General features: G+C 63.4%; 50 protein-coding genes and 1 tRNA gene (1 of these 51 running past the window's edge). 16 read left to right on the top strand and 35 right to left on the bottom strand.

Features of this window, described 5'->3' with window-relative positions:
* From BLV45_RS26105 to BLV45_RS26090, 4 genes are all read right to left on the bottom strand, one after another.
* On the bottom strand, positions 1-298 hold the 5' portion of the coding sequence (locus tag BLV45_RS26105) for a ribonucleoside-diphosphate reductase subunit alpha (protein WP_090538114.1). It extends 2,720 nt beyond the left edge of the window; only the first 298 of its 3,018 coding nucleotides appear in the window; it begins with the start codon at positions 296-298; its stop codon lies beyond the left edge, outside the window.
* A 481-nt stretch (positions 299-779) separates the two neighbouring features.
* Complete coding sequence (gene ampD / locus BLV45_RS26100) at positions 780-1,376, bottom strand: 1,6-anhydro-N-acetylmuramyl-L-alanine amidase AmpD (protein WP_090538112.1); 597 nt, start codon at positions 1,374-1,376, stop codon at positions 780-782.
* Complete coding sequence (locus tag BLV45_RS26095) at positions 1,373-1,672, bottom strand: PP0621 family protein (RefSeq protein ID WP_090538110.1); 300 nt, start codon at positions 1,670-1,672, stop codon at positions 1,373-1,375. Before BLV45_RS26095 ends, ampD begins: the two co-directional genes overlap by 4 nt.
* Before the next feature lie 8 nt (positions 1,673-1,680).
* Positions 1,681-2,598 carry a cytochrome C assembly family protein gene (locus tag BLV45_RS26090; RefSeq protein ID WP_090538107.1) on the bottom strand — a complete coding sequence of 306 codons (918 nt, stop codon included), beginning with the start codon at positions 2,596-2,598 and terminating at the stop codon, positions 1,681-1,683.
* 62 nt (positions 2,599-2,660) lie between these two features.
* Between BLV45_RS26090 and ffh the strand changes: the two genes are divergently transcribed.
* Both ffh and BLV45_RS26080 read left to right on the top strand, forming a co-directional pair.
* Complete coding sequence (gene ffh / locus BLV45_RS26085; RefSeq protein ID WP_090538105.1) at positions 2,661-4,028, top strand: signal recognition particle protein; 1,368 nt, start codon at positions 2,661-2,663, stop codon at positions 4,026-4,028.
* Positions 4,029-4,103: 75 nt separating this feature from the next.
* On the top strand, positions 4,104-4,655 hold the full coding sequence (locus tag BLV45_RS26080) for a hypoxanthine-guanine phosphoribosyltransferase (RefSeq protein ID WP_090538103.1): 552 nt from the start codon (positions 4,104-4,106) through the stop codon (positions 4,653-4,655).
* Between the two features lie 94 nt (positions 4,656-4,749).
* Here the strand turns inward: BLV45_RS26080 and BLV45_RS26075 are convergent, their stop codons facing one another.
* Both BLV45_RS26075 and BLV45_RS26070 read right to left on the bottom strand, forming a co-directional pair.
* Positions 4,750-5,349 carry a MarC family protein gene (locus BLV45_RS26075; protein WP_090538101.1) on the bottom strand — a complete coding sequence of 200 codons (600 nt, stop codon included), beginning with the start codon at positions 5,347-5,349 and terminating at the stop codon, positions 4,750-4,752.
* A gap of 12 nt (positions 5,350-5,361) precedes the next feature.
* The gene (locus BLV45_RS26070) at positions 5,362-7,098 is read right to left on the bottom strand and encodes a proline--tRNA ligase (RefSeq protein WP_090538099.1); all 1,737 of its coding nucleotides are present in this window, start codon (positions 7,096-7,098) and stop codon (positions 5,362-5,364) included.
* Between the two features lie 283 nt (positions 7,099-7,381).
* On the opposite strand from BLV45_RS26070, the gene BLV45_RS26065 reads away from it, so the two are divergent.
* Positions 7,382-8,056: an RNA pyrophosphohydrolase gene (locus BLV45_RS26065; protein ID WP_090538097.1), complete on the top strand. Its 675-nt coding sequence runs from the start codon at positions 7,382-7,384 to the stop codon at positions 8,054-8,056.
* Positions 8,057-8,132: 76 nt separating this feature from the next.
* A complete protein-coding gene (locus BLV45_RS26060) occupies positions 8,133-8,684 on the top strand; it encodes a CNP1-like family protein (protein WP_176954252.1) in 552 nt (183 codons plus the stop codon).
* Between the two features lie 286 nt (positions 8,685-8,970).
* On the opposite strand, the gene proB is transcribed toward BLV45_RS26060, so the two are convergent.
* From proB to rplU, 4 genes are all read right to left on the bottom strand, one after another.
* Entirely contained in the window at positions 8,971-10,089 is a 1,119-nt protein-coding gene (gene proB / locus BLV45_RS26055; RefSeq protein ID WP_090538093.1) for a glutamate 5-kinase, read from the bottom strand.
* Between the two features lie 85 nt (positions 10,090-10,174).
* The gene (gene cgtA / locus BLV45_RS26050; protein WP_090538091.1) at positions 10,175-11,290 is read right to left on the bottom strand and encodes an Obg family GTPase CgtA; all 1,116 of its coding nucleotides are present in this window, start codon (positions 11,288-11,290) and stop codon (positions 10,175-10,177) included.
* Positions 11,291-11,447: 157 nt separating this feature from the next.
* Complete coding sequence (rpmA, locus tag BLV45_RS26045; protein ID WP_090538089.1) at positions 11,448-11,711, bottom strand: 50S ribosomal protein L27; 264 nt, start codon at positions 11,709-11,711, stop codon at positions 11,448-11,450.
* 24 nt (positions 11,712-11,735) lie between these two features.
* Positions 11,736-12,047 (bottom strand): 50S ribosomal protein L21, encoded by a 312-nt coding sequence (gene rplU, locus BLV45_RS26040; protein WP_007180329.1) that lies wholly within the window; start codon positions 12,045-12,047, stop codon positions 11,736-11,738.
* Between the two features lie 215 nt (positions 12,048-12,262).
* Here rplU and BLV45_RS26035 point away from each other — a divergent pair, with 215 nt between their 5' ends.
* The 9 genes from BLV45_RS26035 (at position 12,263) to BLV45_RS25995 (ending at position 20,474) form a co-directional block, all read left to right on the top strand.
* Positions 12,263-13,255 carry a polyprenyl synthetase family protein gene (locus BLV45_RS26035; protein ID WP_090538086.1) on the top strand — a complete coding sequence of 331 codons (993 nt, stop codon included), beginning with the start codon at positions 12,263-12,265 and terminating at the stop codon, positions 13,253-13,255.
* 40 nt (positions 13,256-13,295) lie between these two features.
* Positions 13,296-13,372, top strand: a tRNA-Pro gene (locus BLV45_RS26030).
* Positions 13,373-13,527: 155 nt separating this feature from the next.
* The gene (locus BLV45_RS26025; RefSeq protein WP_090538084.1) at positions 13,528-14,832 is read left to right on the top strand and encodes an HlyC/CorC family transporter; all 1,305 of its coding nucleotides are present in this window, start codon (positions 13,528-13,530) and stop codon (positions 14,830-14,832) included.
* A gap of 251 nt (positions 14,833-15,083) precedes the next feature.
* The gene (locus tag BLV45_RS26020) at positions 15,084-16,298 is read left to right on the top strand and encodes a GspE/PulE family protein (protein ID WP_090538151.1); all 1,215 of its coding nucleotides are present in this window, start codon (positions 15,084-15,086) and stop codon (positions 16,296-16,298) included.
* Complete coding sequence (locus BLV45_RS26015; protein WP_090538082.1) at positions 16,295-17,530, top strand: type II secretion system F family protein; 1,236 nt, start codon at positions 16,295-16,297, stop codon at positions 17,528-17,530. The genes BLV45_RS26020 and BLV45_RS26015 overlap by 4 nt, the downstream gene beginning before the upstream one ends.
* A gap of 28 nt (positions 17,531-17,558) precedes the next feature.
* Positions 17,559-18,485: a prepilin peptidase gene (locus tag BLV45_RS26010; protein ID WP_090538080.1), complete on the top strand. Its 927-nt coding sequence runs from the start codon at positions 17,559-17,561 to the stop codon at positions 18,483-18,485.
* Between the two features lie 3 nt (positions 18,486-18,488).
* Positions 18,489-19,091 carry a dephospho-CoA kinase gene (coaE, locus tag BLV45_RS26005; RefSeq protein WP_090538078.1) on the top strand — a complete coding sequence of 201 codons (603 nt, stop codon included), beginning with the start codon at positions 18,489-18,491 and terminating at the stop codon, positions 19,089-19,091.
* Positions 19,092-19,394: 303 nt separating this feature from the next.
* Complete coding sequence (gene zapD / locus BLV45_RS26000; protein ID WP_090538076.1) at positions 19,395-20,150, top strand: cell division protein ZapD; 756 nt, start codon at positions 19,395-19,397, stop codon at positions 20,148-20,150.
* A gap of 126 nt (positions 20,151-20,276) precedes the next feature.
* Complete coding sequence (locus tag BLV45_RS25995) at positions 20,277-20,474, top strand: DNA gyrase inhibitor YacG (protein WP_090538074.1); 198 nt, start codon at positions 20,277-20,279, stop codon at positions 20,472-20,474.
* 47 nt (positions 20,475-20,521) lie between these two features.
* Here BLV45_RS25995 and BLV45_RS25990 read toward each other — a convergent pair whose 3' ends face one another.
* From BLV45_RS25990 to ltrA, 5 genes are all read right to left on the bottom strand, one after another.
* The gene (locus BLV45_RS25990) at positions 20,522-20,959 is read right to left on the bottom strand and encodes an NUDIX domain-containing protein (protein WP_090538072.1); all 438 of its coding nucleotides are present in this window, start codon (positions 20,957-20,959) and stop codon (positions 20,522-20,524) included.
* Positions 20,956-21,849 (bottom strand): ATP-binding protein, encoded by an 894-nt coding sequence (locus BLV45_RS25985; RefSeq protein WP_090538070.1) that lies wholly within the window; start codon positions 21,847-21,849, stop codon positions 20,956-20,958. Before BLV45_RS25985 ends, BLV45_RS25990 begins: the two co-directional genes overlap by 4 nt.
* Positions 21,850-21,871: 22 nt before the next feature.
* Positions 21,872-23,113, bottom strand: coding sequence for a bifunctional glutamate N-acetyltransferase/amino-acid acetyltransferase ArgJ (gene argJ / locus BLV45_RS25980; RefSeq protein WP_090538068.1), 1,242 nt, complete (start codon positions 23,111-23,113; stop codon positions 21,872-21,874).
* Positions 23,114-23,284: 171 nt separating this feature from the next.
* Positions 23,285-26,092 (bottom strand): preprotein translocase subunit SecA, encoded by a 2,808-nt coding sequence (gene secA, locus BLV45_RS25975; protein WP_090538066.1) that lies wholly within the window; start codon positions 26,090-26,092, stop codon positions 23,285-23,287.
* A 190-nt stretch (positions 26,093-26,282) separates the two neighbouring features.
* The gene (gene ltrA / locus BLV45_RS25970) at positions 26,283-27,983 is read right to left on the bottom strand and encodes a group II intron reverse transcriptase/maturase (RefSeq protein WP_090538065.1); all 1,701 of its coding nucleotides are present in this window, start codon (positions 27,981-27,983) and stop codon (positions 26,283-26,285) included.
* Between the two features lie 1,335 nt (positions 27,984-29,318).
* Between ltrA and BLV45_RS25965 the strand changes: the two genes are divergently transcribed.
* Entirely contained in the window at positions 29,319-29,816 is a 498-nt protein-coding gene (locus BLV45_RS25965; RefSeq protein WP_090538063.1) for a DUF721 domain-containing protein, read from the top strand.
* 84 nt (positions 29,817-29,900) lie between these two features.
* On the opposite strand, the gene lpxC is transcribed toward BLV45_RS25965, so the two are convergent.
* The 18 genes from lpxC to coq7 form a co-directional block, all read right to left on the bottom strand.
* Positions 29,901-30,818 carry a UDP-3-O-acyl-N-acetylglucosamine deacetylase gene (lpxC, locus tag BLV45_RS25960; RefSeq protein ID WP_090538061.1) on the bottom strand — a complete coding sequence of 306 codons (918 nt, stop codon included), beginning with the start codon at positions 30,816-30,818 and terminating at the stop codon, positions 29,901-29,903.
* A 274-nt stretch (positions 30,819-31,092) separates the two neighbouring features.
* Positions 31,093-31,596, bottom strand: coding sequence for a peroxiredoxin (locus tag BLV45_RS25955; protein WP_090538059.1), 504 nt, complete (start codon positions 31,594-31,596; stop codon positions 31,093-31,095).
* 223 nt (positions 31,597-31,819) lie between these two features.
* Positions 31,820-33,019: a cell division protein FtsZ gene (ftsZ, locus tag BLV45_RS25950; RefSeq protein ID WP_090538057.1), complete on the bottom strand. Its 1,200-nt coding sequence runs from the start codon at positions 33,017-33,019 to the stop codon at positions 31,820-31,822.
* Positions 33,020-33,177: 158 nt separating this feature from the next.
* Entirely contained in the window at positions 33,178-34,410 is a 1,233-nt protein-coding gene (gene ftsA / locus BLV45_RS25945) for a cell division protein FtsA (protein WP_090538055.1), read from the bottom strand.
* 27 nt (positions 34,411-34,437) lie between these two features.
* Positions 34,438-35,190, bottom strand: coding sequence for a cell division protein FtsQ/DivIB (locus BLV45_RS25940; RefSeq protein ID WP_090538053.1), 753 nt, complete (start codon positions 35,188-35,190; stop codon positions 34,438-34,440).
* Positions 35,191-35,199: 9 nt separating this feature from the next.
* Complete coding sequence (locus BLV45_RS25935) at positions 35,200-36,141, bottom strand: D-alanine--D-alanine ligase (protein WP_090538051.1); 942 nt, start codon at positions 36,139-36,141, stop codon at positions 35,200-35,202.
* A 1-nt stretch (position 36,142) separates the two neighbouring features.
* Positions 36,143-37,534, bottom strand: a complete 1,392-nt coding sequence (gene murC, locus BLV45_RS25930) for a UDP-N-acetylmuramate--L-alanine ligase (RefSeq protein WP_090538050.1) — start codon at positions 37,532-37,534, stop codon at positions 36,143-36,145.
* Positions 37,531-38,652, bottom strand: a complete 1,122-nt coding sequence (gene murG, locus BLV45_RS25925; RefSeq protein WP_090538048.1) for an undecaprenyldiphospho-muramoylpentapeptide beta-N-acetylglucosaminyltransferase — start codon at positions 38,650-38,652, stop codon at positions 37,531-37,533. Before murG ends, murC begins: the two co-directional genes overlap by 4 nt.
* Entirely contained in the window at positions 38,649-39,917 is a 1,269-nt protein-coding gene (ftsW, locus tag BLV45_RS25920) for a putative lipid II flippase FtsW (protein WP_090538046.1), read from the bottom strand. The genes murG and ftsW overlap by 4 nt, the downstream gene beginning before the upstream one ends.
* Complete coding sequence (murD, locus tag BLV45_RS25915) at positions 39,914-41,455, bottom strand: UDP-N-acetylmuramoyl-L-alanine--D-glutamate ligase (RefSeq protein WP_090538044.1); 1,542 nt, start codon at positions 41,453-41,455, stop codon at positions 39,914-39,916. The genes ftsW and murD overlap by 4 nt, the downstream gene beginning before the upstream one ends.
* 74 nt (positions 41,456-41,529) lie before the next feature.
* Positions 41,530-42,699, bottom strand: coding sequence for a phospho-N-acetylmuramoyl-pentapeptide-transferase (gene mraY, locus BLV45_RS25910; protein WP_090538042.1), 1,170 nt, complete (start codon positions 42,697-42,699; stop codon positions 41,530-41,532).
* Positions 42,700-42,716: 17 nt separating this feature from the next.
* Positions 42,717-44,144 (bottom strand): UDP-N-acetylmuramoyl-tripeptide--D-alanyl-D-alanine ligase, encoded by a 1,428-nt coding sequence (locus tag BLV45_RS25905; protein WP_090538040.1) that lies wholly within the window; start codon positions 44,142-44,144, stop codon positions 42,717-42,719.
* Positions 44,141-45,697: a UDP-N-acetylmuramoyl-L-alanyl-D-glutamate--2,6-diaminopimelate ligase gene (locus BLV45_RS25900; RefSeq protein ID WP_090538039.1), complete on the bottom strand. Its 1,557-nt coding sequence runs from the start codon at positions 45,695-45,697 to the stop codon at positions 44,141-44,143. Before BLV45_RS25900 ends, BLV45_RS25905 begins: the two co-directional genes overlap by 4 nt.
* Positions 45,694-47,568, bottom strand: coding sequence for a peptidoglycan D,D-transpeptidase FtsI family protein (locus BLV45_RS25895; protein ID WP_090538037.1), 1,875 nt, complete (start codon positions 47,566-47,568; stop codon positions 45,694-45,696). Before BLV45_RS25895 ends, BLV45_RS25900 begins: the two co-directional genes overlap by 4 nt.
* Positions 47,565-47,921 carry a cell division protein FtsL gene (gene ftsL, locus BLV45_RS25890; RefSeq protein WP_090538035.1) on the bottom strand — a complete coding sequence of 119 codons (357 nt, stop codon included), beginning with the start codon at positions 47,919-47,921 and terminating at the stop codon, positions 47,565-47,567. The genes BLV45_RS25895 and ftsL overlap by 4 nt, the downstream gene beginning before the upstream one ends.
* Positions 47,918-48,871 (bottom strand): 16S rRNA (cytosine(1402)-N(4))-methyltransferase RsmH, encoded by a 954-nt coding sequence (gene rsmH, locus BLV45_RS25885; protein WP_090538033.1) that lies wholly within the window; start codon positions 48,869-48,871, stop codon positions 47,918-47,920. Before rsmH ends, ftsL begins: the two co-directional genes overlap by 4 nt.
* Before the next feature lie 15 nt (positions 48,872-48,886).
* Positions 48,887-49,315: a division/cell wall cluster transcriptional repressor MraZ gene (gene mraZ, locus BLV45_RS25880; RefSeq protein ID WP_090538031.1), complete on the bottom strand. Its 429-nt coding sequence runs from the start codon at positions 49,313-49,315 to the stop codon at positions 48,887-48,889.
* A 462-nt stretch (positions 49,316-49,777) separates the two neighbouring features.
* Positions 49,778-50,419, bottom strand: coding sequence for a 2-polyprenyl-3-methyl-6-methoxy-1,4-benzoquinone monooxygenase (coq7, locus tag BLV45_RS25875; protein WP_090538029.1), 642 nt, complete (start codon positions 50,417-50,419; stop codon positions 49,778-49,780).
* A 291-nt stretch (positions 50,420-50,710) separates the two neighbouring features.
* On the opposite strand from coq7, the gene BLV45_RS25870 reads away from it, so the two are divergent.
* Positions 50,711-51,898 carry a porin gene (locus BLV45_RS25870; RefSeq protein ID WP_090538027.1) on the top strand — a complete coding sequence of 396 codons (1,188 nt, stop codon included), beginning with the start codon at positions 50,711-50,713 and terminating at the stop codon, positions 51,896-51,898.
* A gap of 228 nt (positions 51,899-52,126) precedes the next feature.
* On the opposite strand, the gene BLV45_RS25865 is transcribed toward BLV45_RS25870, so the two are convergent.
* Both BLV45_RS25865 and BLV45_RS25860 read right to left on the bottom strand, forming a co-directional pair.
* Entirely contained in the window at positions 52,127-53,800 is a 1,674-nt protein-coding gene (locus BLV45_RS25865) for a long-chain fatty acid--CoA ligase (protein ID WP_090538025.1), read from the bottom strand.
* Between the two features lie 171 nt (positions 53,801-53,971).
* Positions 53,972-56,050 (bottom strand): molybdopterin-containing oxidoreductase family protein, encoded by a 2,079-nt coding sequence (locus BLV45_RS25860; protein WP_090538023.1) that lies wholly within the window; start codon positions 56,048-56,050, stop codon positions 53,972-53,974.
* Between the two features lie 170 nt (positions 56,051-56,220).
* Between BLV45_RS25860 and BLV45_RS25855 the strand changes: the two genes are divergently transcribed.
* Complete coding sequence (locus BLV45_RS25855; protein WP_090538021.1) at positions 56,221-57,417, top strand: M20 aminoacylase family protein; 1,197 nt, start codon at positions 56,221-56,223, stop codon at positions 57,415-57,417.
* Positions 57,418-57,671: the final 254 nt, after the last annotated feature.

The raw sequence follows: 57,671 nt of genomic DNA, 5'->3' as shown, positions 1-57,671 counted from the left end.
CGTTCGGGCGGCTGCGCAGGAGCGCGCGCACCACGCTCTGCGTGAGCTGCTCGACCAGCTCGCGCACACGCGCCGACGCCGCGCCCTGACCACCGTTGACGGCGAGGAACGCCTTCGTGACCGCGATCGCGATCTTCGAAGGCTCGAACGACACGACGCTGCCGTTACGACGGATCACCTTGTAGTCGGCGAAGGTGGCCTGCGGCGCGAGCGCCTGGCCTGCCTGTGCCTGTCCACCGAACGGTTGGCCAGTGGGTGAGCCCTCATACCGGGTCGTCACGTTGTCGGTCGTTTGCATGTGCAAAGCTCCTGATCTGGAATGGTGCGGAGGTAACCGCGGATTAGTACGATCGCCGCGACGTGGGTATAACCGGCGCGAGCGTAAAGGTGCGGAGAGTGGGCCGGCGAGGTCTGTTGACCGGATGCAACGCGGCGGACTGGACAATCGTCTTCATCATGCGAGTCGCGATCACTGGCTGTGCCCTTTCCCCGAAGTTGCCGGTGTGGCCGCTCGTCGGCCCACACCAGTCGAATGCTTTTTCAACGCCTGGAATGCATGCGGCGCCTTGCGCGTAAAGCGGGGCGCCGCCAGATCACCACAACATCTAGTTCGGAAACCGATTCCTTACACAAAGTATAGTGGAACTTCCCGGCATCTCAAATTATTTTATTTGCCGTTCAACGCTTGACTTTTCATATGGCCAGGCCGGGCGGGACCGCGCGGAAAGCGAGGCGCTGCAACGATTTGCGGTGCATCGAAGGTCGCCGCGCGTGAGGACTTATGACGCGGCGGCGAGCGGGAGATAGGGGAAATACTGAGCGGGCAATGCGCAGTCGTGTTGAAGGCGTTGCCACGCGAAGTAAGGACCGGGATCGGTCTTGCGGCCAGGCGCGATGTCGGCGTGACCCGCGAGCGCCTCGACCGGATAGTGCGCGGCGAGCGCTTTCACGAGCGCGGCGAGCGTCTCGTATTGCGCCGGTTCGAACGCGGTGGCGTCGCTGCCTTCCAGTTCGATGCCGATCGAGAAGTCGTTGCAGCGCTCACGGCCGAAGAAGTTCGACACGCCCGCGTGCCATGCGCGCGCGTCGCACGATACATATTGCTCGAGCGCGCCGTCGCGGCGGATCACGAAATGCGCCGACACCTTCACGCCGCGCAGATGCGCGTCGTAATAAGGATGCGCGTCGCAGTCGAGGCGGTTCTGGAAGAGTTCGGTGATCGCCGTGCCGCCGAATTCGCCGGGCGGCAGGCTGATGTTGTGGACGACGACGAGCGTCGGCCGCGCGCCTTCTGGGCGCGCCTCGAAATTGGGCGATGGCAGTTTGCGCGCGGCGGGAACCCAGCCGTCTGCATCGACGGCGAAGTCGACGCTCATCGGGCGTCGCGCCCGGCCGGGCGCGCGGCGTGGCGATGCGCGTGCTCGGCGCTGCAGAACGGCTGGCCGGCGACGACCACCGAATCGCTCTTCGGCGCGTGTACGCCGCACTCGGCGCAGCGGATCATCGGCTCGGCGAGTTGCGGTGCTTCGGACGCGCGCTGCGCGCCACCGGCGGCCGGCCCCGACGACGCCGGACCGGTGCGTGCGGACGCTTTGGACTCGGCGCGGCGCACGGCCTTGACGAGCCAGTTGCCGACGATGAACAGGAGAATCAGCAGAAAAATTTGTCGCATGATGACGCTCAGACCACGGGGCGGTGCAACAGCACCTCGAAAACGAAACGGCTGCCGACATACGCGAGCATCAACGCCGCGAACGAAGCCAGCACCCAGCGCAATGCCGCACGGCCGCGCCAGCCGGACACCCGGCGGGCCGTGAGCAGCGCGCCGAACATCACCCACGAAAGGATCGCGAACACGGTCTTGTGATCGAGCCTCAACGGCCGGTCCACGAGCTGTTCGCTAAAGAGAATGCCGGAGATCAGCGTGAGCGTCAGCAGCACGAAGCCCGCGCCGATCAGGCGGAACAGCAGTTTTTCAAGCGTGAGCAGCGGCGGCAGTGTATCGAGCCAGCTCGACAGCCAGCCGTTGCCGGCAGCCGTGTTCTGGCGCTGCAGCTCGCCGCCGCGCATCGCGTGCAGACGACGCTCGACCAGCAACATCAGCACAGCGTGCAGCGCCGCGATCGCGAAGAGCCCATACGCGACGTTGGCGATCAGGAAGTGCAGCTTGAAAAGCGGCGCCGCCGAATACGGCAGCACGCGCACGCCGTTGAACGCGAGCGGCAGCAGCGACGCGACGCACGCGAGCGGCAGCACCAGCAGGCGCAGGCCGTCGAGCGGAAAGAAGAGGCTTTCAATCCAGTAAATGCCCGCGCCGAGCCAGAACATCGCAGAGAGCGCGAACGCGAACCCGAACACCATCGCGTCCTGCGGAAAAATCGTCGTGTGCAGCAGCACGCCGTGGGCGATCAGCGCGACGAAGAGCAGCGCGCGGCCCGACGGACTCATGCCCGACGCCGCCGCGACCTTCGCCGGAACCGGGATCGACGGCACGCTCTCCAGCACCGGGCGCGGCGCGGTGTGCCGGTGCGAACGCCAGCCCGCGACGGCGAGACCGCCGTACAGGAGCGCAGTGAGGGCATACAGTACAATATCCATATCCGAAGTTTACACCAGGCCCTTGCCTAGCAACGCAACGGCCGCACTGCCCATCGCTCCCCATGCTCGACAATCTGACCCAACGGATGGCGCGCGTCGTCAAGACGCTGCGCGGCGAAGCCCGCCTCACCGAGGCGAACACCCAGGACATGCTGCGCGAAGTCCGTCTCGCGCTGCTGGAGGCCGACGTGGCGCTGCCCGTCGTGCGCGACTTCATCGCGAAGGTGAAGGAAAAGGCGCTCGGCGAAGAGGTGATCAGCAGCCTGTCGCCGGGTCAGGCGCTCGTCGGCGTGGTGCAGCGCGAACTCACCGCGATCATCGGCGGCGACTACGAAGGCAAGGCGGTCGAGCTCAATCTCGCCGTCACGCCGCCCGCCGTCATCCTGATGGCCGGCCTGCAGGGCGCGGGCAAGACGACCACCGTCGGCAAGCTCGCCAGACTACTGCGCGAGAAATACAAGAAGAAGGTCCTCACCGTTTCCTGCGACGTCTACCGCCCCGCCGCCATCGCGCAGCTGAAGACGGTGACGGAACAGGTCGGCGCGGATTTCTTCCCGTCGGAACCGGACCAGAAACCGGTCGACATCGCGCGCGCCGCCGTCGACTGGGCGAAACGCCACTATCACGACGTGCTGATCGTCGACACGGCCGGCCGTCTCGGTATCGACGAAGCGATGATGCAGGAAATCACCGCGCTGCATACCACGCTCAAACCGGCTGAAACGCTCTTCGTCGTCGACGCGATGCTCGGCCAGGATGCCGTGAACACCGCGAAGGCGTTCAACGACGCGCTGCCGCTCACCGGCGTCGTGCTCACGAAGCTCGACGGCGACTCGCGCGGCGGTGCGGCGCTGTCGGTGCGTCACGTGACGGGCAAGCCGATCAAGTTCGTCGGCGTCGCCGAAAAGCTCGACGGCCTCGAAATCTTCTATCCGGATCGCATGGCGAACCGGATTCTCGGCATGGGCGACATTCTCGCGCTCGTCGAGGAGGCGCAACGCGGCGTCGACGTTCAGGCGGCGCAGAAGCTCGCCGACAAGGTCAAGAAAGGCGGCGACTTCGATCTCAACGATTTCCGCGCGCAGCTTTCGCAGATGAAGAGCATGGGCGGCCTCTCCACGCTCATGGACAAGCTGCCCGCGCAGTTCCAGCAGGCGGCGTCCGGCGCCGACATGGGTCAGGCGGAAAAGCAGATGCGTCGCATGGAAGGCATCATCAACTCGATGACGCCGAAAGAGCGCGCGAAGCCCGAGCTGATCAAGGCGACGCGCAAGCGCCGCATCGCGGCGGGCGCGGGTGTGCAGGTGCAGGAAGTCAACCGCATGCTGAACCAGTACGACCAGATGCGCACGATGATGAAGAAGCTGAAGGGCGGCAACCTGCAGAAGATGATGCGCGGCATGAAAGGCATGATGCCGGGCATGCGCTGATCGCCCTGATTGCGTGATTGCAGCCGCCGGCGTTCTCTCTCACACTATGTATACAGTCACCGCTCGCCAGACGTCATGAACCGCGAAGAAGCGCTCCACATTTTCAGCCACTCCGAAGAAATCGTTTCGGCCCGCGACGTCAACGCGTCGATCAGCGGCATGGCGAGCGCCATCCGCGCCGAAATGAGCGAGGCCTTCCCGCTCGTCCTTTCGGTGATGGGCGGCGCCGCGGTGTTCACCGGCATGCTGCTGCCGCACCTCGACTTCCCGCTCGAGTTCGACTACATCCACCTCACCCGCTATCGCAACACGACCAAAGGCGGCAGCGAGATGCAATGGCGCGTGGCGCCGGCGGAGTCGGTCAAGGACCGTGTCGTGCTCGTGCTCGACGACATCCTCGACGAAGGCGAGACGATGGCCGCGATCCGCGACCGCATTCTCGCGATGGGCGCAAAGCGCTTCATGAGCGCGGTGCTGTGCGAAAAGATCATCCCGAAGGCGAAGCCGCTGCACCCGGACTTCTGCGGCTTCGAAGTGCCGGACCGCTATGTGTTCGGCTGCGGCATGGACGCGAAAGGTTACTGGCGCAACCTGCCCACCATCCGGGCGTTGACCGAAGACGCCTGAGTCCCGTCCTTCCTGGGCATCTGCGTTTCAACGTTTCAATGAAAAAAGCGGCCTGCGGGCCGCTTTTTTTCGCCTGTACCGGTTGCTGCCGGCGTCAAAGCTGATGCACGAACGCGCGGATGCCCCCAAGTATCATCTCCACCGAAATCGCGACCAGCACGAGCCCCATCAGCCGCTCGAACGCCATCACGGTGCGCTCGCCGAGCCAGGCCTGGATGCGCTCGGCCAGCACCAGCACGATCGCGCACACGATCATCGTGACCGTCAGCGCGCCGATCCACTCGACCGTCTTGCCGGGTGCCTGCGACGTCAGCAGCATCACCGTCGCGAGCGCTGACGGACCGGCCAGCGCGGGAATCGCGAGCGGCACGATCAGCGGTTCGCCGCCGCGCACATCGCCGCCGAACGGGCCGTCCGGATGCGGAAAGATCATCCGCAGCGCGATCAGGAACAGCACGATGCCGCCGCCGATCCGCAATGACAGGTCCGTGAGACTCATCATGCGCAAAAAGCGGTCGCCGACGACCATGAACACCAGCAGGATCACGAACGCGATCGCGACTTCACGCAGGATGACCGCGATCCGCCGATGCGGCGACACGCCCCGCAGGCAACCGATGAACAGCGGAATGTTGCCGAGCGGGTCCGTGATCAGGATCAGCAGAACCGTCGCGGACAGGAAGTTGTACTCCACCGTCCGCCCCGGTTAGCCGCCGAGCGCCGTGCGAATCTTCTCCGTCACGGTGGCTGCGGCGCTTTCGGCCGGCAGCAGCGTCGCTTCCGTGTCGCGACGGCCCTGATATTCGACCTTGCCTTCCTTCAGGCCGCGATCGCCGATCACGAGCCGGTGCGGCACGCCGATCAGCTCCCAGTCGGCGAACATCACGCCCGGACGCTCGCCGCGATCGTCGAGAATCACGTCGACGCCCGCCGCGACCAGCTCCGCATACAGACGGTCGGCGTGCTCACGCACGGCGTCGCTGCGGTCGTAACCCATCGGACACAGCACAACTTCGAACGGCGCAATCGATTCCGGCCAGATGATGCCCTTGTCGTCGAAATTCTGTTCGATCGCGGCGCCGAGAATACGCGTGACACCAATGCCGTAGCAGCCCATTTCCATGTTCTGCGGCTTGCCGTTTTCGTCGAGGAACGTCGCGTTCATCGCTTCCGAATACTTCTTGCCCAGCTGGAACACGTGGCCGACTTCGATGCCGCGGCAGATGTCGAGCACACCCTTGCCGTCCGGCGAAGGATCGCCCTTCTGCACGTTGCGGATATCGGCGACGACCGGCTCCGGCAGATCGCGGCCCCAGTTGACGCCCGTCGTGTGGAAATCGACTTCGTTCGAACCGACGACGAAATCGCTCATGTTCGCGACCGTCCTGTCCGCGATCACCTTGACCGGCTTCTTCGTGCCGATCGGGCCGAGGTAGCCCGGCGGCGTGCCGAACCATTCGACGATCTCCGCTTCCGTCGCGAAACGGAAGTCCCCGAGACCTGGAATCTTGTTGACCTTGATCTCGTTCATCTCGTGGTCGCCGCGCAGCATGAGGAGCCACAGCGTCGGCTCAGCGCCTTCGTTTTCGGTCGCGAGGATGATCGACTTGATCGTGCGTTGCAGCGGAATATCGAGGAACGCCGCGACCGACTCGCACTTCGCCTTGCCGGGCGTCGGCGTCTTCGTCATGGTCTCGGCGGGCGCGGCGCGTTGCGCGATCAGCGGCAGCGCATCGGCCGCTTCGACGTTCGCGGCAAAATCCGACGTCGGGCAATAGGCGATCGCGTCCTCGCCGGTCTCGGCGATCACGTGGAATTCGTGCGAACCGCTGCCGCCGATCGAGCCGTTGTCCGCCGCGACCGCGCGGAATTCGAGACCGAGGCGCGTGAAAATGCGCACGTAAGCGTCGTACATCTTGCGATACGACTCGCGCAGACCGTCCATGTCCTTGTCGAACGAGTACGCGTCCTTCATGATGAATTCGCGGCCGCGCATCACGCCGAAGCGCGGACGGATTTCATCGCGGAACTTCGTCTGGACCTGATAGAAGTTGACCGGCAACTGGCGGTAGCTCTTGATCTGGTTACGCGCGATGTCGGTGACGACTTCCTCGTGCGTCGGGCCCATCACGAAATCGGTCTGCTTGCGATCCTTGAAGCGCAGCAGTTCCGGGCCATATTTTTCCCAGCGGCCCGATTCCTGCCACAGTTCGGCCGGCTGCACGGCCGGCATCAGCAGCTCGATGGCGCCCGCCCGGTTCATTTCCTCGCGCACGATCGATTCCACCTTGCGGATCGAACGCAGACCGATCGGCAGGTAGTTGTAAATGCCGCCAGCGACGCGACGGATCATGCCGGCGCGCACCATCAGCTTGTGGCTGACGATTTCTGCGTCAGAGGGAGCTTCCTTCAAGGTGCCGATAAAGAAACGGGAGGCTTTCATTCAGAATTTTCCAAAAGCGGCGGCACAATCTGAGCCGTCCAAAAAGATAAAACGGGGGATTCGCGGACCCTTGCGACCTTCATTGCGACTGTCAGCCGGCGCGACGGCGGCTTGCGCGGCGGTCTGGCCTGTTCGGGCCGGGCCGAACCACAGGGTCTGATCCGGAAGACTACCTCGACGACGCCCTGTTGCGGCGAATCGTTCCATTCTGGTGCGATCCGGTGCGTCAGGTCCGTTATCTGTTTATAATCAAAGCAATTTTAAAGGATTCGAAGGTGGTTGTATGCTGGATCGTGAAGGCTTTCGCCCGAACGTCGGCATCATCCTCTTGAACGCGCACAACGAGGTGTTTTGGGGCAAGCGGCTCCGTGAACATTCCTGGCAGTTTCCGCAAGGGGGCATCAAGTATGGTGAAACCCCCGTGCAAGCGATGTATCGGGAGTTACACGAAGAAACCGGCCTGCATCCGGAACACGTCAAGATTATCGGCCGCACGCGCGACTGGTTGCGTTACGAGGTGCCGGACAAGTTCATCAAGCGTGAAGTCCGCGGTCATTACCGCGGCCAGAAGCAGATCTGGTTTCTGCTTCGGATGGTGGGGCGCGATTGCGATATTTGCCTGCGCGCCTGCGACCATCCGGAGTTCGATGCCTGGCGCTGGAACGAGTACTGGGTGCCTCTTGACTGTGTGATCGAGTTCAAGCGGGATGTGTATCAGTTGGCGTTGACGGAGCTGTCGCGTTTTCTGCGTCGTACGGCGCCGCGCGGAGAGAAACCGGCCGGGCATCACGGGCCGCGTTATCCCCGGGTGGTGAGCACGATGGCGGCGGAGAGCGCATCGATGGAATCGTCAGGCTCGCTGGTGACGGTCGAGACGTCGATTCGCACGACGATCGAAACGGATTGCGGGGATGTCGAAACCTCCGTTAGCCGTTCGTCGACGTTCGTGCGCGATTGAACCCTGTGCGGCGGTTCTCGCCGCATCTGCTGGCGCGGCATTTCCATGGCCGCGCCGGCGTTTCGAGGAAATAATATTGAAAGCTTCTGTTTTCGCCGTGGCGTGCCTCGCCACGGGTGCCTTGCTGGCTGGCTGCTCGAGCACGCCTTCCAACAAGGACGACAGCACATTCGTGTATCTGCTCGACAAGCCGACCAACTGGGTTGAAAACAAGGTCGACGAATTGCCGCCGCTGCCGCAACAAGCCAACCTGCTGCCGTTCGACGTTTCGCAGAATACGCCGCTGCATTTTTTTCTGGACTCGAAGTCGGTGAGCGTGGGCTCCGACGGCGTCGTGCGATATACCGTCGTGATCACGACTCCGACCGGCGCGCGTAACGTGAACTACGAAGGCATTCGCTGCGACACGTATGAATGGCGTCTGTATGCGGGCCTCGACGCCGACCACAATGGCTGGGACCGCACCGTTGCCAACGCGTTTTCGCGTATCGAGAACGGCGAACTGAATGCCTATCACGCGGCGCTCTATCAGGATTACTTTTGCGCGAACAAGATTCCGATCGCTAACGCGAAACGGATCGTGGAAAACGTTCAGTTTCACCGGACGCAGAGCGTGCTGATCCGGTAGGTGTCAATTAGCGCCGCGCTGTGATGGTCGATGGTTGCGGACCGTGCGCCGGCAGTTAAATGCCGGGTTGACTGGCATCGCTGCGTGTGTCGGCAACGAGTGAGCCGGAGATGAACGAAAAAAATCCGCTTCCTTTTCAGGGGAGCGGATTTTTTTGCATGGGCAGCATAGATAACATCGGCGGACAAACCGCTCTGGCTCGCGCTCACGTGTGAGCACCGGAAATAACCCGACACGCCGGGCCTGTTCGTAATCAGGCGCGTTTCGGCGCCCGCAGGACAAGCTGTTAAACCAGCACCAGGTTGTCCCGGTGGATCAACTCCGGTTCGAGCATGTACCCGAGCACCGATTCAATATCGGTGCTGGCGCGTCGCTGGATCAGCTTTGCTTCCGTGCTGCTGTAGTTGGTCAGGCCGCGCGCCACCTCACGCCCTGCGGCGCTCAGACACGCGATGACCTCGCCGCGCGCAAACACACCCTGCACGCCGACGACGCCAATCGGCAAAAGACTCTTGCCATCCGCGGTCAGTTTCTGGACCGCGCCATCATCGATGACGACGTGACCGCGGACCTGCAAATGGTCCGCCATCCACTGTTTGCGCGCGGCGATTCGCGCGGTGCGCGCGATCAACTGCGTGCCGATCGCCTCGCCCGAAGCGAGCCGCACGAGGACGTCCGGTTCGCGTCCGCTCGCGATGATCGTGTTCGCGCCGCTGTGCGCCGCGCGCTTCGCGGCGAGAATCTTGGTCAGCATGCCGCCGCGGCCAATATTCGAACCCGCGCCGCCCGCCATGGCCTCGAGTTCCGGCGCACCGGCGTCGGCCTGCTCGACGAGCTTTGCTGCCGGATCCTTACGCGGATCCGCCGTGTAAAGGCCCTGCTGGTCGGTCAGGATCACCAGCGCATCACCTTCGATGAGGTTCGCGACCAGCGCGCCTAGCGTGTCGTTATCGCCGAACTTGATTTCGTCGGTGATGACCGTGTCGTTCTCGTTGATGATCGGCACGACGCCGAGCCGCAGGAGCGTGAGCAACGTCGAGCGCGCGTTCAGATAGCGTTCGCGATCGGCCAGATCGGCGTGCGTGAGCAGAATCTGCGCGGTGCGGATTGCGTGCTCTGCAAAGCGGCTTTCGTACACCTGCGCGAGCCCCATTTGACCGACAGCCGCAGCCGCCTGCAATTCATCGATCTCGCGCGGGCGCTTTGTCCAGCCGAGCCGCTGCATACCCTCGGCGATCGCGCCTGAACTGACGAGGACGACTTCCTTGCTCTGCTCCCGCAACGCTGCGATCTGGGCCGCCCAGCGACCGATCGCCGCATGATCGAGCCCGCGCCCGTCATTTGTAACGAGACTCGAACCGACTTTCACTACCAGGCGCCTGGAATCGGCGATGACGGAACGCATTGTGCGCGGCTCCCAAGAGAATACGTGTGATGCCTGCCTGCACGCCCGATTTCACGGAGCGTGCGGGCCTTGAAGCGACGGGCGGTTATTCCTGCGGCTGGACGGCTTCGGCGCCGGCTTCACCTTCTGGCTTTTCGCGGAAACGGACATCGGCGGCCAGATCTTCGGCCTCAGCCGCGCGCTGGGCGTCGGAGTGCGCCGCGATGTGGTCGTAGATGGCGTAAATCAGGCTCTCGCAACCCTGACCCGTGAGCGCCGAAATTTCGTAGACCGGACCACTCCATTCGTAGCGCTTCAGGAAATCGGCGACCCGCTCCGCGCGCTCTTCGTCCGGCACCATGTCGAGCTTGTTCAGCACGAGCCAGCGCGGCTTGTCGTAGAGCGACTCGTCGTATTTGCGGAGTTCGTTGACGATCGCCCGCGCCTCGACGACGGGATCGACCGCGTCGTCAAACGGCGCGAGATCGACGATATGCAGCAACAGCCCGGTGCGTTGCAGATGTCGCAGGAACTGATGGCCGAGGCCCGCGCCTTCCGCCGCGCCTTCGATCAAACCGGGAATATCGGCAATGACAAAGCTGCGGCTTGGCCCGACGCGCACGACACCCAGATTCGGTGCCAGCGTCGTGAACGGATAGTCGGCGATCTTCGGCTTCGCATTCGACACCGACGAGATAAACGTCGACTTGCCGGCGTTCGGCATGCCGAGCAGACCGACGTCCGCCAGCACCTTCAGTTCCAGACGCACCATGCGGCGCTCGCCCGGCTTGCCGTCCGTCTTCTGGCGCGGCGCGCGGTTCGTGCTCGACTTGAAGTGGAGGTTGCCCAGCCCGCCGGAACCGCCGGCTGCGATCTGAACCGACTGGTTGTGTTCGGTGAGGTCAGCGATCAGCTCGCCCGTTTCCATATCGAGGATCGTCGTGCCGACCGGCATGCGCAACGTGATATCGTCGCCGCCCTTGCCGTAGCAGTCCGAGCCACGGCCGTTTTCGCCGTTGCGCGCCTGGTGCTTCTTGGCATACCGGTAGTCGATCAGCGTGTTGATGTTGCGATCCGCAACCGCATACACGCTACCGCCGCGGCCACCGTCGCCACCGTCCGGGCCACCGAAAGGGACAAACTTCTCGCGGCGCATCGACGCGCTGCCATCCCCTCCGTCGCCGGCGATGACTTCAATCCTCGCTTCGTCAATGAACTTCATGAGTCACTCCGTCCCGTGTTTAATGCCATTTTGCCGCGACTGTCGCGCGTTGACCAATCGTCCGGATGGCCAACCGTCACGCGCCGCGGCAATAAAAAAAGCCCCGCCAACTTCGCGGGGCCTTTGTTCCGGTCCTGAAGCCCGTGCCTGAATAAACTCAGGCTGCTGCCGGGACTACGTTGACCAGATGCTTCTTGTCGGCGCCTTTCGTCGTGAACTTGACGTGGCCGTCCGTCAGCGCGAACAGGGTGTGATCCTTGCCGATGCCGACGTTTTCACCCGGGTGCATACGCGTGCCGCGCTGACGCACGATGATGCCGCCAGCGTTGATGGCCTGACCGCCGTACACTTTCACGCCAAGTCGTTTCGACTCGGAGTCGCGGCCGTTCCGGGACGATCCGCCTGCCTTTTTGTGTGCCATTTGTTAGCTCCTTGACCGGTGCGCTTACGCGTTGATCGCGTCGATGCGCAGTTCGGTGTAGTTCTGGCGGTGGCCGCCATGCTTCTGGTAGTGCTTCCGGCGACGCATCTTGAAGATGGTCACTTTTGCGTGACGACCTTGGGATACGACGGTAGCCTTGACGGAAGCCCCACTGACCAGCGGCGTACCGAACTTAATCGATTCGCCTTCGCCCACTGCGAGAACCTGGTCGAGCGTGATTTCAGCGTCAATGTCTGCCGGTATCTGTTCTACTTTAAGTTTTTCGCCGACAGCAACCTTATACTGCTTGCCGCCGGTTTTTATGACCGCGTACATTGAGAACCTCACTCTGTATTCATTTTCCCCACGCACCACGCGCGGAAACCCGTGATTATACATAGAGTTAGCTGCGCGGTCAAAAGCAGCTGACATCCCGCGGGAAGGCCGCCGGGCCTTGGCCAGATGGCCATTCCTGCAGCGATCTCGCAGGCTGCGGCGCGGAATGGCCGCGATTCGCCTTATAATTCGCGGCACTACCCCATTTCGCCATCATGTCGTCGACTGCCACCCCCTCCCCCAACGCCGCCAGCCTCCTCGCTCCGATCGCCGAAGACATGCAGCAGGTGAATCGCGTTATCCGGCATCGTCTGGCGTCGGAGGTGATGCTGATCAACCAGATCTCCGAGTACATCATCAGTGCCGGCGGGAAGCGCCTGCGTCCGGCGCTGCTGCTGCTCGTGGCCGGCGCGCTGGGCGAAACCACGGGGCACCGGCACGAACTGGCGGCGGTCGTGGAGTTCATCCATACGGCCACCCTGCTGCATGACGACGTGGTCGACGAATCGGATTTGCGCCGCGGCCGGCAGACCGCGAATGCGCTGTTCGGCAACGCGGCGAGCGTGCTGGTCGGCGATTTCCTGTACTCGCGCTCGTTCCAGATGATGGTGGGCGTCGGCAAGATGCGCGTGATGGAAATCCTGTCCGAGGCGACGAACATCATCTCCGAAGGCGAGGTGCTGCAGCTTCTGAACATGCACGACGCCGACGTCGACGAAGCCCGCTACATGCAGGTGATCCGCTACAAAACGGCGAAGCTCTTCGAGGCAGCCGCACAGCTGGGCGCCGTGCTCGCTGGCGCGGATGCGACGATCGAATCCGCAGCGGCGGAATTCGGCCGGCGTATCGGCACGTCATTCCAGATCATGGACGACTGGCTCGACTACACCGGCACCGCCGAATCGATGGGCAAGAACGCCGGCGACGACCTGCGCGAGGGCAAGCCGACGCTGCCGCTCATTTATCTGATCGAACGCGGAACGCCCGAACAGTCGGCGCTTGCTCGCGAAGCCATTGAGCAGGGCGGCACCGATCGCTTCGAAACCATTTTCGAGGCGATCACGCGCTCAGGCGCCCTGGACCACACGCTCGAGTGCGCGAAGCAGGAGGCGCAGGCCGCCGCCGCCGCAATTTCTTCGTTTCCAGATTCCATTTACAAAGAAAGCCTGCTAGAATTATGTTCTTACTCGACGGCAAGACAGTCTTGAACGAGACTGAAAAGCAGTAGCAGTCCAAGTAAGACCAATTCGGGGTGTAGCTTAGCCTGGTAGAGCGCTACGTTCGGGACGTAGAGGCCGGAGGTTCGAATCCTCTCACCCCGACCAGAATCTGAAAAAACCGCGCAAATGCGCGGTTTTTTTTCGCCCGCAGAGGTTCCCTGCCTCGATGCGCGGGGTCCTACGCCGTCCGGCCAGGCGGGCACCGGCGACACCCTCTGCTATATTTCCCTTCATCCCCTTTTTCCTCGACTTCACGACGCGTGGACCAAATTCCCTTATGGGCGCAAATCAGCGCCATCTTTGTACTGCTCATCTGCTCCAGTTTCTTTTCCATTTCCGAAACGGCGATGATGGCGCTGAACCGGCACCGCCTGAAGCATCTCGCCACACAGGGCACGCTCGGCGCGAAAACCACGCAGATGCTGCTCACGCATACGGACCAGTTGCTGAGCGTGATCCTGATCGGCAACAACCTGCTGAACACGATCATTCCCGTATTGACGACGTCCATCGCGCTGCACACGTTCGGGCATGACAACGTGGTGCTGTCGGTTGCAACCGGCATCGTCGCGTTTCTGATCATCGTGTTCGCAGAAATCACGCCGAAGATTGTCGGCGCGACGTTTCCGGAAAAAATCGCGCTGCCCGCAAGCCTGCTGATCGCGCCGATGATGCGCGTCGCGCGGCCGCTGGTGTGGTTCGTCAATCTCTTTGCGAACGGCATCCTGAGCCTGTTGCACATCAATACCAAAGGCGGGCGCGACCAGCGTCTGTCCACGGAGGAACTGCGTACCATCGTGCTCGAATCCGGCAGTTTCATGCCGACCAAGCACCGCAGCATCCTGCTCAACCTGTTCGACCTCGAAAACATTTCCGTCGACGACGTGATGATTCCGCGTCGCCGGATCGAGGCGCTCGACTTCGACGCACCGTTCGACCAGATCCTGCATCAGCTCGAAACCTGCTACCACAACAAGCTGATCGTCTATCAAGGCGATATCGACCGGGTGCTTGGCGTGCTGCACGTCAGAAAAACGCTCTCCGCGCTCCACAATCAGGAACTGGAGCGCGAGACGCTGCGCGAACTGCTCGCGGAACCGTACTTCGTGCCGACCGGCACGCCGGTGTTCCAGCAGCTTCAGTATTTTCAGGAGAGTCGCCAGCGCACGGCGCTTGTCGTCAACGAATACGGCGAGCTCGAGGGCCTCGTGACGCCCGAAGACATCATCGAAGAACTGATCGGCGAATTCACGACCTCCATTCCGCGCAGCGCCAGCTCGCGCGGCGGATGGGACGACAACGGCGAATGCATCGTCACTGGCGGCATGCCGCTGCGGGAACTGAACCGCTGGCTGCAACTCGCGCTGCCCACCGACGGACCGAAAACGCTCAACGGCCTGATCCTCGAAATGCTCGAAGAGATTCCCGAAGGCGACGTATGTGTTCGCATCGGCGAGGTGAAACTCGAAGTGCTGCGAAGCGACGACCAGGCGATTCGCACGGTCAAGATTTTCCGTCCGGCTACGCGCGCGGGCACGAAACTCAAGAAGGCCGCTCGAGACTAGCCATCCGGCCAGGTGGCGCGCAAGACCGGCGGCAACGATGATGAGGTTATCGCGTTCTGCAGGCGGCCCCAAGCCGGATTCCGATGCACCCTTCTCCCACTTCACGCGCCGCGCCTTTCGCGGCGTCGCGCACCGCCGGTCATGATGGCGACGCTGCGCCGGCTCATGGTCAGTCCGCGCCTCGCACGATTACGCCGCCCACGTTGCCTGCGTCGCGCACGTTCAGCGGTGTCGGTGCGGCGCAGGCCTCCATGCGTCTGCGCCAGGACATGGACACTCCCGTCGATCCCGATTCAGACACCACGCCAGCAGTGCGGCTACTTGCCGGTACGCTGGTTGAAGCCGCAAACCGGAATGCATCCGATCTGCATATCGAGCCCGGTGAACATGACTGGCGGATTCGCTTGCGCGTCGATGGCGTGCTGCATGAGATCGCGCGTCCGCCCGCGCATCTGCGCGACGCGTTCATCACCCGTGTGAAGGTGCTCGCCCGAATGGACATTGCCGAGCGACGTATCCCGCAGGACGGCCGTCTGCGGCTCGCCGCGGCGGCCGGGCGCACGGAGGACTATCGCGTCAACTCGCTGCCCACGCTGCACGGCGAAAAGCTCGTGCTGCGGCGCCTCGAAGCGCTGCCAGCACAGCTTTCGCTCGACGCGCTCGGGCTCGACCCCGTCCAGCGGGATGCGGTGGAAGCGGCAATTCGCGCGCCGCACGGGCTGATGCTGGTCACCGGGCCGACTGGCAGCGGCAAGACGCTCTCGTTGTACTGCTTCCTGCAAATGCTGAACGCCGAATCGCGCAATGTGTGCTCGGTCGAAGACCCGTCGGAAATCCAGATGGCGGGTGTCAACCAGGTCAGTGTCCGCGAAAAATCCGGGCTCACGTTCGCTGTCGCCCTGCGTGCGTTCCTTCGTCAGGACCCCGACGTCATCATGGTCGGCGAAATTCGTGACGAGGAAACGGCCGACGTCGCGGTCAAGGCCGCGCAAACCGGACATCTCGTGCTCTCGACGCTGCATACAAACGACGCACCGGCCACCGTCGCCCGACTGATCGACATCGGTGTCGCGCCATACAACCTGGCGGCGGCGTTGCGCGTGGTGACGGCACAGCGCCTTGTACGGCGTCTGTGTGCTGCATGCCGTGTACCGGTGAACGAATCCGCCGCCGCGCTGCGCGCGGCCGGCTTCGCCGAAGCGCAACTCGATGGCTGGCATCCATACGTGGCAAAAGGCTGCGCCGCGTGCCACGGCGTGGGCTACACCGGACGCATCGGCGTGCATCAGGTGATGCCGGTTTCGGATGCCACGCGGGAGTTGATCGTCGCGCGCGCGGGCACGCTTGCGATTGCGAAACAGGCGCAGGCCGAACGCGTCGGCACGCTTCGCGAGGCGGCGCTGGCCCGGGTGCGAGACGGCACGACGAGTCTGGCTGAAGCGCTGGCCGCAACGGAGGTTGCATGAACACGGCCAGACCTCGTTCGCACGCCTCGTCGCCCGACCTGCGCTTTGCGTGGCGCGCCGTCGATTCGAGCGGCGTTCGCCGTCGCGGCACATTGATCGCGCCGGATCCGGCGCTCGCACGCGCACGACTCAAGCGCGACAACCTGTTCGTCTACGAACTCGAGGCGCGCGGGCAGGCATCACGCCCGAAGGCGCGCGCCGCCGAGGTCACGTTGTTTACCCGGCAACTCGCAAGCCTCCTGCGCGCGGGGTTGCCTCTCGCACCCGCCCTCGATCTGCTGGCGCAGTCGCCGGCGCGCCGCGGCCGCGAGGGCATGCCGCGCATCGTCGGCGCACTGGCTCGCGACATCACCGCCGGCCTGCGATTTTCCGCCGCGCTCGAGCGCCATCCCGCGCAGTTCGGGGCGTTGTACTGCCAGCTCGTCGGCGTCGGCGAAGCAACGGGCGCGCTCGCTTCTGTCCTCGCGCGTATCGCCGACGACCGCGAGCGTGCCGCCGCGCAGCGGGCCAAAGTCAGAGCCGCGCTCACCTATCCGGTCGCGATCCTGCTGCTCGCGCTTGCGATCACCGCGGCGCTGCTCGTGTGGGTCGTGCCGACGTTCCAGCAGATTTTCGACGGCTTCGGCGCGAAACTGCCCGCGCCAACGCAGTTCGTGATCGCGCTTTCCTCCGCCGCAGCGCGCTGGAGCGTGCCAGCGCTCGCATGCGTCATCTCGGCGTGCGTCGCCACGGCGCACGTCCTGCGTCGCTCGGACAAGGCGCGCGTTTCCTTTGCTCATCTGACGCTGAAGCTGCCCATCGCCGGACCGCTACTGACCACGCTCTGCTCGGCCCGCTGGAGTCGCGCGCTCGGCACGCTGCTCTCGGCCGGCACGCCGTTATCGGATGCATTCGATTCCCTGACGCACGCCACCGGCAATGCCTACGTCGATCGCGCAACCGGTCAGATCGCGGTCCGGCTTCGTCGCGGGGAACGGCTCGCCGCAGCCATGCAGACGGCCCGCTGCTTTCCGCCAGAAATCGTGCAACCCGTCGCCGTCGCCGAGGAATCGGGCGCGCTGGACGCGATGTTGATCGACGTCGCGTCGCTCTGCGACCGGCAGGTCGACGAAAAGATCGGCACGCTGGCCAGCCTGTGCGAGCCGCTTGTCATCATGGTGCTGGGCGTGCTCGTCGGTGGTCTGGTTATCGCGATGTATCTTCCCATCATTCAACTCGGCAACGTGGTGTAGCATCGCAGCCGAATCCAATCATTCAGCCATGCGCGCGATAACGTCCCTGACCGACTCCCCTTTCGGCGGCCCGCTGGGCTATTACACCGCCAGCGTCACCGCAGCGTTCGGCGCTCTGCCCGCCGGCGCGCAGATTGCGTTCGCCGTCGTGTTTGGTCTCGTCATCGGCAGCTTTGTGAGCGTGGTGGCGCACCGGCTGCCCATCATGCTCGAGCGCGCCTGGCGCAACGAAGTAAGCGAGACGACCGGCCAGGCGCTCGAAGGCGACACCCTCCCCGCGCGCTATGACCTGTGGCTGCCTCGCAGCGCATGTCCGCATTGCGGCCACACGTTGAAGGCCTGGGAAAACATCCCTGTGCTGAGCTATCTGCTGTTGCGCGGCCGATGCTCGCATTGCCATACGCACGTGAGCCTGCGCTATCCCGTGATCGAAATAGCGAGCGCCGCGCTCGCGGCCGGATCGCTCGTGACATTCGGCGCGACAGGCACCGCGCTCGCCGCCTTCGGACTCTGCGCGACGCTGCTTACGATGAGCGCCATCGACGTCGACACGCACCTGCTGCCGGATTCGATGACGCTGCCACTTTTGTGGGCCGGCCTGATCATCAACTTCGAAGGCACGTTCGCGACGCTGCACGATGCCGTTCTCGGCGCGATCGCAGGCTACCTCACGCTGTGGTGCGTCCACTGGCTTTTCAAGCTCATACGCGGCATTGAAGGCATGGGCTACGGCGATTTCAAGCTGCTCGCGGCGCTTGGCGCGTGGCTCGGCTGGGCGGCGTTGCCGCAGATCGTCGTGATCGCGGCGGTAGCCGGTGCGGTCGTCGGGTTGCTCGCAACGTGGCGCGGCCGGATGCGCTTCGAGGAACCGTTGCCGTTTGGCCCGTTTCTCGCGGCGGGCGGGGCAATCACCCTGTTTCTCGGTACGCCGTTGTATCAGGCGTTGGGGAGCTGAACCATGTTTGCTGTCGGGATAACGGGCGGGATCGGTAGCGGCAAGTCCACGGTCGCGGATCTCTTCGCGGCGCGCGGCGTATCGCTCGTCGACACCGACGTGATCGCGCATCGCATCACTGCGCCCGGCGGCATCGCGATGCCATCGATTGCAAAGGCGTTCGGTCCGTCGTTCGTTGCGCAGGACGGCTCGCTCGACCGCACCCGGATGCGGGCGCTCGTCTTCAGCGACGATACGGCCCGGTCGCGACTCGAAGCGATCACGCATCCGCTGATCCGCGCCGAGACCGAGCGCGAGCGAAACGAGGCGCGCGGCCCGTATCTGATGGTTGTCGTACCGTTGCTCGTCGAATCGGGTAGCTGGAAGACGCGGGTGGACCGCGTGCTCGTCGTTGACTGCGCCGTCGACACGCAGATCGCGCGCGTCATGCGCCGCAACGCGTTCACGCGCGACCAGGTACTCGCGATCATCGCGCGTCAGGCGACCCGCGAAGCGCGGCTCGCCGCGGCGGACGACGTCGTCGTCAATGATGACGTTTCCATCGAGGCGCTTTCCATGGACGTCGACGCATTGCACCGGCAGTACGTTGCGCTGGCCGGCGCGTAACGTCCTCCAGCCAGCAGACGGCCAGCGCGCGGGACGCGTCCGGATCTACGCGCAGGCCGCACTCAGCCTCGTGCTCCACCGTCGCCGCAAGCCGCTGGCCCCACCACATAACCGCATAACCCATGCTTCGCCAGCGCCACATTCCGCCACGAAACCGGCCGCGCGCGCCCTCATATGACCATTACGGTTCAGGCGCAGAAAATGCGCCTGAACGGGCGAAAAAAGTGCGTGATTGCTAGGGTAGTCACACGGCATTAGAATGTCCTGCAATCCCGTCACCGACCACGCCAGAGGCGAGCGCGCTTGATCCTTTACGAGTATCCCTTTAACGAGCGAATCCGTACGCTGTTGCGCCTCGAAGACCTGTTCGAGCGTTTCACGTTCTTTCTGACCCAGGAAGACGCCAGGGAGCACCATGTTGCGCTGACGACTCTCTTCGAAATCGCCGAGGTCGCGGGCCGCGCGGATCTGAAGTCGGATCTGATGAAAGAACTCGAACGGCAACGCCAGACGCTGGCGCCGTTTCGCGGCAATCCCGGCATCGAGCAGAACGCGCTCGAAGCGGTCTTGGGAGAGATCGAGCAGACGCTCGCCGGCCTCGCGCAGATGCAGGGCAAAACCGGCCAGCATCTTGCAGACAACGAGTGGCTCGCAAGCATCCGCAGCCGCGCGATTATTCCCGGCGGAACCTGCAAGTTCGACCTGCCGTCGTATTTCGCGTGGCAACAGGCGCATCCGGACCAGCGCCGCCAGGACATCGCCAAATGGGTCACGCCGCTGCTGGCGCTGCGTGACGCCGCAACGATCGTATTGCGCCTCGCGCGCGAATCGGGGCAGGCTTCAAAGGTGATGGCGATGCAGGGGAGCTATCAACAGATGCTCTCCGGCCGCTCATATCAATTGATGCAGGTAAGAGTGGCGCCGGAATTGCACGTGATTCCGGAGGCAAGCGCCAACAAGTACATGCTGTGGGTGCGTTTCACGGTGCAGGACGGCGATCTGAGGCCGCGGCCGGTCGACGTCGACGTGCCGTTCCAGCTTACGTTGTGCAGCCTGTAATAGCGGCGTCGGTGCGGTAAAGGCTGTCGAAACGGCCGCGAAAGCGAAACGCGGCCTTTGAAACCGCACCCGTTTGCCCCATGTTTGAAGCTTCCCGTTCCTGATTGCGATTGATCGCCTGACCGTATGCCCACTGTCGTCAAATGCCCAACCTGCGGAAAGGACGTCCGCTGGACACCTGAAAACCGCTTCCGCCCCTTCTGTTCAGATCGCTGCAAGCAGGTCGATCTTGGAGCGTGGGCCGCCGAAAAGTACAAGATCGGCGGCACTGATGAAGAACCGCCTTCGGACGAAACGCCGACCGGCGACTACAACCCGCACTGAAACCGCAGCCGCGAGCGAACCTGCGTGCGCAACGCATGAGGCGCGCGCTACTTCTCCGCGGCCAGCCATTCCAGCACGGGAATGGTGGCCGGCAGTAGCGGCGAGACTTCGGCGGGCAACGCCTGCCAGACGAAGGCCTGACCTTCGCGTCCGTGCGGTTCACCCGCCCAATCGGTCACCTTGCAGAAATAGAGCCGCACGTAAGCATGCGGATAGTCGTGTTCGAGCGTGTGCCAGCGATGGCTCGCCTGCACGTCGATCCCGAGTTCCTCGTGCAGTTCGCGGGCGAGCGCGGCTTCGACCGATTCGCCCGGTTCCAGCTTCCCGCCCGGAAACTCCCAGTAGCCTTCGTACGGCTTGCCCGCGGGTCGCTGCGCCAACAGGTAGCGCCCGTCCGGCTGCACCAGCACGCCGACCGCGACTTCGGTGACCGGCCGCGCCGCGGTATTGCCCGCGTTGCCGGCGACGTCAGCGGCGGCGCTCATGCGCCCGCTGCCGACGTCTGCGGCGCCTGGGACTTGCGCCCCGACCAGTCGCGCGCGAACTGCCACGCCACCCGGCCCGAACGCGAACCGCGCTCCAGCGCCCAGACGAGCGCGTCGCCGCGCGCCGCTTCGACCTCGGCGTCGACGCAACCGAAATGGCGCAGCCAGTGGCCGACGATCGCCAGGTAATCGTCCTGCTTGAACGGGTAGAAACTCACCCATAAGCCGAAGCGCTCCGACAGTGAGATCTTTTCCTCGACCACCTCGCCCGGATGGATTTCGCCATCGGACGTGTGCTTGTAGGTTTCGTTGTCGCTCATGTACTCGGGCAGCAGATGGCGGCGGTTCGAGGTCGCGTAGATCAGCACGTTGTCCGACTGCGCGGCCACCGAGCCGTCGAGCGCCACTTTCAGCGCCTTGTAGCCCGATTCGCCCTCTTCGAACGAGAGATCGTCGCAGAACACGACGAACCGCTCAGGCCGTGACGCGATCAGGTCGACGATGTCGCCGAGATCGTGCAGGTCGTCCTTGTCCACTTCGATCAGGCGCAGACCGTCCTCTGCGTGCGCGTTCAGGCAGGCCTTGATCAGCGACGACTTGCCCGTGCCGCGCGCGCCTGTCAGCAGCACGTTGTTCGCCGGCTGGCTGCGGACGAACTGACGCGTGTTCTGTTCGATCAGCGACTTCTGCCGGTCGATGTGCTGCAGATCGTCGAGCGAGATGGTCGAAATCGACGGCACCGGTTGCAGGTAGCCGCGTCCCTGGCGCTTGCGCCAGCGGAATGCAACGGCCGCGGACCAGTCGACATCGATCGCGGCGGGCGGAAGCATCGCTTCCAGGCGACCGAGCACGGCTTCGGCGCGTGTCAAAAACTGTTCGAGTTTGTCCATCGTGTGTGGCCCGGTATCAGTATCAGGAACGGTAATCGGCGTTGATGCTGACGTACTCGTGCGAGAGATCGCAGGTCCAGATCGTGGCCCGCGCGTCGCCGCGACCGAGCACCACGCGAATCGCGATCTCGCTTTTCTTCATCACGCGCTGGCCGTCTTCCTCGCGATAGTCCGGGTTGCGTCCACCGGCTTTCGCGACGAGCACGTCGTCGAGGTAAAGATCGATCCGGTCGACGTCGAGGTCGTTCACGCCCGCATAGCCGATCGCGGCCAGGATCCGGCCGAGGTTCGGGTCCGACGCGTAGAACGCGGTCTTCACGAGCGGCGAATGGCCGATCGCGTACGCGATCTGGCGGCATTCGGCAGTGTCCTTGCCGCCTTCGACGTTCACCGTCATGAACTTCGTCGCGCCCTCGCCATCGCGCACGATCAGTTGCGCGAGCGTCTGCGCGACTTCGGTCACGGCGTCGCGCAGCGCGGCATAGGCGGCGGAATCCGTCGACGTGATCGCCGGCAGGCTCGACTTGCCCGATGCGATGAGGATGAACGAATCGTTCGTCGACGTATCGCCGTCGATCGTGACGCAGTTGAACGAGCGGTCCGCTACGTGCTTCACGAGCGCGTCGAGCACCGGTTGCGCGACGTTGGCGTCGAACGCGAGAAAGCCGAGCATCGTCGCCATGTTCGGCTTGATCATGCCCGCGCCCTTGCTGATGCCGGTCAGCGTGACCGTGTGGCCGTCGATCGTCACCTGCCGGGAGGTCGCTTTCGCGAGTGTGTCGGTCGTCATGATCGCCTGTGCGGCGTCGTACCAGTGCGCGGCTTTCCGGTTCGCCAGCGCGGCGGGCAAACCGGCCTTCAGACGGTCGACCGGCAGCGGTTCGAGAATCACGCCCGTCGAGAACGGCAACACCTGCTCGGGCGCGACGTCGGCGAGGCGCGCGAGTTCGACGCAGGTCTCGCGCGCATGCACGAGACCGGGTTCGCCGGTGCCGGCGTTCGCATTGCCCGTGTTCACGACGAGCGCCCGAATGGCCTTGCCGCCCGCGCGCATGCGCTCCAGATGCTCGCGGCAGACCGTCACCGGCGCGGCGCAAAAACGGTTCTGCGTGAATACGCCCGCGACCGTCGCACCTTCGTCGACGGAAATGACGAGCACGTCCTTGCGGTTCGGCTTGCGGATGTTCGCTTCAGCCCAGCCCAGCGTGACGCCGGCGACGGGATGAAGCTGGGCGGGATCGATCGAGGGGAAATTGACAGCCATGTTGGCGACCTGTCGGAGATGAGCGTGCTGGCGTGGAGCCGGCATCGGGAATCAACATGAATGGTCCAGACGAGCGCCGGACCACCGGGGAATCAGCCAGCAGCCTCTAAAAGCACCGGCAGAAACGACGCGGCGCGTGCACCGGTTGTGATGCACGCACCGTCCTGCAACTCAGGCAATCTTGCCGTGGCACTGCTTGTACTTCTTGCCGCTGCCGCACGGGCACGGATCGTTGCGGCCGACCTTCGGCACGCTATCCCCCGCCAGTTGCTGCGAACCGGACGCGTGCTGGCCGTGACTCATCGCGTCGCCGATCATGGCCGCCGCGGCAGCAGCCGGCGCCGCCGCGTCACCCGCCTCCGCAAATTCGGCGTGACGGAATTCGACGTTCTCAAGGAGATGGCTGCCCTGGTCTTCGTACTGCTCGGCCGCCTCTTCCAGTTGCTCCGGCGACTGGATCTGCACGTTCATCACGACGCGCGTCACTTCGAGCTTCACGGCATCGAGCATCGCGGCAAACAGTTCGAACGCTTCGCGCTTGTATTCCTGCTTCGGGTTCTGCTGGGCGTAGCCGCGCAGATGGATGCCCTGACGCAGGTGATCGAGCGCGGCGAGGTGTTCGCGCCAGCTGCGGTCGAGCGTCTGCAGCATGATCGAGCGTTCGAACGCGCTAAACGATTCGCGACCCACGAGTTCGACCTTGCCTTCGTACGCTTCGTCGGCGGCCGCGGTGACGGCTTCGAGAATTTCGTCGGCGTCGATCGACTTCGACTCGTTGATCATCTCCTGAATGGCGAGATCGAGCTGCCATTCGTTGCGCAGCATTTCTTCCAACTCAGGCACATCCCACTGTTCTTCGATGCTGCCCGCGGGCACGAACTGATGGACGATGTCGGCGATCACGCCATGACGCATCGCGCCGATGGTCTCGGTAATGTCGTGCGCTTCCAGCAGTTCGTTACGCTGCTGATAGATCACCTTGCGCTGGTCGTTCGACACGTCGTCGTATTCGAGCAGCTGCTTGCGGATATCGAAGTTGCGCGCTTCGACCTTGCGCTGCGCCGATTCGATCGACCGCGTGACGATACCCGCTTCGATCGCCTCGCCTTCCGGCATCTTCAGACGGTCCATGATCGAGCGCACGCGATCGCCCGCGAAAATGCGCAGCAGCGAATCGTCCAGCGACAGATAGAAGCGCGACGAACCCGGATCGCCCTGGCGGCCGGCACGGCCGCGCAGCTGGTTGTCGATCCGGCGCGATTCGTGACGCTCGGTGCCGATGATGTGCAGGCCGCCCGCGGCCTTCACTTCGTCGTGCAGCGCCTGCCACTCGTCGTGCAGCTGCTGGATGCGGCGCGCCTTTTCGTCAGCGGGAATCGATTCGTCGAGTTCGAGGAACATGGCCTGCTTTTCGGCATTGCCACCCAGCACGATGTCGGTACCGCGGCCGGCCATGTTGGTCGCGATCGTCACGCGCTTCGGACGGCCGGCTTCCGCGACGATCGCGGCTTCACGCGCGTGCTGCTTCGCGTTCAGCACTTCGTGCGGCAAACCGGCCCGGGTCAGCAGATTCGACAGCAGTTCGGAATTCTCGATCGACGTCGTGCCGACCAGCACCGGCTGGCTACGCTCATAGCATTCGCGGATATCGCGGATGACGGCGTCGTAACGCTCCTTCGCCGTCTTGTAGATCTGATCCTGCTTGTCGATGCGCTTCGGCGGACGGTTCGTCGGAATGACGACCGTTTCGAGCCCGTAAATCTCGTTGAATTCGTACGCTTCGGTATCGGCCGTGCCGGTCATGCCGGCCAGCTTCGCGTACATGCGGAAGTAGTTCTGGAACGTGATCGACGCGAGCGTCTGGTTTTCGCTCTGGATCTTGACGTGTTCCTTCGCCTCGACGGCCTGGTGCAGCCCGTCCGACCAGCGGCGACCCGACATCAGACGGCCGGTGAATTCGTCGACGATGACGACTTCGTTGTTCTGCACGACGTAGTGCTGGTCCTTGAAGAACAGCGTGTGCGCGCGCAACGCCGCGTACACATGGTGCATCAGCGTGATGTTCTGTGCCGCGTACAGGCTTTCACCTTCGCCAATCAGACCCCACTCGGCGAGCAGACGCTCGGCCTTTTCGTGGCCCGATTCGGTGAGGAACACCTGACGTGCCTTCTCGTCAAGCGTGTAGTCACCCGGTTTTTCGACGCCCGTGCCGTCGGCCTTTTCCTCGCCGATCTGACGCTCGAGCAGCGGCGGCAGCGCGTCCATGCGCACGTAGAGATCGGTGTGATCTTCAGCCTGGCCCGAAATGATCAGCGGCGTACGCGCTTCGTCGATCAGGATCGAATCCACTTCGTCGACGACCGCGAAATTGAGCGCCCGCTGCACGCGCGCCTCGGTCTCATAGACCATGTTGTCGCGCAGGTAGTCGAAGCCGAATTCGTTGTTCGTACCGTACGTGATGTCCGACGCGTAAGCCTGCTGCTTCGCGTCGTGGTCCATCTGCGACAGGTTGATGCCCACCGACAGGCCGAGGAAGTTGTACAGGCGCGCCATCCATTCGGCGTCGCGCTGTGCAAGGTAATCGTTCACCGTCACGACATGCACGCCGCGCCCGGAGAGCGCGTTCAGGTAGACCGGCAGCGTCGCGACGAGCGTCTTGCCCTCACCGGTACGCATTTCCGCGATCTTGCCGTAATGCAGGACCATGCCGCCGACGATCTGCACGTCGAAGTGCCGCATGTTCAGCACGCGTTTGCTCGCTTCGCGGCAGACGGCGAACGCTTCGGGCAGCAGCTTGTCGAGCGATTCGCCGCTCGCGACGCGCTGTCGGAACTCACCGGTTTTCGCGCGCAGTTGATCGTCCGTCAATTGCTCGATCTGCGGTTCGAGCGCATTGATCGACACGACGGTCTTTTGATATTGCTTGACGAGCCGCTGGTTGCGGCTGCCAAAAATCTTTTGTAGAAAACCGGTGGTCATCGGATCGGTGTCTGCGTCGCGGCCGTGGCCCGGTCACACAGTGTGTGAGCCCGGAAACGGCGGCCCCGGCGGCTTAGGTCCAGGAGTGAATTGTCGGGTAGCCCGACCTTCTTGCGAAAGTCGGGCCCCCCGAGAACCGTACGTGCGAGTTTCCCCGCATACGGCTCAAATCTACAAACAAAGTCCTGTCTTACGACAGAACCGGCTTAGTTACTGCAAGTTTACCAACGTGTACCTGCTGGTGGCAGTGCGGGTGAAGCAAAACCCTGTTGAACAGCCTATCTGACCCGCCGTGCATCCGATATTCCAGATGGTGGTCGTGCCAGCCGGTTTCATCCGTCAAGGCACAGCCGCAGTGCGCGCACAACCCGCCTTGCGACATGTACAGCTTCGCCCACTGTTTCCGGTAGCGCATCGAGTCCCACAGACGCGCCTGCCGCAGTTGCTCGCCATATTGCTCCCACTCCGGATCAAAAGGATGAAATTCCCCTTTGATCTTCTTGTGGCGCCTGATCACCGTACCGCTGAGTTGGTACATCTCGGTCAAGCCCCAGCTGCCATCGTCCCGAACCGTTCGGACCGCGAACACCCACTGCCGGTCATCAATTGAGTGAAAGTACTTTCGTCGCACCCAACTGCTGCTCTTTTGTGGATGTCGCCGCTTGGACCACCACCAGAGCCTCTGGAAAACCAGATGCTCCATGCGGCTGTACGCCTGCTTCGCCACCACCGGGCTGTGATACTGCGCCCAACCCCGTAGCATCGGATCCAGCAGTCGGATCAAATCCTCCTGCTTCACCGTCTTGTTACCGCTGATCGTTTCCGCCACCTTGCGGTAGAACGTTTGCACGTTCTTCCTGCTCGGCTTGATGAGCAGTTTTCCCGAGTACTTCCGGAAATTCCACCCAAGGAAATCAAAACCTTCGTCAATATGAACGATCCGGGTCTTCTCCTCCGATAGTTGCAATCCCCGTGCTTCAAGGAAGGCTTCTATCCAAGGCCTGACTTCGCGCTCCAGCATCTCTTTCGAGTCGCCAGTGATAACAAAGTCGTCCGCGTATCGCACCACATTCACTTTCAGCTTCCTGGCCTTCGCGATCCCGAATTTCGCACCGAGGTGCGCGATCAGTTTACGTTCCAGCCCGTTCAGCGTCACATTGGCCAGCGTTGGAGAAATAATCCCTCCTTGCGGCGTACCGGCCTCCGTCGCCTGAAGCTGCCCCTTGTAAATCAGGCCAGCTTTCAACCATTTCCGCAGGATTTCCCTGTCCATCGGGACATGGTTTTCCAACCAGTCATGGTTGATCCAGTCAAAGCAGCCTTTGATGTCCGCCTCCAGTACCCAGCGAGCAGAACCCTTCTGAGACATGGCAACGAAAATCTGTGACATGGCGTCCGCCGTCGAGCGATTTAACCTGAACCCATAAGAGTTCGGGTCGCTCATCGATTCAGACACCGGCTCCAAAGCCAACAGATACAGGGCTTGCATCGCCCTGTCCCGCATGGTCGGAATACCCAGAGGGCGTTCCTTCCCATTGGCCTTGGGGATAAAGACTCTCCTTAATGGCAGAGGCTTGTACCCACGCCGCTTCAACCTGCCGATGGCTTCCCATCGGCGTTCAGGCGAGTCCCATCGTTCGCGATCGACTCCAGCCGTTCGCGCACCCTGATTCTGCGTAACACGTCGTACCGCATACAGCTTTGCGGACAACGTGCGGGTCAGCATCCGTTGCAGGGCTTTCACCCTGCGCCAGTCACCTTCCCGCGTCGCCTTCGCAATTCGAATCTGCATCCCTCTCACGTTCCATTCAACCCGACGCCAATCTACGGCGTACCAGTTGTCTGGCGCGTGGGAAAGCGCAGATCCAGTCTTTCGACCAGATACTTTCATGCTGCTCTCCTACTCGAAGAAGTGAATCCCGAGCGGAGAACAGATCGCCCCTTGCGGGAGCGATCTGCTCCCGCAAGGGGTTAAAAATCTATGCATGTTCAACTACGACTATGCATATACGGCTAGACAACGCCGAAATTCACCAGTCCAGCTAGAGGGCTAGTCAGCCGTCTTGCGACGGTAGACCAGACGGAAGTCTGCCCGCTTTCGCGTAGGGTAATGTCTCAACCCCTATCCGGTCCATTACAGCCCGGCCTTCGCTTTTTCCGTCCTCCCATACCTGCACAATCAACAGCGTCCCTTACGGTTCGCCTGCCAGCCATACTGCTCTGGCAACCATACAGGCTTACCACGTTCCCGGCATGTCACACGACTGACTTAGGTTCTGCCTATTCCCCGGCGGCGTTGACAACGACGTAGCCCGAGATTCGAGCGGGCTATCCAACCGCACACCTTTTGGTTAGTGCCTGACAGCAGCTTAGGCACTGCAATCCTAACGAGGTTTATCAGCAGTTCACTTACGTTAACCCTATCAGCCAGCCTGGCGCCTCAACCCCCTCGCTGCTAGGAGTCTCCAAGTCGATTCCTCACGGAAAGGACCTGCCCGAAACATCCGGGGGCTACATTGTCAGAAGAGCTTCACACCCCACCGTTGCCAGTGGCGCATGTCTTCCTAGGCTACTGCTGGTCGTACAGCAGGTTCACTACCCTCGCCTAAGAGCTGGCGAGGTCGAACAATGACACACCGAGCTTTCGCTCGTATCGGTTCGCGAATCCGTTGCCATTGACGGCGCAGGAATTGCATACATCATCTCGCCCAGTCGGCGGGGATGAAGCCGCTGACTCGGCGGGACCTGACGGTAATCAGGTCAAAGCAATGCGATCACCGTTACGGACGGCAGAACGGAGATCGCCTATGGCGAAACCCGACCTATCCGCACCGGGTTCGCTTCGTTACAAGAGGTACAGCACTTGTGGGCAGTTGCACTTGGGAACTCGCGCTCCTTCATGATGCCCCGCGGTATACCTGTCACAGCCCGTGAGGCGTCGTATGGACGCCTCCAGATGCTGCTAGTCGATGTCCCTTACGTTGGGACGGCCCGGACACGAGCGTGCGTGTCGCACCGAATCGGGGATTTTAGCACGCAGGCCCGGCCGCGCCTGTGTCCATGGCGGATTGGCCAGGGCCTGCTCCGGCCGCGCGCCCGCTGCCCCCGACGGCGGCCCGGCACAGAAGCCTCGGGGTACAATCCGGGCATCACGGCATGCGGCACGCAACGTCGTTTCTGCTGCCGCTTTTCCGCCCGTCCTCACCTCGAAAGCTTCCGCGAAAATATGAGCCGTTTCTCGTCGTTTTCAAGGCCGTTTTCCAGTCAGAACGCGGCGCGCCGCCCACAGGCCGTCTCCGAAGTGCTCAAGCGCACCGATGCGTTCGCCGCGCTGCGCGCCGGCGTCGAGCAGATTGCCGCGCTGGAGCGCGACCTGAAGCAGCTCCTGCCCGATTATCTGGCGACGAGCGTCGAGCCCGGTTTCATCAAGGAAGGCGTGTTGACGCTTTTTGCCGCGCACAACGCGCTCGCCGCGCGCCTGCGACATCTTGAACCTCGCCTGCTCGCGGATTTGCAGCAGCGTGGCTGGGCCGTCAATTCGCTGCGCATCCGCGTGCGTCCGCAAGCGGTGAAAGAGCCGCCGCAGCCCAAGCAGGCGCGCATGACGGCACGCGGAGCCGAGGCACTGCATGCGCTCAGCGAGACGCTCGCGCCCTCGCCGTTGCGCGAAGCGCTGGCGAGAATGGCGGCCCGGCATCGCGTCAGCCGCGAGCCAAAAAAATAGGCGGCCCCGAAGGACCGCCTGTTTCCTGCAACCCGTTGCGTCAAACACGCTGGCGGTGCTGGGTGCTGAACCGCCCTGCCGCAATCAGGCAAATGCCGTTTGCGTATCGTAGGCGAAGCCGCGCGGCGCCTGCTTCGGATCGTTAAACGTGACGATTTCGTACGAATCCTCGTGCGCCAGCAATTCACGCAGCAACTGGTTGTTCAGACCGTGGCCCGACTTGTACGCGTTGTACGAAGCCAGCAACGGATGGCCCACCACATACAGGTCGCCGATCGCGTCGAGCATCTTGTGTTTCACGAACTCGTCGTCGTAACGCAGGCCATCGTTGTTCAGGATGCGGTATTCGTCGAGCACGATCGCGTTGTCCATGCTGCCGCCGCGCGCCAGACCCAGCTCACGCATCATTTCGACTTCGTGCGCAAAACCGAACGTGCGCGCACGGGCGATTTCACGCACATACGACGTATTCGCGAAATCGACTTCGAGCGCCTGACCGGTCTTGTCGACCGCCGGATGACGAAAATCGATCGTAAACTTCAATTTGAAGCCAAAAAACGGCTCCAGACGGGCGAATTTGTCACCGTCGCGGATTTCGACCGGCTTCGTGACCTTGATGAATTTCTTGGCGGCGTTCTGCTCTTCGACGCCCGCCGACTGGATCAGGAACACGAACGAAGCCGCGCTGCCGTCCATGATCGGGATTTCCTCGGCCGTGACGTCGACGTACAGGTTGTCGATGCCGAGACCCGCACACGCCGACATCAGGTGCTCGATCGTCGAGACCCGCGCGCCGTCTTTCTGCAACACCGAAGCGAGACGCGTATCGCCGATCGCCATGGCCTGCGCAGGAATCTCAACCGGCGTGGCCAGATCCACGCGCGTGAACACGATGCCCGTGTCCGGACCCGCCGGACGAAGCGTCAGGTCGACCTTGCGGCCCGAATGCAAGCCGATGCCGACCGTCTTGACGATCGATTTGATTGTGCGCTGCTTCAACATAATGGTCTTCTATTCGATTGAAAATCCCAATCGGGACTTTTTATTCCATAGCGCGAATTATACTCCATCAACCTCACATCGGGTTTTCACTGAACGTATCAATCTGTTTCCCGTCGTTACTTCACGGGAACCGCGCGGAAAGCGTGACGGGCCGACGCCCGGAACGGAGGCGTTTCCGGACATCGGCCCGCGTAACGGCCAGTCACAAAAGCGTCATCGTGTCGTTGCCTGCCTGCAACATTCGCGGGCCGGACGACAAAACGGGCGTTTGCAGCTAGCTCAACGTGGCGAGAATACTGGCTGCATCGCTGACTTCGAATTTGCCGGGTGCCTCGATGTTCAGCGTCTTGACCACGCCGTCGTCGACCACCATGGCGTAGCGCTGGGAACGGATCCCCATGCCACGCGCCGACAGATCCTGCTCCAGACCAAGCGCCCGCGTGAAAGCCGCACTGCCGTCCGCCATCATGCGCACCTTGCCCGAGGTGTGCTGATCGCGCGCCCACGCGCCCATGACGAACGCGTCGTTGACGGACACGCACCAGATCTCGTCGACACCGGCCGCCTGAAACGCGGCAGCGTGTTCGACATAACCCGGCACATGCTTTGCCGAACAGGTCGGCGTGAACGCGCCGGGCAATCCGAAGATCACCACGCGCTTGCCCGCGGTCTGTTCGCGCACGTCGAAGCTGTTGGGCCCGATCGTGCAGCCTTCGCGTTCGTCTTCGATCAATTCGTAGACAATTGCGTCCGGCAGCTTTTCACCCACCTGAATCATGCTCAGTCCTTTACATCGATGCGGCTTGCATCCGCACGTTTTCGTGTCGCAGTGAACCCGGCTTTCGCCGACAGTCGCCCGATCCGCTTCGCGAATACGAAGAGGGCATCTGTCCCCGCCGCGTATCTGACGAAACGCGGCCTTGTTCGCCGTTCACCCGCCACGCCCGTGCATGTCGCTGCTGGCACGCATCCACCGTGCCACAGCGCAGCCCAGCCTGCGGTTAATCCGCCTGCTTGCGCAGGAACGCCGGGATATCGTACGTGTCGACGCCCTTTTCCTGCAACGCCTGCACGTGCGAAGCCGCCGTGTCACGCGACGTACGCCATACAGCCGGCGTATCCAGCGAACCGTAATCGGCGGCGCCCGAGTGATGCTGTTGCGACGCGTAAGCGTGCGCATGAGCACCGATCGGCTGGTTGTCGGTGCCGGTACGCAGCAGCGTCATCGGTGCCGATTGCTGCTTCTTCGCCGCACGGCCGAGACCCGTTGCCACGACCGTCACGCGCAGCGCGTCGCCCATCGCATCGTCATAGACTGCGCCAAAAATCACGGTTGCGTCTTCTGCAGCATAGCTCTTGATCGTGTTCATCACCTCGCGCGTTTCCGACAGACGCAGCGAACGGCTCGACGTGATGTTCACGAGCACGCCACGCGCGCCCGACAGGTCCACTCCTTCCAGCAGCGGGCTCGCAACAGCCTGCTCCGCCGCGAGACGCGCGCGATCGACACCGGCAACCGTCGCCGTGCCCATCATCGCCTTGCCCTGCTCGCCCATCACCGTCTTCACGTCCTCAAAGTCGACGTTCACCAGACCGTCTACATTGATTATTTCCGCGATACCGGCGACTGCGTTGTTCAGAACGTCATCTGCGCACTGGAAGCATTTGTCCATCTCGGCGTCATCGCCCATCACCTCGAACAGCTTGTCGTTCAGAACGACGATCAGCGAGTCGACGTGATCCTCCAGTTGCTGCGAACCCGCTTCTGCCACGCGCATCCGCTTGCCGCCTTCGAATTCGAACGGCTTGCTGACGACGCCCACGGTCAGAATGCCCATCTCCTTGGCGATCTGCGCGACGACCGGTGCCGCGCCCGTGCCCGTGCCGCCACCCATGCCCGCGGTGATGAACACCATGTGCGCGCCGCGCAGTGCGTCGGCGATGCGCTCACGGGCTTCTTCTGCTGCCGAACGGCCCATCTCCGGCTTGGCGCCCGCGCCGAGACCGGTGTTGCCGAGCTGGATCACAGCCGTGGCGCGCGAACGCGACAGGGCCTGTGCATCCGTGTTCATCACGATGAAGTCGACGCCTTGCACGCCGCGGTTGATCATGTGCTGAACGGCATTGCCGCCAGCGCCACCTACACCAACCACCTTGATGATGGTGCCGTTGGTTTCGGTTTCCAGCATCTGGAATTCCATGTTGCCTCCGTCAAGAAAAAATGTACTGCCGCAAGGCAGCTATTCGGCCGTTATTCGGCAGGAGATCGGGCAACCCCCTGTCGCGCGCCAGCCGCCGGCACCAGCGCGTATTTCTGAAAATCTGCGTCCTGCAACTGCTTCTGAAACCGGGTGCCGCGTTAAAAGTTGCCGAGGAACCAGTCTTTCATCCGTCCGAACACCTGGCCCATCGAACCCGACTGCACCGCGACCTTGCGACCGCGCATGCGTTGCGAGCGGCCTTCGACGAGCAGCCCCATCGCCGTCGAATAACGCGGATTGCGCACCACGTCCGCGAGACCGCCCGCGTATTCCGGCGCGCCGATACGCACCGGCTTCAGGAAAATGTCCTCGCCGAGTTCGACCATGCCCGGCATCATCGACGCGCCGCCAGTCAACACGACGCCGGAACTCAGCAGCTCTTCGTAACCCGACTCGCGCACCACCTGCTGCACGAGCGAAAACAGTTCTTCGACGCGCGGCTCGACCACCGCCGCCAGCGCCTGGCGCGACAGCGTGCGCGGACCGCGCTCGCCGAGCCCCGGCACTTCGATCATCTCGTCCGGATCGGCGAGCGCCTGCTTCGCGATGCCGTAGTCGACCTTGATGTCTTCCGCATCCGGCGTCGGCGTGCGCAGCGCCATCGCGATGTCGCTCGTGATCTGGTCGCCGGCAATCGGAATCACCGCGGTGTGACGGATCGCGCCTTCGCTGAAAATCGCAATATCAGTCGTGCCGCCGCCGATGTCGACGAGCACCACGCCCAGCTCTTTTTCGTCTTCCGTCAGCACCGCCAGCGACGACGCCAGCGGCTGCAAGATCAGATCGTTCACTTCGAGCCCGCAGCGGCGCACGCACTTGACGATGTTCTGCGCCGCGCTCACCGCGCCGGTCACGATATGCACCTTCACTTCGAGGCGGATGCCGCTCATGCCGATCGGCTCGCGCACGTCTTCCTGGCCGTCGATGATGAATTCCTGCGTCAGGATGTGCAGCACCTGCTGATCGGTCGGGATATTGATCGCCTTCGCCGTCTCGATCACGCGCGCCACATCCGTCTGCGTGACTTCCTTTTCCTTGATCGCCACCATGCCGCTCGAATTGAAGCTGCGGATATGGCTGCCGGCGATTCCAGTGAATACGTTTGTGATCTTGCAGTCGGCCATTAGTTCGGCTTCTTCGAGCGCGCGCTGAATCGATTGCACCGTGGCCTCGATATTCACCACGACGCCTTTCTTGAGCCCCTTCGATTCGCTCTGGCCGAGGCCGATCACCTCGTAGTGACCTTCGCCTTTCAGCTCGGCGACGATGGCCACCACCTTCGACGTCCCGATGTCGAGGGCGACCAGCAGATCTTTATAGTCTTTACTCATAGCGTGCTCATTGCGTGTGATGTCCGTTTACTTCTTGCCCTTGTCGGGTTCGCTGATGAAGCGCATGCCTGCTGCGCGAATCGCGAAACCGTTCGGATAGCGCAAGTCCGCATACTCAATGTCGTTCCCCCAACGTTGCCTCACCGCGCCCCACGCCGCGGTCAACCTGCGCGAGCGATCGAGGAGCGTGTCCTGATTGCGTTCGCGGCCGAGCTCCACCTGCATTCCGTTCGACAGCTTCACCGTCCATGCATAACGCGGCGACAGCGTCACTTCTTCCGGCGTCGCGCCAAGCGGCGCAAACCACGTCTTGAAGTCGCGATACCGCGCGACCACTTCCTTCGCCGTGCCGTCCGGTCCATCGAAGGCCGGCAGTTCCTGCTCCAGCTCGCCCTGGTTCGCGGTGAAGAGATCGCCGTCGACACTGACAAGCTGATCGCTGCCCCACGTACCGAGCGGTTTGTACTCCTCCAGCGTGACAGCCAGCGCGTTCGGCCAGACGCGCCGCACGCTCGCGTGACGCACCCACGGCATCTGCTCGAACGCCTGCCGCGCGCTGTCCAGATCGACGGTGAAGTAGTTGCCCTTCAAGCGGCCGACCACGCTTGCGCGCACCGTCGGCGAATTGATGTGCTCGGTGTCGCCGTCGATCTGGATTTCGCGCAGCGCGAAGCCCGGGCGCTGGATCATCCAGTAACCGCCTGCCGCCAGCAGCACGAGCACCAGCAACGCATGCAGTGCGTTGGAGGCGAAATTGAGCTGGCGAACGTTGTTCCACATGTCTGGGCGTCAGTCCTTCAGTGTCAGCGACAGCACTTTCACCACCAGTTCCTGGTAGCTGATGCCGACCGCGCGCGCCGCCTTCGGCGGCAGCGAGTGATCGGTCATGCCAGGCGCCGTGTTCACTTCGAGGAAATACGGGTTGCCATCGGCGTCGAGCATGAAATCGGCGCGGCCCCAGTCGGTGCAGCCGAGTACGTCGAACGCACGGCGCGCGAGCACTTTCAGGCGCGCTTCGGCGTCCGGCGCGAGGCCGCAGGGAATCAGATACTGCGTGTCGTTCGCGACGTACTTCGCGTGATAGTCGTAAAACTCGCCGGCCGGGATGATGCGGATCACCGGCAGATCGAGATCGCCCGCGACGCACGCGGTGTACTCGCCGCCGCCTTCGATGCTCTGTTCCACCACGACGATTTTGTCGAACTTCGCGGCTTCGGCGAGTGCGGCCGGCAGTGCGTCGGCGCGCTTCACCTTGATGACCGCGACGCTCGATCCCTCGCTCGCCGGTTTCACGAAGAGCGGCAAGCCGAGCTTCGCGACGATCCCGACCGCGCGCGCGTCGTAGTCGTCGCCGCGCAGCACGGCTTCGAACGGCGGCGTCGGCACGCCGAGCTGCTGCCACACGAGCTTCGTGCGGAACTTGTCGAGACCGAGCGCCGAACCCAGCACGCCGCTACCCGTGTAGCGGATGCCATAGAAATCGAGCGCGCCCTGGATCTGGCCGTTCTCGCCGTAGCCGCCGTGCAGCGCGTTGAACGCACGCACAAAACCCTCTTCCTTCAATGCGGCGAGCGGGCGCTCAGCCGGATCGAACGGATGCGCGTCCACGCCCGCGTCACGCAGGCCTTGCAGCACGAGACGGCCGGACGTGAGCGACACCTCGCGCTCGGAGGAATTCCCGCCGAGGAGCACTGCCACCTTGCCGAACTGTTTGGGATCGATACTGCTCATCTCACACCTTCTGTTCCTGGGCGATCCGACCCGGCACACCGCCGATCGAACCCGCGCCCATCGTGATCACCACGTCGCCGCCGCGCACCACTGCTGCGAGCGCATCCGGCACTTCATCCACCGTGTCGACAAATACCGGCTCGACCTTGCCCGCCACGCGCAGCGCGCGCGCGAGCGCGCGGCCGTCGGCGGCGATGATCGGCGCTTCTCCGGCTGCGTAGACTTCGGTCAGGACCAGTGCGTCGACCGTCGACAGCACCTTCACGAAATCCTCGAAGCAGTCACGCGTGCGCGTGAAGCGGTGCGGCTGAAACGCCAGCACGAGCCTGCGGCCGGGAAATGCACCGCGCGCCGCCGCGACCGTCGCGGCCATCTCGACCGGGTGATGCCCGTAATCGTCGACCAGCGTGTACGTGCCGCCATCCGGCGCCGGCACTTCGCCGTAACGCTGGAAGCGTCGACCGACGCCGTTGAAATCCGCGAGCGCCCGCTGGATATCGGCATCCTTGACTTCGAGTTCAGTCGCGATTGCAATCGCGGCCAATGCGTTCTGTACGTTGTGCGTGCCGGGCAGGTTCAAAACGATGTCGATCGGCGCCGCATCCTCGCGCATGGCGGTGAAATGCATGCGCCCGTCTTTCGCTTCGACGTTCACCGCGCGCACCTGCGCATCGGGCGCGAAACCGTAGCGGATGATCGGCTTCGAGACGAACGGCAGGATTTCCTTGACGTTCGGATCGTCGACGCACAGCACCGCGATGCCGTAGAACGGCAGACGATGCGTGAACTCGATGAACGCCTGCTTGAGCCGCGCGAAATCGTGGCCGTAGGTGTCCATGTGATCGGCGTCGATGTTCGTGATGACCTCGATCACCGGAAACAGGTTCAGGAACGACGCATCCGACTCGTCCGCTTCCGCGACGATGAAGTCGCCCGTGCCGAGCCGCGCATTTGCGCCCGCGCTGATGAGGCGCCCGCCGATCACGAACGTCGGATCGAGTCCGCCGGCCGCGAGCACGCTCGCCACCAGCGACGTCGTGGTCGTCTTGCCATGCGTGCCGGCAATCGCGATGCCCTGCTTCAGGCGCATCAGTTCCGCGAGCATCACCGCGCGCGGCACGATCGGAATGCGCCGGTGACGCGCGGCTAGCACTTCCGGGTTGTCGCTGCGCACCGCCGTCGAGACGACGACGGCGTTCGCACCCTCGATGTTCGCCTCGTCGTGACCGATCGCGACGCGTGCGCCGAGCGCGCTGAGGCGATCGGTCACCGCGTTGCGCGCGAGGTCGGAGCCGCTCACCTGGTAGCCGAGATTGACGAGCACTTCGGCGATGCCGCTCATGCCGGCGCCGCCGATGCCGACAAAGTGAATATGTTTGACGATATGTTTCATTGTTGCCTTCCTTCCGGGCTCAAGCTCGGGATTACACCCGCCACGGCGGCGCAGATCTGCGCGACCTGTTCGGTGGCATCGGGTTTCGCGAGCGAGCGCGAACGCTCCGCCATGTCCGCGAGGATGTCCCGCGTCTGGCTGCGCAACCAGCCGGCGAGGGTATCCGCCGACAGATCGCGTTGCTGCACGACGAGCGCCGCGCCGTGATCGGCGAGAAACGCTGCGTTGGTTGTCTGGTGATCATCTACTGCGTGCGGGAACGGCACGAAAAACGCCGCCACGCCGACTGCTGCAATTTCCGCGACCGTCATCGCGCCCGAGCGGCAGATCACGAGATCCGCTTTCGCATAGGCCGACGCCATGTCGTCGATAAACGGCACGAGCTGCAGATCGTCGCCGGTCTGCAAGCCCGCTTCCGCGTAATTCGCTTTCAACGCGTCGATATGCTTCGCGCCCGCCTGATGCACGATGCGCGGACGTTGCTCCGGCGCGAGCAGCGCCAGCGCGCGCGGCACGACTTCGTTCAGCGCCGCCGCGCCCAGGCTGCCGCCCACGACCAGCACGTTCAGCGGCCCGCTGCGTTGTGCGTAGCGAGCTTTGGGTGCCAATGTCAGCGCAAGTTCCTCACGAATTGGATTACCTGTCCATTCGGCATGGGGCAACGCATCCGGAAACGCGACCAGCACGCGCTTTGCCACTTTCGCGAGCACCTTGTTCGTCAGGCCCGCGATCGAATTCTGTTCGTGCAGCACGAGCGGACGGCCGCTCATCGCGGCCATGAGGCCGGCCGGAAACGTGATGTATCCGCCCATCCCAAGCACGACGTCCGGCTTCACGCGACGCAGCACGGAGAGGCTTTGCATGCACGCGCGCAGCAGGTTCACCGGCAGCATCAGCTTCGTCTTCAGGCCCTTGCCGCGCAGGCCGCCGAAGCGCACGAACTCCATCGGGATGCCGTGCTTCGGCACGAGCGTCGCTTCCATGCCGGTCGGGTTGCCGAGCCACACGACGCGCCAGCCCCACGCCTGCATCCGGTGCGCGACCGCGAGCCCCGGGAACACGTGTCCCCCGGTGCCGCCGGCCATCACCATGAGCGTGCGCTGCTGCATGGGGGTCATACCTTCCCCCCACGCATCAGCACACGATTTTCATAATCGACGCGCATCAACACCGCCAGCGCGACGCAGTTCAGCAAGATGCCCGAGCCGCCATAACTGACGAGCGGCAGCGTCAAACCCTTGGTCGGCAAAAGGCCGAGGTTCACGCCCATGTTGATGAACGTCTGCGCGCCAAACCAGATGCCGACACCCTTCGCGACGAGCCCCGCGAACGTGCGGTCGAGCGCGAGCGCCTGACGGCCGATCTCGAACGAGCGGCGCACGATCCAGTAAAACAGCAGGATCACGATCAGCACGCCGACAAAGCCCAGTTCCTCGCCGATCACGGCAAGGATGAAGTCGGTATGCGCTTCCGGCAGATAATTGAGCTTCTCGACGCTGCCGCCAAGACCAACGCCAAACCATTCCCCCCGTCCGAACGCGATCAGCGAGTGCGTCAGCTGATAGGCCTTGCCCTGCGCGTAACGGTCGTCCCATGGATCGAGATACGCGAAGATCCGTTCGCGACGCCACGGCGACGCCCACACCAGCAGACTGAACGTGCCCACCGCGGTGGCGACGAGGCCGCCGAACAGCTTGCCGTTCACGCCGCCGAGGAACAGCACGCCCATCGCGATCGCCGCGATCACCATGAACGCGCCCATGTCCGGCTCGAGCAGCAGCAGCGCGCCGACCATGCCGACGGCAAGCGCCATCGGCAGAAAGCCTTTCGCGAAGCTTTGCATGTATTCCTGCTTGCGCACCGTGTAGTTCGCCGCGTAGATCGTCACGGCGAGCTTCATGATTTCCGACGGCTGCATGTTCGAGATGCCGAGCGGGATCCAGCGGCGCGCGCCGTTCACGCCCTTGCCGATGTGCGGAATCAGCACGATCACGAGCGTGAACAGCGCGAGCAGGAAGAACTTCGGCGCGTATTTGTCCCACACCGAGATCGGAATCCGGAACGTGATCACGGCCGCGACGGTGGCGACCGCCAGCGAAACCAGATGTCGCACGAGGAACGCGTAGTCGCGATACGCGGCGTACTTCGGCGAGTCGGGCATCGCAATCGACGCCGAATACACCATCACCACGCCCAGACCGAGCAGCGCGATCACGACCCACAGCAGCGCGTGGTCGTAGTCGAGCATGCGCGAGCGCAGCGGCCTCACGCCATTGACGGCGCTCGCAAGACCGCTGCCCCCCGTGCGCGCGGACACCCCTTCGCCGCTGGCGGAGCCGCGTTGTTTCGTGAGGCGGGAGCCGAAGCGTTCGGACCAGCTCATATCATCGTCCCCCGTTGCGCGGCGATTTCCTCGACCGTGTCGCGGAACACCGCGGCACGATGCGCGTAACCCTTGAACATGTCGAAGCTCGCGCATGCCGGCGACAGCAGCACGACGTCGCCCGGCTGCGCGAGCGCGCTCGCGGCGCGCGTGGCGTCTTCGAGCGTCGCGTGACCGGTGAGCGCGATGCCGGTGTCTTCGAGCGCCGCGCGGATCAGCGGCGCGTCGCGGCCGATCAGCATCACGGCGCGGCACCAGCGCATCACGGGCGCGGCGAGCGGCTCGAATGCCTGGCCCTTGCCGTCGCCGCCCGCGATCAGCACCGTGCGCTGCGCGAGACCGTCGAGCGCGGCGACCGTCGCGCCGACGTTCGTGCCCTTGCTGTCGTCGACAAAATCGACGCCCTCGATCGACGCGATCAGTTCCACGCGATGCGGCTCGCCATGGTATTCGCGCAGGCCATGCAGAAGCGGCGCGCCCGGCAGGCCGATGGCGCGCGCAAGCGCGAATGCGGCAAGCGCGTTCGCTGCGTTGTGCAGGCCGCGAATGCGCAGCGCGTCGGCGGGCATCAGACGCTTCAGGCCGATGTCCGGCGGCGTGGTGGTTTCGTTCCTGCGACGGCGCGTGGGTTGCGGCTCATCGCTGGCGTCGCGGTCGTGCGCCTCGACGAGCCAGTTCATCGCGTTATCGCGCAGCAGACCGTAGTCGCCCGCACGCACCGGCTCGTTCAGGCCGAACGTGATCACCGGTACAGATGAGCCCCCGAGGGAGGCGTCCTTCGGCGCGCCTTCGGCAGATGCGAGCGCCATGACGCGCGCGTCGTCCCGATTCAGCACGCGGACCGTTTGCGGCCCGAAGATGCGGCCCTTCGCGGCGGCGTACGCGTCCAGCCCGCCGTGCCAGTCGAGGTGATCCTGCGTGATGTTCAGCACCGCGGCCGCATCCGGAGCAAAGGTGTGCGCGGTTTCCAGCTGGAAGCTCGACAGTTCGAGCACCCAGATGTCCGGTAGCGCGGTGTTGTCGATTGCTTCGGTGAGTTTGTCGAGCACGGCGGGGCTGATATTGCCCGCGACCGCGACCTTCTTGCCCGCGCGTTCGCACAGGAGGCCAGTGAGGCTCGTCGTCGTGGTCTTGCCGTTCGTGCCGGTGATGGCGATCACCTTCGGCGCGTAGCCGCTTTCGCCGAGCGTCTTCAGCGCCTGCGCGAAAAATTCGAGCTCGCCCCACACGGGGATGTCTTTTTCGCGCGCTGTGGCGATCAGCGGCACCAGGTCGGCCGCGAGCGGCGACAGGCCGGGACTGATCGCGACCAGCTCCACGCCGTCGAGCAGCGCGGGCGAAAACGGACCGCCGACAAAGTCGGCATCGACGCCGTGCGCTTCGAGCCCGGACAGGTTCGGCGGCACTTCGCGCGTATCGGCAACGCGCAGCCGGCACCCGTGGCGCGCGCACCAGCGCGCCATCGCGAGACCCGATTCACCGAGTCCCAGCACGAGCACCATCGGCTTTTGCCGATCCCGAAACTTCTCGCCAAACATTGCTTGCTTTCCCTTTATTTCACTTCACCAGCCAGACAGCGACGGACCGTCACCACTCAGCGCACTCGGCGCACTCAGCGCAGCTTGAGCGTGGACAGACCGAACAGGCACAACATGAGCGTGATGATCCAGAAGCGCACCACCACCTGCGTCTCCTTCCAGCCCGACAGCTCGAAGTGGTGATGCAGCGGCGCCATCTTGAAGAAACGCCGCCCTTCTCCATAGCGGCGCTTCGTGTACTTGAACCAGGTGACCTGCAATATCACCGACAGCGTTTCCGCGACGAAGATGCCACCCATGATGAAGAGCACGATTTCCTGGCGCACGATGACCGCGATCGTGCCGAGCGCGCCGCCGAGCGCGAGGGCGCCGACGTCGCCCATGAACATCTGCGCGGGGTGCGTGTTGTACCAGAGAAACGCAAGCCCGGCGCCGCTCATCGCCGAACAGAAGATCAGCAGCTCGCCCGCGCCGGGAATATGAGGGAACAGCAGATACTTCGAGTAAACCGAGCTGCCCATCACGTAGGCGAACACGCCGAGCGACGCGCCGACCAGCACGACCGGCATGATCACGAGACCGTCGAGACCATCGGTGAGATTCACCGCATTGCTCGCGCCGACGATCACGAGATACGTCAGCAGGATGAAACCCCAGACGCCGAGCGGATAGCTGATCGATTTCACGAACGGCAGCAACAGGTCGGCGCGCGCGGGCAGGCCCATCGACAGACCGCTTCGCACCCATGCCATGAAAAGATCGAGCACGCGCACGTTGCTCGCTTCCGACACGCTGAAGGCGAGATAGACCGCGGCGAACAGCCCGATCACCGACTGCCAGAAGTATTTTTCGCGCGACGACATGCCGCGCGGGTCCTTGTGGACGACCTTGCGGTAATCGTCGACCCAGCCGATCACGCCGAAGCCAAACGTGACGAGCATCACGATCCAGATGAAGCGGTTCGTCAGGTCGGCCCACAACAGCGTTGCGACGCCGATGCTGATCAGGATCAGCACGCCGCCCATCGTCGGCGTGCCGGATTTCACGAGGTGAGTCGGCGGGCCGTCTTTGCGGACGGCCTGGCCGACCTTCATCTCGGTCAACTTGCGGATCACGGCCGGGCCACAGACGAGCCCGATCACGAGCGCGGTAATGGTCGCCGCGACCGCCCGAAAAGTCAGATAACTGAACACGCGCAAAAAGCTTGCGTCATTCTGCAGCCATTGCGCCAGCGCCAGAAGCATGCCTCGGTCCTTCTATTTCAGTGTGCGCCGGGCGTCGTGCCCGGTGCGGAGGGTTGTGGACTCGTCACGGCGTCCACCACGCGTTCCATTTTCATGAAGCGCGAGCCTTTCACGAGAATCGTTGTATCCGGCCCGAAGCCAGCCTGCTGCAAATGCGCGACGAGCGCGGCGGCGTCATCGAAATGACGCGCGTTAGCGCCGTATGCGCTGCATGCGTCGCGCGTCGCGTCGCCCGTGGCGAGCAACGTGTCGATGCCGCGTTCCTTCGCGTACGCACCGACTTCGCGGTGAAACGCAGGTCCGCTGTCGCCCACTTCGCCCATGTCGCCCATCACCAGCACGCGCGGCGATGCGCACCCCGCGAGCACGTCGATCGCGGCGCGCATCGAGTCGGGGTTGGCGTTGTACGTGTCGTCGATGACGGTTGCGCCCGCGAACGAGCCCGACGCCGCGCGCTTCACCTGCAAACGGCCCTTCACCGCGCCGAACGCTTCGAGACCACGCCGGATCGCGTCGAGCGACACGTTCGACGCAAGCGCCGCCGCGGTTGCCGCGAGCGCGTTGCGCGCGTTGTGCTCGCCGAGCACCTGCAGCGCGACTTCGACGCGGCCTTGCGGCGTGTCGATCGTCAAACGGCTGCCGTCGAACGTGCCGCTGACCGCGGCTTCGGTCGAGCGTCCCGCGACTGCTCCCGCCGGGGAATTCAGCGCGAAGTCGATGATCTGGCTGCCCGTCGCGGCGACGCGCCAGATGCTCGCGTACGGGTCGTCGGCGGGGAAAACGGCAACGCCTTCCGGTTTCAGCGCATGAATCACGCTCGCGTGTTCGAGCGCGACCGCTTCGACGGTCGCCATGAATTCCTGATGCTCGCGCTGCGCGTTGTTGACCACCGCGACGGTCGGCTCGGCGATTTTCGCGAGCAGATCGGTTTCGCCCGGATGGTTCATGCCGAGTTCGACGACCGCGAGCCGGTGCGCGCCGGTGAGACGGAAGAGCGTGAGCGGAAGGCCGATGTCGTTGTTGAAGTTGCCGGCGGTCGCGAGCCGCGCCGGTTCGCCCACCGCCGCCGCGAAGATCGACGCGATCATTTCCTTGACCGTCGTCTTGCCGTTGCTGCCCGTGACCGCGACGAGCGGCATCGAGAACCGCCGGCGCCAGCCGCGCGCGAGCGCGCCCAGCGCAACCCGTGTATCGGCGACCCGCAGCGCGGGTACGCGCCAGTCGCCCGGGCTGCGGGTGACGAGCGCGGCGCTCACGTGGCGCGTCGCGACTTCCGGCAGGAAATCGTGCGCATCGAAACGGTCGCCCTTCAGCGCGACGAAAAGATCGCCGGGGCCGGCCGTGCGGCTGTCGGTCGAGACGCGCTCGAACGTCACCGATTCGTCGCCGAGCACGGTCGCGCCCGGAATCAGCGCAGCGGCTTCACGCAGCGAATACATCGTCATTCGCCACCTCCGCGAGCCTGTGTCGCGCGCGCGGCGAGCGCGAGGCGGGCGTGATCCTGATCGGAGAAAGCGCGCTTCCTGCCCATGATTTCCTGGGTTGCTTCGTGCCCCTTGCCGGCCAGCACGATCACGTCCTCGCGCGCGGCGTGACGGATCGCATGCAGGATCGCGCTTGCACGGTCGTCGATGCGGCGCGCCTTCGTGGCGTCCTTCATGCCCGCCACGATCTGGTCGATGATCGACGCCGGATCTTCGCTGCGCGGGTTATCGCTCGTCACGACGAGCACGTCCGCGAGCGATTCGGCAATCGCGCCCATCAGCGGTCGTTTCGTGGCATCGCGATCGCCGCCGCAACCGAACATGCAGACGAGTTCGCCGCCGCGCGCAACCGCGATCGGACGCAGCGCCGCGAGCGTCTTTTCGAGCGCGTCGGGCGTGTGCGCGTAATCGATCACGACGAGCGGTTCGTCGTTCTGCAAGCGGCCGCCGAGGCGTTGCATGCGTCCGTTTACCGGCTCGAGCTTTTCCAGTTCCACGAGCGCGGCGTCGAACGGCACGTCGGCGGCGAGCAGCGCGCCCAGCACGCCCAGCAGATTGCTCACGTTGAACGCGCCGAGCGTCGCGACTTCCACGTCGGCGTCGCCCCATTCCGACGTGGTCAGATGAAAGGCCGTACCCGTCGCCGTCGCGCGAACGTTCGACGCGACGAGCCATGCGTCGGACGGCGCGGCTTCCGCCGCTTTGTCGTGAGCGCCTTCGATGCCGTACGCGATCGTGCGCACCTTGCCATCGGCGCTTGCGAGCAGGCGGCGGCCGGCTTCGTCGTCGCAATTGATCACGGCCGAATGCAAACCGGGCCACGCGAAGAGGCGCGCCTTGGCCGTCTCGTAGGCGGCAAAGGTGCCGTGATAGTCGAGATGATCCTGCGTGAGGTTCGTGAACACGGCGATGTCGAACGACGTGCCGTTCACGCGCCCCTGATGCAGCGCGTGCGACGACACCTCCATCGCGACAGCCTGCGCACCGGCGTCGCGCAACTGCGCGAGACTGCGCTGAAGCTGCGGGGCGTCCGGCGTCGTGAAACCGGTGTGGACGAGCTGGCCCGGCATGCCGCTGCCGAGCGTGCCGATGATCGCGCAGCGCGTGCCGGTGGCCGTCAGCGCCGACGCAATCCACTGGCTGCACGACGTCTTGCCGTTCGTGCCCGTCACGCCGACCACGCGCATCGCGTCGCTCGGATCGTTGTACCAGGCGCTCGCAATCGGGCCAGCCAGCTCGTTCAGCGCCGGCACGGCGAGCGCGCTGGCCGGATCGATTGCACCGGTGAAGTTTTCGGGCTGAACGAGCACCGCCGTCGCGCCCCGTTCGATCGCGCTGTCGATGAACGGACGGTTGTCGGCGCCATCGACGGCGTACGCAAGAAACACGTCGCCGGCCGCGATCGAGCGCGTGTCGGCGTGCAGATGCGCCGCGGGCTGCACGCGGGCGTGCAGCCAGGCGAGCGCGTCGGCGATTTGCCGGTGCGCCGGATGCGCGGAACGCAACGCGCTCATCTGAGCACTCCGGGACGGGTCTTCGCGGTATCCGCGATGGTGAGTTTCTTCGCGCCGCCGCCACCGGTGGCGAGCTTCTTCGCCACGGCGGACGGCGCGGCCGGCGTCACGGGCGGCGCCGTGTCGTCGGACACCACCATCTGCTTGACCGGCATATCCGGCGGCACGTTCAACGTGCGCAGCGTATCGCCCACGATCGACGAAAACACCGGGCCCGACACCTGCCCGCCGAAGTGGCTGCCGGCCGTCGGTTCGTCGACCGAAACGGCGACGACGATGCGCGGATTCGGCATCGGCGCCATGCCGACGAACGACGCGCGGTACTTCGATTTGTCGTACCCGTGGGGGCCGTGCTTGTACGCCGTGCCGCTCTTGCCGCCGACGCGGTAACCCGGCACCGCCGCATCCGGCGAGGTACCGCCGGGCGCCGTCACGCTTTCGAGCATGACGCGCACTTCACGCGCGGTGGTCGGCGAGAAAATCTGCGTGCCGGACACCGGCGGGTCGCCGGGCGTGTGAAAAATCGACACCGGCACGATCTTGCCGTCGTGCGCGATCGCAGTGTACGCGCGCGCCAGCTGGAACAGCGAAGCCGACAGGCCGTAGCCGTACGACATCGTTGCCTGCTCGATGCGCCGCCAGCTATGCCACGGGCGCAGACGTCCCGCCGCCGCGCCGGGGAAGCCGACCTTCGGCGCCTGACCGAGGCCGATGCTCGTGTACATGTTCCACATCTCTTCCGGCTTGAGCGTCATGGCGATTTTGGTGGCGCCAATGTTGCTCGACTTCTGGATCACGCCGCCGACTGTCAGCACGCCGAACGCACTGTCGTCGGTGATCGTCGCGCCGTCCAGCACGAAACGGCCCGGACCGGTATCTACCAGTGTAGTCGGCGTGACGCGATGCAGATCGAGGGCGAGCGAAACCGTGAACGGCTTCATGATCGAGCCCGGTTCGAACACGTCGGTCAGGATCCGGTTACGCAGCTGCTCGCCCGTCAGGCGCGAGCGGTCGTTCGGGTTGTACGTCGGATAATTGACGAGCGCGAGCACTTCGCCCGTGCGCACGTCGATCACCATGGCCGCGCCGGCCTTCGCCTTGAATTTCTCGACCGCCGCTTTCAGGTTCGTGTACGCGATGTACTGGATCTTGCTGTCGATCGACAGGTCGACGTCGGTGCCGTTGTGCGGCACAACCTGCTCGTCGACGTCCTCGATCACGCGGCCCATCCGGTCCTTGATCACGCGGCGGATGCCTGAAGTGCCGGCGAGCAGCTTCTGGTCGCCGAGTTCGACGCCTTCCTGGCCTTCGTCTTCGACGTTCGTGAAGCCGATCAGGTGAGCGGTAATCTCGCCTTCGGGGTAGAAGCGCTTATATTCGCCACGCTGATAGATACCGGGAATGTCGAGCGCGGCGACTTTCTGCGCGACGTCGACCGGCACCTGGCGCTTTACGTAGACGAAGGTCTTGTCCTCCGAGAGCTTCGCGCGCAGTTCCTTCTGCGTCATGCCGAGCAGTTTGCCGAGCGCGGTCAGCTTGTCCGCGCCGAGGTCGTCGGGCACGGATTCGGGAATCGCCCAGATCGCGCGCACCGGCAGGCTGGTGGCCAGCACGAGCCCGTTGCGGTCCAGAATCTTGCCGCGCGTGGCCGGCAGTTCGAGCGTGTGCTGATAGCGGCTTTCGCCCTGCTTCTGATAAAACGCGTTGCCCGGGCCCTGAATCCAGAACGCGCGCGCAGCCAGGGCGACGAACGCCATGAAGAGCAGAAACACGACGAGCTTCGAGCGCCACATCGGCAGGCGAACGGAGAGGATCGGGTTCGCCGAAAACGCGACGCTCTTGCCGCCCTTGTGGTTCGTCGATTTCTTCATCGCTGACCTCGCGGGCGGGCTGCCGACGCCGCCGACGCCGAGCCGGCGTCGGAAGTCGGCACCGGTGCGTCTTCGGCTGTCGCCGCGCCGGCGGCGAGCGTCAGATATTGCGTGCGGCCGGTCGTGGCCGGCTGCATCTTCAGCGAGGTCGTGGCGATCTGCTCGATGCGCGAGGTCTTCGACAGTGCGCTCTGCTGATATTGAAGCTGTGAATAATCCTGCTGGAGCTGCCGCTCCTGCGACAGCGCGCGCTGCAACTGGATAAAGATCTGTCGTTGCTGATTGGTCGCGTTGACAACGGAAAGCGCGCAGCCCATCACGACGATCAGAAGGAAGATATTGAGGCGGTTCATGGCGCGATACGCTCCGCGACGCGCATCACCGCCGAACGGGCGCGCGGGTTCGCGGCGACTTCTTCGTCACTGGCGAACACACGGCCGATGATTCTGAGCGGCGGGCTGGGCAGATCGACGGCACGGATCGGCAGGCGGCGGTCGACCGCAGGCGCACTCGCGTGCGCCTGCATGAATCGCTTGACGATCCGGTCCTCGAGCGAATGAAAGCTGATCACCACCAGCCGCCCCCCTTGCTCCAGCAACGACAACGCTGCTTCTAAAACGACTTGCAGCTCCGCAAGCTCTTGATTGACGTGAATCCGTATAGCCTGAAAGGTGCGGGTTGCCGGATCCTTGCCCTTCTCACGGGTTTTGACGACGTTAGCCACGATTTGGGCAAGCTCGCCCGTGCTGACGAGAGGCCCAAGACGGTCGGACTCTGCCCGGCGAGCAACAAGCGCCTTTGCAATCTGAAAAGCAAACCGTTCTTCCCCATAATCTCGTATCACCTCCGTCAGTTCCTGCACCGTGGCCCGCGCGAGCCAGTCAGCGGCAGACTCGCCGCGCGTCGGGTCCATCCGCATATCGAGCGGGCCGTCGGCGCGGAAACTGAAACCCCGCTCCGGATCGTCGATTTGCGGCGACGACACACCCAGATCCAGCAACACACCCGATATCCGCCCTACCCCGCGTTCCGCGATCGCGTCACGCAGTGAAGCAAAACTTTCATGCACGATCTCGAAACGCGAATCGACGATCTGCTGCGCCGTGGCGATCGCGAGCGGGTCCTTGTCGAACGCAATCAGGCGTCCGCCTTCCCCCAGCCTGCTCAACACCAGACGGCTATGGCCGCCGCGACCGAACGTGCCGTCCGCATAGACGCCGTCCGTGCGCGTGACGAGCGCATCGACCGCTTCTTCCAGCAGCACCGTGCGATGCTGCAGTTCGTTTCCCATCGCAGGTGCCATATATGTAAACCGCGATCAGAACGTGAAATTCTTCAACGCATCGGGCATGCCTTGCGCCATTGCCGCCTGTTCCTTCGCGGCATAGGTCTGCGCATCCCATAACTCGAAGTGGCTGCCCATGCCGAGCAACATCACTTCCTTTTCCAGCATGGCCGCCATCCGCAATTCGGGCGAAACCAGCACGCGGCCCGCGCCATCGAGATCGACGTCCGACGCGTTGCCGAGGAAAATCCGGCGCCACCAGTGCGCGTCCATCGGCAGCGCGGCGATCTTCGCGCGGAAGACCTCCCATTCAGGGCGTGGAAAGAGCAACAGGCAGCCGTCCGGGTGCTTGGTGATCGTCACCCGGCCTTCTGCCTGCCCTTGCAGCGCTTCGCGATAGCGGGACGGAACCGACATCCGTCCTTTCGCATCGAGAGTGAGCGCCGACGCCCCTTGGAACACTTCTGCTCTCCTGTCGACCAGAGTCCGCGCTTTAGCGCGCTACTCTGGTCCCATGCAAATTTTTGCGGTTAACCAGAGTTGACGCTTTGGCGCCCTAACCTGCCGGACGTTGAACGACGCCCGCGTGATCTCGAAAATTTACCCGAAATTAACTGGTAAATCACACAAATGTACACTTTCTCACACTGTCTCCCACTTTAGAGGAACGCTAAACACGGGTCAAGGGAGAAACACGCTTTTTCGAGGAATTTTGTTTGCTAGAACAAGGACTTAGCGCCACATGCTCACGTCACATCTAAAACAGAAAATCGTTATAAATGAACGAGCTACTGCGACAAGTGAAGGTGATACTTGAAAAGCGAGGGGGAAAGGCGCGGCACGTAAGCAAACTGAGAGGAAGAAAAGCGCGGATCACCAGCGATGAAGCGGAGCGACGCGTCGCGCGCCGTTCCGCCAGTGGGATTAAACGTAATACGCGGTACGTGTCATGATTTTCGAAGCAGCGCGCATCAGCGCACGCGCGGGAAACGGCAGGTCGATACCGCCCGCATCTATCGCGGCCTTGCCGTGCGCGGCTTCATCGATGCGCATCTGCTCGACGATGGCGCGCGATTCGCGATCGGCTTCCGGCAACTGCGCCAGATGGCCGTCAAGGTGGTGCTCCACCTGCTTTTCGGTTTCGGCCATGAAGCCGAGGCTCACGCGATCGCCGAAACGACCCGCCACGAGACCCAGCGCGAGTGAGCCCGCATACCAGAGCGGATTGAGCAGGCTCGGACGTGAATCGAGCGCCTCCAGACGGCGCGACGTCCACGCAAGGTGATCCTCTTCTTCGCGGGCGGCATGCTCGAACGCTTCCTTCAACGCGGGCGAGCGGGTGGCGAGCTTTTGCGCCTGATACAGCGCCTGGGCGCACACCTCACCGACATGATTGACGCGCATCAGACCCGCGGCATGCGCACGTTCGGCCGGCGACATTTCGACGGCAGCCAGATGATCGTCCGCGGCAACCGGCGGAAGCGGGACGGGACGCGACATCCGCGACACGCCCGTGATCGAACGTAACCCCCGGTCAAGCTCGGTAATCAACTCATCAAGCGTCATCCAGGCCTCCCTCGAAAGCTTGCACCACGGAAGAGCGCCAAGCTTTGTAAGGCTTTGTCTTTGCACGACAAAACACGTTTTTGCAGAACCCCAAAAGCGGGGATAACCCGGCATTTTAGCTCATGTTGCGTAAACGAAACAGGAGGTTACCGGACGGTCGGCTTTTCCTTTGTGCAGGTAGGTCGTTTTGTTACATTACGTGCAACTTCTCGCGAAGTTACATCAAGGCAGCCAAGCACGACAAATATTCGCCTTGCAATAAAAGATTCGTATTTCCTTGGAGATTATTCGATGAAAAAGTCGCTTCTCGCTCTGGCAGCGCTAGGCACGTTTGCGGGCGTCGCTCATGCACAGAGCAGCGTGACCCTGTACGGCATTATTGATGAAGGTTTCAACATCAACACGAATTCGGGTGGCAAGCACCTGTACAACCTGTCGAGCGGCGTGCTTCAAGGCAGCCGTTTCGGTCTGCGCGGCACGGAAGATCTGGGTGGCGGGCTGAAGGCCATCTTCGTGCTCGAAAACGGTTTTGACGTGAACAACGGCAAGCTGGGTCAAGGCGGTCTGATGTTCGGTCGCCAGGCTTACGTCGGTCTGTCGAGCCAGTTCGGCACGGTCACGCTGGGTCGTCAGTACGACTCCGTCGTCGACTACGTCGGTCCGCTGGAAGCCGGCGACCAGTGGGGCGGCTACATCGCGGCTCACCCGGGTGACCTCGACAACTTCAACAACGCTTACCGTACGAACAACACCGTCAAGTTCGCGAGCAAGAACTACAACGGCCTGACGTTTGGCGGCACGTACAGCTTCGGCGGCAAGGCAGGTGATTTCTCCGGCAACCAGATCTGGTCGTTGGGCGCTGGCTACGCGAACGGTCCTCTCGTTCTCGGCGCTGGTTACCTGAACGCACGTACGCCTGCAGCTTCGGGCGGCCTGTTCAACAACGGTGGCACGATCGCATCGAACACGGGCACCTCCCTTTCGAACTACGCAGTGGCCTCGCCGGTGTACGAAGGTTTCGCATCGGCTAACACCTACCAGGTTATCGGCGCTGGCGGCGCGTACACGTTCGGCGCGGCAACGCTCGGCCTGACGTATTCGAACGTCCGCTTCGCAAATCTGGGCGCTTCGTTCACATCGCCGTACAAGGGTCAGTCGGTTACGTTCAACAACGCGGAAGTCAACTTCAAGTACCAGTTGACCCCGGCACTGCTGATCGGCGCAGCGTATGACTACACGCGCGGCGCGGACATCGGTGGCGGATCGCGAGCCCAATACCACCAGGGCGCAGTCGGCGTCGACTACTTCCTGTCGAAGCGCACCGACGTGTACGTGACGGGTGTGTACCAGCACGCTCTGGGCGACACGCTGGACCAATTGGGTAACGTTGTGAGCGCAAAGGCAGGCATCAACGGCCTGACGGGCTCGTCGAACCAGAACCAGTTCACGGCTCGCGTCGGTATCCGTCACAAGTTCTAATAAGTCGTAAAAGAAGCTGTTTACCTCAAAGGCGCCTTCGGGCGCCTTTTTTTGTGCCCTGTGGTCTCCGTCATGACGCGTTGTGCGGCACTGGCGACCCGATCGCAGCCGGCAAGCTCACCGAATCGCGCGGCGACGAAAAACGGCTCGACAGGCACATGCCTGTCGAGCCGTTTTGTCCCACGTCGATGCGCCGATGCCGCGGGCGGGCGCGACTACCTCACCGCTTCAAACCCGCCCGTCGCGCAACTCGCGCCGCAGTATCTTGCCGACATTGCTCTTCGGCAACTCGGTGCGAAACTCGATGAGCTTCGGACGCTTGTACCCCGTCAGTTGTGTCTTGCAGAAGGCGAACAGATCGTCGTCGGTGAGCGCCGGGTCCTTCTTGACGATGAAGAGCTTGACCGCTTCGCCCGAACGCTCGTCGGGCATGCCGACCGCCGCGACCTCGAAGACGCCCGGATGCTTCGCGACGACATCCTCGATCTCGTTCGGATAGACGTTGAAACCGGACACCAGGATCATGTCCTTCTTGCGATCGACGATCTTCACGAAGCCCCGCTCGTTCATCACGCCGACATCGCCCGATTTGAAGAACCCGTCCGCGGTCATGACCTTCGCCGTTTCGTCCGGCCGGTTCCAGTAGCCGGCCATCACCTGCGGGCCGCGGATGCAGATTTCACCGGGCTGGCCGAGCGGCACTTCGTTGCCGTCGTCGTCGCGGATCGAAACTTCCGTCGACGGCAACGGCAAACCGATCGTGCCGCTGTATTCGGTCACCGTCACCGGATTGCACGTGACGCACGGCGAGGTTTCCGACAATCCGTAACCCTCGACGATCGGCGTGTTCGTCTTCTCGAACCAGCGTTTCGCGACCGCCTCCTGAACGGCCATGCCGCCGCCGTTCGCGGTGATGAGCTTCGAAAAATCGAGCTGTGAAAAATCCGGGTGATTCAGCAGCGCGTTGTACAGCGTGTTCACGGCCGGAATCGTCGTGATTGCGTAGCCGCGCAACGACTTGATCATGCCGCCAATGTCGCGCGGATTCGGAATAAGCACGCCAAGGCCACCGGTACGGATCGTCAGCAGGCCGCACACGGTCAGCGCGAACACGTGATACAGCGGCAGCGCGACCACGGTGACAAACTGGTCGATATCGCCGCGGCCGTGGCGCCCCGGGTCCATCCATTCATGCGACTGCAGAACGTTCGCGACGAGATTGCGGTGCGTGAGTGTCGCGCCCTTCGCGACACCCGTCGTGCCGCCCGTGTACTGGAGAAACGCGACGTCTTCGGGGCCCTGCTGTACGGCCTTGAACGCCTGACGACCACCTTCGGCGACAGCATCGTTGAACCGGACGTGACCGGGCAGACTCCATGCCGGCACCATCTTCTTCACGCGCCGCACGACGAAATTGACGAGCATCCCCTTCGCGCCCATCAGATCGCCCATCGCCGCGACCACCACGTGCTTCACCGACGTATGGCCGACAACCGCCTGCAACGTGTTCGCGAAGTTTTCGAGGATGATGATGGCTTCGGCGCCGCTGTCCCTGAGTTGATGTTCGAGTTCGCGGGGCGTGTAAAGCGGGTTCACGTTCACGACGACATAGCCCGCACGCAGGATCGCCGCGATGGCGACCGGATATTGCAGCACGTTCGGCATCATGATGGCGATGCGCGCGCCGCGCGCAAGGCCCTTCGACTGGAACCAGGCGCCAAGCCTGCGCGACAGATCGTCGAGCGTACCGTAGCTGATTGCCTTGCCCATGCAGGCGAAAGCCGGCTTTGCCCGGTGCTCGCGGAAACTCTCCTCGAGCAGATCGGCAACCGACGTGTACTGCGTCGGATCGATCTCAGCTGGAACGCCGGGCGGATATGATTTCAGCCAGATTTTGTCCATGCGGCGTCGTCTCCCTGTATTTTCGAATGGTCGTGCTAAAACACGCATCCTAGCATGCACACTCTGTCGTTTTTCTCGAAAGAAACCCGGGTTAGACGTGACCCTCGAACCGTCGCCAGACGGTTCGGCCGGGTTGTCGACGACCTTTCCGTGCGCGTCAGCGCGCCGGAATTACGCGCGCTCGACTTCGACCAGACAATCGTAGAAGGTGGCGGAACCGCCGAGATCGGTCAGCGCCTGACTCGTGACCTGATTGGCGTTACGCCCATCTGGCGCAAGCTTCTTCCACCAGATCGACAGACCGACGACGAGACCTTCGCGAGCCCGCTCCGTCACACGGGCGCGCGCCTGCATGGAGCCGCGGTCGTTGAAGATGCGCACCAGATCGCCGTCGTGAACGTCACGGCCCAGTGCGTCGGATGGGTGAATGTCGAGGTGCGGTTCGCCTTCGGTGGAGCGAAGGCTCTCGACGTTCACAAATGTGCTGTTGAGGAAATTGCGCGACGGCGGCGAGATCATCGCCAGCGGAAAGCGCGCGGCGAGCTCCGGCGCGCCGTCGGCGGATTCGTACGGCGGCAGATAATCGGGCAACGGATCGAGTCCTTCCTGCGCGAGCCGTGCGCTGAAGAACTCGCACTTGCCGGACGGTGTGCGGAACGCGCCTTCAGCGAGCGGCGCATCGGGCAGATTCAGTTTCACCCATCCAGCGGTTTTGAGCGATTCCCAGTTCGAACCCTTGAGCGCCGCATCGTCCCAGCGGAACGCGCCAGCCGCGACGGCTTCGTCGCTTTCGTACAGAGCCGGCTCTTCGAGCGCCATGGCCCGCGCGATCCCGCGGAAAATTTCCGTGTTCGGACGCGCGTCGCCGACCGGCGCAATTGCCGGCAGGTTGGCCATGACGTGCGTGTGCCCATATGACTTGTGTACATCCAGATGCTCGAGTTGCGTCGTGGCCGGCAGCAGCAGATCGGCGTAATCGGCCGTGTCGGTCTGGAAGTGTTCAAGCACGATCGTGAAGAGATCGTCGCGTGCGAATCCTGCGGCGACCTTTTCCGAATCGGGCGCCACGGCGACCGGGTTCGAGTTGTAGACCACAATCGCCTCGATTTTCGGACCGAACCGGGCATCGCCGGGATGGGTAAGTGCATCGCCGATCGCGTTCATATTGATGATGCGCGGCTGCTTCTGCGGCCCGCCCGGAATCAGATCGGGTCGCTCGAGTGCGTGCGAATTGACCGGCGTCCAGCCCGACGACGACAGCAGCAACCCGCCCGCGCGGTCGCGCCAGGCGCCGGTCAGCGACGGCAGGCAGGCGATAGCGCGAACCGCGTTGCCACCGCCACGCACCCGCTGCATACCGTAGTTGAGGCGGATCGCCGCTTTTTGGGTACGCCCGTAAAGAAGCGCGAGATCGACGATGACCTGCTCATCGATACCGCAGATCTTCGCGGCGCGCGCCGGCGGATACGCCGCAGCACGGCCGGCCAGCTCGTCGAAACCGAGCGTATGTGCATCGATGTAGTCGCGGTCGAGAAGGTTTTCCCGGATGAGCACGTGCATCATGCCGAGCGCCAAAGCGGCGTCTGTACCGGGTTTCAGGGCAATGTGCTGATGACACTTTTCGGCCGTGAGCGAGCGATATGGATCGATCGCGACGAGCCTTGCGCCACGGCGCTTCGCTTCCTGCGCGCGCGTCCAGAAATGCAGGTTCGAGGCGATTGGATTGGAACCCCAGATCAGGATCAGCTCGCTCTCTTCGAAAAACTCCGTGAGCATGCCGAGGCTCGCGCCATACGTATATTTGAGGCCCGCCGCGCCGGCGGCCGCGCAGATCGTCCGGTCGAGTCGCGAGGCGCCCAGCTTGTGAAAGAACCGCTGCGCGATGCTGTCGCCCTGCACAAGACCCATCGTGCCGGCATAGCTGTAAGGCACGATTGATTCCGGCGCGCGTTGCGCGATTTCGGACAGACGCGCGCCAGCCAGCTTGAACGCCTCATCCCAACTGATCGGCTCAAACCGGCCTTCGCCTTTGCGGCCGACGCGCTTCATCGGCGTCGTCAACCGCTGCGGGTGATGCACCCGTTCCGCATAGCGACTGACCTTCGCACAGAGGACACCCTGCGTCGGCGGATGGTCGGGATCGCCCGTCACCTTGATCGCCTCGCCGTTTTCGACGGTTACGCGCATTGCGCAGGTATCCGGGCAATCGTGCGGACAAACTGCACGGCGAAATTCGGCGGGAGCGTTCATCGGGAATCCGGGAAGAAGAGAGGCGTCTGCTAGGCAATGTGTAATTTTATTACGTTCACAGCGCGGCGGCGGCGGCGTTCTGCCAAAAAGGCCGTTCGGCGTAGAATGGTCCGATCCGGGCTCGGGCGTCCCGCCTCGAGCGACTTGCAGCCAATGACGCACTCACGACCATGAAACTCATCCCGGAAATCCAGGCCGCCCACGGCGAAATCCAGACTCTCCGACGAACGATTCACGCGCACCCCGAACTGCGTTACGAGGAAACCCAGACTGCGGATCTCGTGGCCAGAAATCTCACCGCCTGGGGCATCGAAGTGCATCGAGGCCTCGGTAAAACCGGAGTGGTGGGCGTCCTGAAACGCGGCACGAGCGAGCGATCCGTCGGTTTGCGCGCCGACATGGATGCGTTGCCGGTACACGAACTGAATACCTTCGAGCATCGCTCGCACAATGACGGAAAGATGCACGCGTGCGGCCACGACGGCCATACGGCGATGCTGCTCGGTGCGGCCCGATATCTCGCGGAACATGGCGATTTCGACGGCACGATCGTGTTTATCTTCCAGCCTGCGGAAGAAGGCGGCGCCGGCGCTCAGGCGATGATCGACGACGGGTTGTTCACCCGTTTTCCTGTCGATGCCGTCTTCGGCATCCATAACTGGCCAGGCATGCCGGCCGGGAACTTCGGCGTGACTGAAGGTCCGATCATGGCATCGAGCAACGAATTTCGCATTGAAATCACAGGGGTTGGTTCGCACGCGGCACTGCCGCACAACGGACGCGACCCGGTTTTTACGGCCGTTCAAATCGCTAGCGGACTTCAAAGCATCATTACGCGAAACAAAAAGCCGCTAGATACGGCGGTGCTGTCGATCACGCAGATTCACGCCGGTGACGCAGCCAACGTCGTACCCGACGTTGCGTGGATTGGCGGCACGGTTCGCACGTTCACGACGCAAACTCTTGACCTGATCGAAACCCGACTCCGGAAGATCGCCGAAAGCACGGCCGAGGCATACGACTGCTCGGTCAAGATCACCTTCCACCGAAACTACCCACCGACGATCAATAGCGCGGAAGAGACCCAGTTTGCCGCCGAGGTAATGAAGGAGATCGTGGGCACCGAAAACGTCAACGACTCCGTCGAGCCGACGATGGGCGCTGAAGACTTCTCTTTCATGCTCCTGGCGAAGCCGGGATGCTACGCATTTTTAGGCAACGGCGACGGAGGCCATCGCGATAGCGGCCATGGTGCCGGTCCGTGCATGCTTCACAACGCAAGCTATGATTTCAACGATGCCCTTCTGCCGGTTGGGTCGACGTACTGGGTGCGTCTGTCGCAGCGCTATCTGGGGCGGGCGGGGTGAGTTGAGGGGGGATGGTGGAGACGCGGGCGGAGGGTGAGGCTCCGCGCCGTCCGGCTGGACCTGCCGCAGGGGGCCTGAGGTCGGCCACGCTATATGGATGGCCGGGGGCCGTAATAGGTAATGGCCGTAAACGCAGAAACCCCACCTTTAGGGGGTGGGGTTTCTGTTGCTGCTGGGGAGCCTGACGATTACCTACTTTCACACGGGCAATCCGCACTATCATCGGCGTGGAGTCGTTTCACGGTCCTGTTCGG

It is taken from the genome of Paraburkholderia sartisoli (assembly GCF_900107685.1).
In the GTDB taxonomy this organism is placed as follows: Bacteria; Pseudomonadota; Gammaproteobacteria; order Burkholderiales; family Burkholderiaceae; genus Paraburkholderia; species Paraburkholderia sartisoli.
This window is presented reverse-complemented; position numbering and strand designations above follow the sequence as displayed.

Bases quoted from the DNA above. Each gene is read 5' to 3' on its own strand.
- BLV45_RS25900 (WP_090538039.1), bottom strand. From the start codon at position 45,697: ATGAGCGCGTTGCGTTCCGCGCATCCGGCGCACCGGCAAATCGCCGAC.
- BLV45_RS26020 (WP_090538151.1), top strand. From the start codon at position 15,084: ATGCGTCTGCGCCAGGACATGGACACTCCCGTCGATCCCGATTCAGAC.
- BLV45_RS26035 (WP_090538086.1), top strand. From the start codon at position 12,263: ATGTCGTCGACTGCCACCCCCTCCCCCAACGCCGCCAGCCTCCTCGCT.
- BLV45_RS25860 (WP_090538023.1), bottom strand. From the start codon at position 56,050: ATGAACGCTCCCGCCGAATTTCGCCGTGCAGTTTGTCCGCACGATTGC.
- murG (WP_090538048.1), bottom strand. From the start codon at position 38,652: ATGACCCCCATGCAGCAGCGCACGCTCATGGTGATGGCCGGCGGCACC.
- BLV45_RS26080 (WP_090538103.1), top strand. From the start codon at position 4,104: ATGAACCGCGAAGAAGCGCTCCACATTTTCAGCCACTCCGAAGAAATC.
- BLV45_RS25935 (WP_090538051.1), bottom strand. From the start codon at position 36,141: ATGAGCAGTATCGATCCCAAACAGTTCGGCAAGGTGGCAGTGCTCCTC.
- coq7 (WP_090538029.1), bottom strand. From the start codon at position 50,419: ATGACGCTTGATGAGTTGATTACCGAGCTTGACCGGGGGTTACGTTCG.
- BLV45_RS26070 (WP_090538099.1), bottom strand. From the start codon at position 7,098: ATGAAAGCCTCCCGTTTCTTTATCGGCACCTTGAAGGAAGCTCCCTCT.
- BLV45_RS26015 (WP_090538082.1), top strand. From the start codon at position 16,295: ATGAACACGGCCAGACCTCGTTCGCACGCCTCGTCGCCCGACCTGCGC.
- BLV45_RS25870 (WP_090538027.1), top strand. From the start codon at position 50,711: ATGAAAAAGTCGCTTCTCGCTCTGGCAGCGCTAGGCACGTTTGCGGGC.
- argJ (WP_090538068.1), bottom strand. From the start codon at position 23,113: ATGGCTGTCAATTTCCCCTCGATCGATCCCGCCCAGCTTCATCCCGTC.
- ftsL (WP_090538035.1), bottom strand. From the start codon at position 47,921: ATGAACCGCCTCAATATCTTCCTTCTGATCGTCGTGATGGGCTGCGCG.
- coaE (WP_090538078.1), top strand. From the start codon at position 18,489: ATGTTTGCTGTCGGGATAACGGGCGGGATCGGTAGCGGCAAGTCCACG.
- ltrA (WP_090538065.1), bottom strand. From the start codon at position 27,983: ATGAAAGTATCTGGTCGAAAGACTGGATCTGCGCTTTCCCACGCGCCA.
- BLV45_RS25940 (WP_090538053.1), bottom strand. From the start codon at position 35,190: ATGTGGAACAACGTTCGCCAGCTCAATTTCGCCTCCAACGCACTGCAT.
- murD (WP_090538044.1), bottom strand. From the start codon at position 41,455: ATGTTTGGCGAGAAGTTTCGGGATCGGCAAAAGCCGATGGTGCTCGTG.
- rsmH (WP_090538033.1), bottom strand. From the start codon at position 48,871: ATGGCACCTGCGATGGGAAACGAACTGCAGCATCGCACGGTGCTGCTG.
- BLV45_RS26065 (WP_090538097.1), top strand. From the start codon at position 7,382: ATGCTGGATCGTGAAGGCTTTCGCCCGAACGTCGGCATCATCCTCTTG.
- BLV45_RS26090 (WP_090538107.1), bottom strand. From the start codon at position 2,598: ATGGATATTGTACTGTATGCCCTCACTGCGCTCCTGTACGGCGGTCTC.
- ftsZ (WP_090538057.1), bottom strand. From the start codon at position 33,019: ATGGAATTCCAGATGCTGGAAACCGAAACCAACGGCACCATCATCAAG.
- BLV45_RS26095 (WP_090538110.1), bottom strand. From the start codon at position 1,672: ATGCGACAAATTTTTCTGCTGATTCTCCTGTTCATCGTCGGCAACTGG.
- BLV45_RS25895 (WP_090538037.1), bottom strand. From the start codon at position 47,568: ATGAAGAAATCGACGAACCACAAGGGCGGCAAGAGCGTCGCGTTTTCG.
- BLV45_RS25905 (WP_090538040.1), bottom strand. From the start codon at position 44,144: ATGACGATGTATTCGCTGCGTGAAGCCGCTGCGCTGATTCCGGGCGCG.
- rpmA (WP_090538089.1), bottom strand. From the start codon at position 11,711: ATGGCACACAAAAAGGCAGGCGGATCGTCCCGGAACGGCCGCGACTCC.
- BLV45_RS25985 (WP_090538070.1), bottom strand. From the start codon at position 21,849: ATGGACAAACTCGAACAGTTTTTGACACGCGCCGAAGCCGTGCTCGGT.
- rplU (WP_007180329.1), bottom strand. From the start codon at position 12,047: ATGTACGCGGTCATAAAAACCGGCGGCAAGCAGTATAAGGTTGCTGTC.
- mraY (WP_090538042.1), bottom strand. From the start codon at position 42,699: ATGCTTCTGGCGCTGGCGCAATGGCTGCAGAATGACGCAAGCTTTTTG.
- BLV45_RS25965 (WP_090538063.1), top strand. From the start codon at position 29,319: ATGAGCCGTTTCTCGTCGTTTTCAAGGCCGTTTTCCAGTCAGAACGCG.
- BLV45_RS26010 (WP_090538080.1), top strand. From the start codon at position 17,559: ATGCGCGCGATAACGTCCCTGACCGACTCCCCTTTCGGCGGCCCGCTG.
- murC (WP_090538050.1), bottom strand. From the start codon at position 37,534: ATGAAACATATCGTCAAACATATTCACTTTGTCGGCATCGGCGGCGCC.
- cgtA (WP_090538091.1), bottom strand. From the start codon at position 11,290: ATGAAGTTCATTGACGAAGCGAGGATTGAAGTCATCGCCGGCGACGGA.
- ampD (WP_090538112.1), bottom strand. From the start codon at position 1,376: ATGAGCGTCGACTTCGCCGTCGATGCAGACGGCTGGGTTCCCGCCGCG.
- lpxC (WP_090538061.1), bottom strand. From the start codon at position 30,818: ATGTTGAAGCAGCGCACAATCAAATCGATCGTCAAGACGGTCGGCATC.
- BLV45_RS25990 (WP_090538072.1), bottom strand. From the start codon at position 20,959: ATGAGCGCCGCCGCTGACGTCGCCGGCAACGCGGGCAATACCGCGGCG.
- BLV45_RS25865 (WP_090538025.1), bottom strand. From the start codon at position 53,800: ATGGACAAAATCTGGCTGAAATCATATCCGCCCGGCGTTCCAGCTGAG.
- BLV45_RS25995 (WP_090538074.1), top strand. From the start codon at position 20,277: ATGCCCACTGTCGTCAAATGCCCAACCTGCGGAAAGGACGTCCGCTGG.
- ftsA (WP_090538055.1), bottom strand. From the start codon at position 34,410: ATGAGTAAAGACTATAAAGATCTGCTGGTCGCCCTCGACATCGGGACG.
- BLV45_RS25855 (WP_090538021.1), top strand. From the start codon at position 56,221: ATGAAACTCATCCCGGAAATCCAGGCCGCCCACGGCGAAATCCAGACT.
- ftsW (WP_090538046.1), bottom strand. From the start codon at position 39,917: ATGAGCTGGTCCGAACGCTTCGGCTCCCGCCTCACGAAACAACGCGGC.
- secA (WP_090538066.1), bottom strand. From the start codon at position 26,092: ATGACCACCGGTTTTCTACAAAAGATTTTTGGCAGCCGCAACCAGCGG.
- ffh (WP_090538105.1), top strand. From the start codon at position 2,661: ATGCTCGACAATCTGACCCAACGGATGGCGCGCGTCGTCAAGACGCTG.
- BLV45_RS25955 (WP_090538059.1), bottom strand. From the start codon at position 31,596: ATGATTCAGGTGGGTGAAAAGCTGCCGGACGCAATTGTCTACGAATTG.
- proB (WP_090538093.1), bottom strand. From the start codon at position 10,089: ATGCGTTCCGTCATCGCCGATTCCAGGCGCCTGGTAGTGAAAGTCGGT.